The sequence below is a fragment of the Pseudomonas sp. JL3 genome, assembly GCF_031570575.1.
Lineage (GTDB): Bacteria > Pseudomonadota > Gammaproteobacteria > Pseudomonadales > Pseudomonadaceae > Aquipseudomonas > Aquipseudomonas cucumis.
Map to the genome: position 1 here is coordinate 115,343 of NZ_JAKWJK010000015.1, position 57,671 is coordinate 173,013.

46 protein-coding genes (2 of these 46 running past the window's edge) are annotated in these 57,671 nt (G+C 60.1%); 29 read left to right on the top strand and 17 right to left on the bottom strand.

Features of this window, described 5'->3' with window-relative positions:
- The 3 genes from MMG91_RS22460 to MMG91_RS22470 all read left to right on the top strand — a co-directional run.
- On the top strand, positions 1-212 hold the end of the coding sequence (locus tag MMG91_RS22460) for a feruloyl-CoA synthase (RefSeq protein ID WP_310660745.1). Its footprint begins 1,672 nt before the window's first position; 212 of the gene's 1,884 nt are visible here — the last part of the coding sequence; its start codon lies beyond the left edge, outside the window; it ends in the stop codon at positions 210-212.
- Positions 209-1,450 carry a thiolase family protein gene (locus MMG91_RS22465; RefSeq protein ID WP_310660746.1) on the top strand — a complete coding sequence of 414 codons (1,242 nt, stop codon included), beginning with the start codon at positions 209-211 and terminating at the stop codon, positions 1,448-1,450. The genes MMG91_RS22460 and MMG91_RS22465 overlap by 4 nt, the downstream gene beginning before the upstream one ends.
- A 94-nt stretch (positions 1,451-1,544) precedes the next feature.
- On the top strand, positions 1,545-2,258 hold the full coding sequence (locus MMG91_RS22470; RefSeq protein WP_305502015.1) for a GntR family transcriptional regulator: 714 nt from the start codon (positions 1,545-1,547) through the stop codon (positions 2,256-2,258).
- An 11-nt stretch (positions 2,259-2,269) separates the two neighbouring features.
- Here the strand turns inward: MMG91_RS22470 and MMG91_RS22475 are convergent, their stop codons facing one another.
- The 6 genes from MMG91_RS22475 to MMG91_RS22500 all read right to left on the bottom strand — a co-directional run bounded on the left by MMG91_RS22475 (position 2,270) and on the right by MMG91_RS22500 (position 9,585).
- Positions 2,270-3,220, bottom strand: a complete 951-nt coding sequence (locus MMG91_RS22475; protein WP_310660747.1) for a PDR/VanB family oxidoreductase — start codon at positions 3,218-3,220, stop codon at positions 2,270-2,272.
- The gene (locus MMG91_RS22480) at positions 3,217-4,263 is read right to left on the bottom strand and encodes an aromatic ring-hydroxylating dioxygenase subunit alpha (protein WP_310660748.1); all 1,047 of its coding nucleotides are present in this window, start codon (positions 4,261-4,263) and stop codon (positions 3,217-3,219) included. Before MMG91_RS22480 ends, MMG91_RS22475 begins: the two co-directional genes overlap by 4 nt.
- A 593-nt stretch (positions 4,264-4,856) precedes the next feature.
- Positions 4,857-5,027 carry a hypothetical protein gene (locus MMG91_RS22485; RefSeq protein ID WP_310660749.1) on the bottom strand — a complete coding sequence of 57 codons (171 nt, stop codon included), beginning with the start codon at positions 5,025-5,027 and terminating at the stop codon, positions 4,857-4,859.
- Between the two features lie 556 nt (positions 5,028-5,583).
- Positions 5,584-6,849, bottom strand: a complete 1,266-nt coding sequence (locus tag MMG91_RS22490; RefSeq protein ID WP_305502011.1) for a nitrate/nitrite transporter — start codon at positions 6,847-6,849, stop codon at positions 5,584-5,586.
- A gap of 47 nt (positions 6,850-6,896) precedes the next feature.
- Positions 6,897-7,967: a TIM barrel protein gene (locus MMG91_RS22495; RefSeq protein WP_310660750.1), complete on the bottom strand. Its 1,071-nt coding sequence runs from the start codon at positions 7,965-7,967 to the stop codon at positions 6,897-6,899.
- A 112-nt stretch (positions 7,968-8,079) separates the two neighbouring features.
- The gene (locus MMG91_RS22500) at positions 8,080-9,585 is read right to left on the bottom strand and encodes a PLP-dependent aminotransferase family protein (protein WP_310660751.1); all 1,506 of its coding nucleotides are present in this window, start codon (positions 9,583-9,585) and stop codon (positions 8,080-8,082) included.
- Between the two features lie 238 nt (positions 9,586-9,823).
- On the opposite strand from MMG91_RS22500, the gene MMG91_RS22505 reads away from it, so the two are divergent.
- The 7 genes from MMG91_RS22505 (at position 9,824) to MMG91_RS22535 (ending at position 16,223) form a co-directional block, all read left to right on the top strand.
- Positions 9,824-10,804, top strand: coding sequence for a quinone oxidoreductase (locus MMG91_RS22505; RefSeq protein ID WP_310660752.1), 981 nt, complete (start codon positions 9,824-9,826; stop codon positions 10,802-10,804).
- A 14-nt stretch (positions 10,805-10,818) separates the two neighbouring features.
- The gene (locus MMG91_RS22510) at positions 10,819-11,667 is read left to right on the top strand and encodes a TauD/TfdA family dioxygenase (protein WP_310660753.1); all 849 of its coding nucleotides are present in this window, start codon (positions 10,819-10,821) and stop codon (positions 11,665-11,667) included.
- Positions 11,668-11,754: 87 nt separating this feature from the next.
- Positions 11,755-12,807 (top strand): 3-keto-5-aminohexanoate cleavage protein, encoded by a 1,053-nt coding sequence (locus MMG91_RS22515; protein WP_310660754.1) that lies wholly within the window; start codon positions 11,755-11,757, stop codon positions 12,805-12,807.
- A 92-nt stretch (positions 12,808-12,899) separates the two neighbouring features.
- Entirely contained in the window at positions 12,900-14,231 is a 1,332-nt protein-coding gene (locus MMG91_RS22520; RefSeq protein WP_310660755.1) for an MFS transporter, read from the top strand.
- Positions 14,228-14,893 carry a DsbA family oxidoreductase gene (locus MMG91_RS22525; protein WP_305502005.1) on the top strand — a complete coding sequence of 222 codons (666 nt, stop codon included), beginning with the start codon at positions 14,228-14,230 and terminating at the stop codon, positions 14,891-14,893. The genes MMG91_RS22520 and MMG91_RS22525 overlap by 4 nt, the downstream gene beginning before the upstream one ends.
- Positions 14,890-15,216, top strand: a complete 327-nt coding sequence (locus tag MMG91_RS22530; RefSeq protein WP_310660756.1) for a Rieske 2Fe-2S domain-containing protein — start codon at positions 14,890-14,892, stop codon at positions 15,214-15,216. Before MMG91_RS22525 ends, MMG91_RS22530 begins: the two co-directional genes overlap by 4 nt.
- Positions 15,213-16,223 (top strand): putative sulfate exporter family transporter, encoded by a 1,011-nt coding sequence (locus MMG91_RS22535; RefSeq protein WP_310660757.1) that lies wholly within the window; start codon positions 15,213-15,215, stop codon positions 16,221-16,223. Before MMG91_RS22530 ends, MMG91_RS22535 begins: the two co-directional genes overlap by 4 nt.
- A 140-nt stretch (positions 16,224-16,363) precedes the next feature.
- Here MMG91_RS22535 and MMG91_RS22540 read toward each other — a convergent pair whose 3' ends face one another.
- Positions 16,364-17,416, bottom strand: a complete 1,053-nt coding sequence (locus MMG91_RS22540; protein WP_310660758.1) for an AraC family transcriptional regulator — start codon at positions 17,414-17,416, stop codon at positions 16,364-16,366.
- A 355-nt stretch (positions 17,417-17,771) separates the two neighbouring features.
- Here MMG91_RS22540 and MMG91_RS22545 point away from each other — a divergent pair, with 355 nt between their 5' ends.
- The 7 genes from MMG91_RS22545 to MMG91_RS22575 all read left to right on the top strand — a co-directional run bounded on the left by MMG91_RS22545 (position 17,772) and on the right by MMG91_RS22575 (position 29,108).
- The gene (locus tag MMG91_RS22545) at positions 17,772-18,338 is read left to right on the top strand and encodes an alpha/beta hydrolase (protein ID WP_310660759.1); all 567 of its coding nucleotides are present in this window, start codon (positions 17,772-17,774) and stop codon (positions 18,336-18,338) included.
- A gap of 127 nt (positions 18,339-18,465) precedes the next feature.
- Positions 18,466-20,478, top strand: a complete 2,013-nt coding sequence (locus MMG91_RS22550; protein WP_310660760.1) for a DUF1302 domain-containing protein — start codon at positions 18,466-18,468, stop codon at positions 20,476-20,478.
- Between the two features lie 41 nt (positions 20,479-20,519).
- On the top strand, positions 20,520-21,878 hold the full coding sequence (locus MMG91_RS22555; protein ID WP_310660761.1) for a DUF1329 domain-containing protein: 1,359 nt from the start codon (positions 20,520-20,522) through the stop codon (positions 21,876-21,878).
- Between the two features lie 147 nt (positions 21,879-22,025).
- Positions 22,026-23,099 carry a YCF48-related protein gene (locus tag MMG91_RS22560; protein ID WP_310660762.1) on the top strand — a complete coding sequence of 358 codons (1,074 nt, stop codon included), beginning with the start codon at positions 22,026-22,028 and terminating at the stop codon, positions 23,097-23,099.
- Positions 23,100-23,130: 31 nt separating this feature from the next.
- The gene (locus MMG91_RS22565) at positions 23,131-25,647 is read left to right on the top strand and encodes an MMPL family transporter (RefSeq protein ID WP_310660763.1); all 2,517 of its coding nucleotides are present in this window, start codon (positions 23,131-23,133) and stop codon (positions 25,645-25,647) included.
- Positions 25,648-25,654: 7 nt separating this feature from the next.
- Positions 25,655-27,433, top strand: a complete 1,779-nt coding sequence (locus MMG91_RS22570) for an acyl-CoA dehydrogenase C-terminal domain-containing protein (RefSeq protein ID WP_310660764.1) — start codon at positions 25,655-25,657, stop codon at positions 27,431-27,433.
- Positions 27,434-27,464: 31 nt separating this feature from the next.
- Complete coding sequence (locus MMG91_RS22575) at positions 27,465-29,108, top strand: fatty acid--CoA ligase (RefSeq protein ID WP_310660765.1); 1,644 nt, start codon at positions 27,465-27,467, stop codon at positions 29,106-29,108.
- Between the two features lie 94 nt (positions 29,109-29,202).
- On the opposite strand, the gene bamA is transcribed toward MMG91_RS22575, so the two are convergent.
- Positions 29,203-31,569, bottom strand: a complete 2,367-nt coding sequence (bamA, locus tag MMG91_RS22580) for an outer membrane protein assembly factor BamA (protein WP_310660766.1) — start codon at positions 31,567-31,569, stop codon at positions 29,203-29,205.
- 224 nt (positions 31,570-31,793) lie between these two features.
- On the opposite strand from bamA, the gene MMG91_RS22585 reads away from it, so the two are divergent.
- The 3 genes from MMG91_RS22585 (at position 31,794) to MMG91_RS22595 (ending at position 34,304) form a co-directional block, all read left to right on the top strand.
- On the top strand, positions 31,794-32,477 hold the full coding sequence (locus MMG91_RS22585) for a response regulator transcription factor (protein WP_305445645.1): 684 nt from the start codon (positions 31,794-31,796) through the stop codon (positions 32,475-32,477).
- Positions 32,474-33,736 (top strand): ATP-binding protein, encoded by a 1,263-nt coding sequence (locus MMG91_RS22590; protein ID WP_310660767.1) that lies wholly within the window; start codon positions 32,474-32,476, stop codon positions 33,734-33,736. Before MMG91_RS22585 ends, MMG91_RS22590 begins: the two co-directional genes overlap by 4 nt.
- 118 nt (positions 33,737-33,854) lie before the next feature.
- Positions 33,855-34,304, top strand: a complete 450-nt coding sequence (locus tag MMG91_RS22595) for a hypothetical protein (protein ID WP_310660785.1) — start codon at positions 33,855-33,857, stop codon at positions 34,302-34,304.
- Positions 34,305-34,323: 19 nt separating this feature from the next.
- Here the strand turns inward: MMG91_RS22595 and MMG91_RS22600 are convergent, their stop codons facing one another.
- Entirely contained in the window at positions 34,324-35,007 is a 684-nt protein-coding gene (locus MMG91_RS22600; protein ID WP_305445643.1) for a response regulator, read from the bottom strand.
- A 2-nt stretch (positions 35,008-35,009) separates the two neighbouring features.
- On the bottom strand, positions 35,010-36,428 hold the full coding sequence (gene baeS / locus MMG91_RS22605) for a sensor histidine kinase efflux regulator BaeS (RefSeq protein WP_310660768.1): 1,419 nt from the start codon (positions 36,426-36,428) through the stop codon (positions 35,010-35,012).
- Between the two features lie 113 nt (positions 36,429-36,541).
- On the opposite strand from baeS, the gene MMG91_RS22610 reads away from it, so the two are divergent.
- The 3 genes from MMG91_RS22610 to MMG91_RS22620 are packed head-to-tail and all read left to right on the top strand — an operon-like array spanning position 36,542 to position 42,269.
- A complete protein-coding gene (locus MMG91_RS22610) occupies positions 36,542-37,738 on the top strand; it encodes an efflux RND transporter periplasmic adaptor subunit (protein WP_310660769.1) in 1,197 nt (398 codons plus the stop codon).
- A 2-nt stretch (positions 37,739-37,740) separates the two neighbouring features.
- Positions 37,741-40,887 carry an efflux RND transporter permease subunit gene (locus MMG91_RS22615; protein WP_310660770.1) on the top strand — a complete coding sequence of 1,049 codons (3,147 nt, stop codon included), beginning with the start codon at positions 37,741-37,743 and terminating at the stop codon, positions 40,885-40,887.
- Entirely contained in the window at positions 40,884-42,269 is a 1,386-nt protein-coding gene (locus MMG91_RS22620; protein ID WP_310660771.1) for an efflux transporter outer membrane subunit, read from the top strand. Before MMG91_RS22615 ends, MMG91_RS22620 begins: the two co-directional genes overlap by 4 nt.
- A gap of 165 nt (positions 42,270-42,434) precedes the next feature.
- Here MMG91_RS22620 and MMG91_RS22625 read toward each other — a convergent pair whose 3' ends face one another.
- Together MMG91_RS22625 and MMG91_RS22630 are read right to left on the bottom strand one after the other, a co-directional pair.
- The gene (locus tag MMG91_RS22625; RefSeq protein WP_310660772.1) at positions 42,435-44,621 is read right to left on the bottom strand and encodes a TonB-dependent siderophore receptor; all 2,187 of its coding nucleotides are present in this window, start codon (positions 44,619-44,621) and stop codon (positions 42,435-42,437) included.
- Positions 44,622-44,788: 167 nt separating this feature from the next.
- Positions 44,789-46,012 carry a DUF3422 domain-containing protein gene (locus MMG91_RS22630; RefSeq protein WP_310660773.1) on the bottom strand — a complete coding sequence of 408 codons (1,224 nt, stop codon included), beginning with the start codon at positions 46,010-46,012 and terminating at the stop codon, positions 44,789-44,791.
- A gap of 368 nt (positions 46,013-46,380) precedes the next feature.
- Between MMG91_RS22630 and MMG91_RS22635 the strand changes: the two genes are divergently transcribed.
- Both MMG91_RS22635 and MMG91_RS22640 read left to right on the top strand, forming a co-directional pair.
- Positions 46,381-47,268: a universal stress protein gene (locus MMG91_RS22635; RefSeq protein WP_305445636.1), complete on the top strand. Its 888-nt coding sequence runs from the start codon at positions 46,381-46,383 to the stop codon at positions 47,266-47,268.
- Positions 47,269-47,349: 81 nt separating this feature from the next.
- Positions 47,350-48,054 carry a phosphoribosyltransferase gene (locus MMG91_RS22640; RefSeq protein WP_310660774.1) on the top strand — a complete coding sequence of 235 codons (705 nt, stop codon included), beginning with the start codon at positions 47,350-47,352 and terminating at the stop codon, positions 48,052-48,054.
- Between the two features lie 36 nt (positions 48,055-48,090).
- Here MMG91_RS22640 and MMG91_RS22645 read toward each other — a convergent pair whose 3' ends face one another.
- Positions 48,091-49,515: a saccharopine dehydrogenase C-terminal domain-containing protein gene (locus tag MMG91_RS22645; RefSeq protein ID WP_310660775.1), complete on the bottom strand. Its 1,425-nt coding sequence runs from the start codon at positions 49,513-49,515 to the stop codon at positions 48,091-48,093.
- Between the two features lie 243 nt (positions 49,516-49,758).
- Here MMG91_RS22645 and MMG91_RS22650 point away from each other — a divergent pair, with 243 nt between their 5' ends.
- Positions 49,759-50,088, top strand: a complete 330-nt coding sequence (locus MMG91_RS22650; RefSeq protein ID WP_305445633.1) for a hypothetical protein — start codon at positions 49,759-49,761, stop codon at positions 50,086-50,088.
- 13 nt (positions 50,089-50,101) lie between these two features.
- On the opposite strand, the gene MMG91_RS22655 is transcribed toward MMG91_RS22650, so the two are convergent.
- Complete coding sequence (locus MMG91_RS22655) at positions 50,102-51,004, bottom strand: LysR substrate-binding domain-containing protein (protein ID WP_305445632.1); 903 nt, start codon at positions 51,002-51,004, stop codon at positions 50,102-50,104.
- A 106-nt stretch (positions 51,005-51,110) separates the two neighbouring features.
- Here MMG91_RS22655 and MMG91_RS22660 point away from each other — a divergent pair, with 106 nt between their 5' ends.
- Positions 51,111-52,508, top strand: a complete 1,398-nt coding sequence (locus MMG91_RS22660) for an MFS transporter (protein WP_310660776.1) — start codon at positions 51,111-51,113, stop codon at positions 52,506-52,508.
- Positions 52,505-53,779 carry a glucarate dehydratase family protein gene (locus MMG91_RS22665; RefSeq protein ID WP_310660777.1) on the top strand — a complete coding sequence of 425 codons (1,275 nt, stop codon included), beginning with the start codon at positions 52,505-52,507 and terminating at the stop codon, positions 53,777-53,779. The genes MMG91_RS22660 and MMG91_RS22665 overlap by 4 nt, the downstream gene beginning before the upstream one ends.
- A 44-nt stretch (positions 53,780-53,823) precedes the next feature.
- Here the strand turns inward: MMG91_RS22665 and MMG91_RS22670 are convergent, their stop codons facing one another.
- Entirely contained in the window at positions 53,824-54,474 is a 651-nt protein-coding gene (locus tag MMG91_RS22670; RefSeq protein WP_310660778.1) for a glutathione S-transferase family protein, read from the bottom strand.
- A gap of 285 nt (positions 54,475-54,759) precedes the next feature.
- Here MMG91_RS22670 and MMG91_RS22675 point away from each other — a divergent pair, with 285 nt between their 5' ends.
- The gene (locus tag MMG91_RS22675; RefSeq protein ID WP_310660779.1) at positions 54,760-55,677 is read left to right on the top strand and encodes an alpha/beta hydrolase; all 918 of its coding nucleotides are present in this window, start codon (positions 54,760-54,762) and stop codon (positions 55,675-55,677) included.
- On the opposite strand, the gene MMG91_RS22680 is transcribed toward MMG91_RS22675, so the two are convergent.
- Positions 55,654-56,118: a response regulator gene (locus tag MMG91_RS22680; RefSeq protein WP_007901111.1), complete on the bottom strand. Its 465-nt coding sequence runs from the start codon at positions 56,116-56,118 to the stop codon at positions 55,654-55,656. The genes MMG91_RS22675 and MMG91_RS22680 overlap by 24 nt on opposite strands.
- Positions 56,115-57,671, bottom strand: the 3' portion of a protein-coding gene (locus tag MMG91_RS22685) for an ATP-binding protein (protein WP_310660780.1). The gene runs 771 nt beyond the window's last position; only the last 1,557 of its 2,328 coding nucleotides appear in the window; the start codon falls outside the window, past its right edge; its stop codon occupies positions 56,115-56,117. Before MMG91_RS22685 ends, MMG91_RS22680 begins: the two co-directional genes overlap by 4 nt.

Genomic DNA, 57,671 nt, shown 5'->3' on the forward strand with positions numbered 1-57,671 from the left:
GGCTGCAACGGCTCAACCGCGACGCCACCGGGAATGCCAGCCGCCTGGAATGGATCGCGTTGCTCGACGAACCCGCCTCCATCGACCGCGGTGAAATCACCGACAAGGGCTCGATCAACCAGCGCGCGGTGTTGCAGTGGCGTGCCGACAAGGTCGAGGCGCTGTATCGCGGCGAAGAACCTTCCATCCTGCGTGCCGGACCTCTGCCGTGAGTGGCGCGGGGCAGTATTCGAGCTTTGACGATGTGGCCATTTTCGAAGCACTGCGCACGCCTTGGGTCGATCTCGGCGGGGCCTTGGCCCAGGTTTCGCCGATCGACTTGGGGATCAAGGTCGGGCGCGAGGTGCTGGCCCGCGCCGCTATCGATCCATCCTCGGTTGATAGCGTGCTCGCCGGCTCCATGGCTCAGGCCAGTTTTGATGCTTACCTGCTGCCTCGGCATATCGGCCTTTACAGTGGCGTGCCGCAAGAGACTCCAGCACTGGGCGTGCAGCGCATCTGCGCCACCGGTTTCGAACTCTTGCGGCAGGCCGCCAGGCAGCTGGATGACGGCGTGCAGCTGGCCCTGTGCGTGGCGGCCGAATCCATGTCGCGCAACCCGATTGCCGCCTACACCCACCGAGGTGGTTTCCGGCTCGGTGTGGGCGTGGAATTCAAGGACTTTCTCTGGGAAGCCCTCTACGACCCGGCCCCGGGCGTAGACATGATCACCACCGCCGACAACCTGGCCCGGCGGCATGGTCTGAGCCGCGAAGAGGTGGATCGCTTCGCCCTCGACAGCCATCAACTGGCGCTGCAGGCTCAGACCGAGGGCTGGTTTGAACCGGAGCTGGTGGCGCTCGGCAATGAGCGTTTTGAATTGGCCGGCTATCAGCCTCGGAGTATCCAGTTGCCACGGGGCGTAGACCGCGTGACTCGCGATAGTCATCCGCGACCTACCGATCTGGACACCTTGGGCCGGTTGCGGGCGGTGCATGCCGGCGGTGTGCAAACGGCCGGCAACAGTTGTGCGGTGGTCGATGGCGCGGCGGCCGCGCTGGTTGGGCGAGCGTCTGCGGCCCGGCGTCCGGCGTTGGCGCATTTGCGGGCCAGTGCCGTGTTGGGCGTGGCACCGGAATTCATGGGGATAGGGCCGGCGCCAGCCATCCAGTTGCTGCTGCAACGCAGTGGGCTGACCCTTGGTGAAATCGACTTGTTGGAAATCAATGAGGCCCAGGCCGCTCAGGTATTGGCTGTGGCCCAAGCGCTTGAACTGGACGGTGACCGACTCAACCGGCGGGGCGGCTCGATTGCTTTGGGGCATCCTTTGGCCGCCACGGGTTTGCGCTTGGTGCTGACCCTGGCCAGGCAATTGCGCGAGGGTAATCTGCGGTATGGCATTGCGGCCGCGTGTGTCGGTGGCGGGCAGGGCATGGCTCTGCTGATCGAAAATCCGGCGTATCAAGGCTGAAGCAGACCCCCGAGACTTTCGCTGCAGCCAGCCCAATCCTTGCGTCACTGTCTTGCGTTACTATGCAGACCCACCTTTTCTGGAAGTTGCCTGGATGAGTAAGCCCGGTCAAACGGTGCTGGTCGCGTTGCGCAAGATGATCGCCTCGGGCGAGCTGGCGGCTGGCGAGCGGCTGATGGAAATCCCTACGGCGGAACTGTTCGGTGTTTCACGAATGCCGGTGCGCATGGCGTTCCGCACGCTGGAGCAGGAAGGCTTGCTGGTGCGCTTTGGCGGGCGTGGATTTCAGGTGCGTTCGGTCAGCCCCGATGACATTGCCGGTGCGGTCGAAGTGCGAGGCGTACTCGAAGGCCTGGCGGCGCGTCAGACCGCCGAGCGCGGGCTATCGGACGAGGCCCGGGCGACCCTTGAATTGTGCCTGTTGCAGGGTGATCAGCTGTTCGACAAGGGGTTTGTGACCATCGAGGACCTGGAGGTCTATCACGATCTCAACATGCGTTTTCATGAAGTGATTGTCGAAGGCAGCCACAACCCGGCGATCGCCGACGCACTGGCGCGCAACGATCATTTGCCCTTCGCTTCGGTAACAGCCCTGGCAGTGGACCGCAACGACATGGTCCGGGAATACCGACGCTTCAACTACGCTCACATGCAACACCATTCGGTGTTCGATGCCCTGGTCAACCGCCAGGGTGCGCGTGCCGAAGCGATCATGCGCGAGCACGCCAACGCCACGTTGCGTTATGCCGAGATATTCGGCTCGGCGACGGCCGAAGAGCGGATGAAGGTCATTCTCCGCTCGGAATAGGCGCGATTCTTTCAGATATCCAGCACCAGCAGCGGCGTTTTTGAGCGCGAGCAGCAAGGGGTGAACTGGTCGTTGCAGGCCTGTTCATCCTCGGTGAGGAACAGGTCACGGTGTTCCGGCACGCCCTCCAGAACTCGCGTCAGGCAGGTGCCACAGATGCCCTGTTCGCAGGAAATGGCGATCTCGATGCCCTGGTTTTGCAACACCTGCACCACGCTCTTGTCGGCCGGCACCTCGAAGACCTGGCCGCTGCTGGCGACCTTGATCGAGAAACTGCCATCGGCGCCAGTGTCGACGGGGTTGGCGGCGAAGTACTCGCGATGCAGGCATTGCTCCTGCCAGCCTTTGGCCTTGGCCGTGTCCAGCACATGCTGCATAAAACCGCCGGGGCCACACACATATAAATGAACGTCATTGTGCGGCGTGGCCAGGACCTCGGCCGCTTCCAGCGCAGTGTCGGGTTCCTGATCGAAGTGCAGGAACACCCGGTCGGCAAAAGGCGAGTGTTGCAGGCGTTCGACAAAGGCCGCTCGCTCCCGCGAACGGGCGCAGTAGTGCAGCTCGAAATCCGCGCCACTGTGCGCCAGACGTTCGGCCATGCACAGGATCGGCGTGATCCCGATACCGCCAGCAAACAGCAGGCTGCGCCTGGCTTCATGGGCTAACGGAAACAGGTTGCGCGGCTCACTGATAGACAGCCGCGTACCGGGGTGGATCTGCTCGTGCATGGCCAGTGAACCACCGCGAGAGGCCGGATCCTTGAGCACGCCAATCAGGTAGCGATGGCGTTCTTCGGGGTGGTTGCACAGGGAATATTGCCGGATCAGGCCGCCGGGCAGGTGCACATCGATATGGGCACCGGCGCTGAAGGTCGGTAGCGGTCGGTCATCGACACTGGCTAGCTCATAGCTGCAGATGTCCTGGGCTTCGTTGTTGCGCGATACCACCAGCACTTCGATCATGCCATTGACTCCTGCGGGGCTTGCTCCTTGGCGATCAGGCGCTCCAGAACGCGACGCGACTGCACGCCGCCAGCGTCGATATTGAGCTTGAGCAAGTTGCGCGCGGGATGGCTGAGCAGGTTTTGTTGCTGGCGTTCGAGCATCTCCAGGTCCTCGCTGAAAATCTTGCCCTGTCCCTCGCGAATGCTCGCGGTCAAGGCTTCATCCTGCGGATTGAAGTTGCGCGCCATGCCCCAGAAGTACCAGATCGAGGTGTCGGTTTGCGGTGTGATGAAGTCGACGACGATGCTCGACGCCTTGAACTGTTGGGGGGCGTGATAACCGCCCTTGCCGGCATGGGCCACACCGACTTCGATCAGCACATGACTGGGCGGGGTGAAGCGGCAGATCTGCCAGCGATCCACCGGCACATCGTCGGCCAGGTTGTTGCCGCGCAGAGCCATGCGCCAGAAGGGCGGAGCCATGATGTTTTCCATGTGGCGGGCGGTGACCACCTCGTCGCCGTCGACCGTGGTCACCGGCGGTGCTTCGTCGATTTCCTTTTGGCCGATGCTGGACGCGTGAACGTAGGTTTCGTGAGTCAGGTCCATCAGGTTGTCGATCATCAGGCGATAGTCGCACTGGATGTGGAACAGACCGCCGCCATAGGCCCACTCATCGCTGACCGCCCATTCCAGGTGATGTATCAGCGCCGGGTCGGCCAACGCCTGATCGCCGGGCCAGACCCAGATAAATCCGTAACGCTCGACCACGGCGAATGCCTTGTTGCACGGAAAGCCGCGAACCCGCTGCCCGGGCATTTCCACGGTCTTGCCGTCGCAGCCCATCACCAGGCCGTGATAGCCGCACACCAGATTGCCGTTTTCCACATAACCCAAAGACAGCGGTGCGCCGCGATGGGGGCAGAAGTCCTCGACAGCCGCCACCTTGCCTTCATGCCCGCGGTAAAAAACCATCTTTTCACCACAGATCTGACGGCCTAGCGGCTTGTCGGCGATTTCATCGGGCGTACAGGCGACGTACCAGGTGTTTTTGGGGTACATGGAGATTCTCCAAGGTTCTTTGTTGTTATTTAGTGGATCCATTAATTGTTATTTATTGAGGTTTGTCAAACTAGTTCTGTTTATTAATGATTTAGTGGATCCAATGAGGGCTGTGTAACCCTCAGGATCAATAGCGGATCATCACGGATTTCAACTCCGTATTGGTTGCGATCACGCCGAGTGGGCGATCGCCGTCGCAAGAATGCCGAAGGTACCCAGGACCACTGCTTCGCGGCTTTGCCGCGCAGTGAATACCAGATCCGTTTTCCGGCCATTGCTCAACGAACATGGTTTGACTGAACAGCATTGGCGGGTGATTCGTATCGACTAAATGGTCATTTGATTTGATCCGGGCGCTAAGGAGGAGCAGGCAATCGCACGGCTTGAACTAGCCAGTGCAGGGTTGATGTCAATTTTGGCGACAGCGGTTTGTGATTTGACTAGGGGGCTCAGTTTTAACCCAGTCCCAGTCCTTGGGCTTGCAGGAGGCTACTGCGGAGGGTGGCGGACGCGTTACCGGGGATTCGTACAGGAAATAAAAAAGCCCGGGCGGTACCGGGCTCCTCGATAGAGACATTCAACACGTAGGTGTATCAGTCGCAGATTCGCTTGCCCTTATCGTATGAACGACTGCGAGATTGATCACGCATACCCTTTTGACGGTATTGCCAGTGAGTATGAACAACATGAGCGATCACAATTAAAGCGATCGATGCCATGACGATGTAAAGGGTAATCAGGCCAGCACCTTCGTGCGAGAACATTGTGGGTTACTCCTGTATTCACTATGTCGGAAACTTTAGGGTAGACACCTGCGGCTGCGCTTGCATGAAGGCATGTTCATCTTTCCAGGCTTGAATTGCTCTAGATCAGCTGTTAGCCCACAGTTCGTTGCCAAGTGTGGAGCAAGTAATCGCGCCGCAGATTTCAGCCTCTGCCCAGTCGAGCCGGGAGCAGGCTTACTGATCCAGAATGAATGTCGTCAGGGTGTGCAGATCGTCGGGATTCAACTGCGCGAAAGGCGGCATTGGGATATCCCCCCGTTAGTGGGAGGCATCGAGCTCATGTGTAAGTGGGGTTTCGCTTCGCTGTTCGACGTCGCTGAGAAAGCCAGTATCGTCACGCACAAGTGGACTGCTTTTCATTGAACGTCAGTGGTTTGACATTTGATGACAGCGGCTGCCGACGTGTGCGCTATAGCGAACCCGTCCGGACGGCTCAATGAAAAAGGCCAATGCTCACCGCATTGGCCTTTTTCATGAGCGTGACTTTTCCAGAAGGAAACACTACGCAGTGCTGCTCCTGATTGCAGGTCAATGCTCAGGCGTTCGCTGCGCTGATCCCGCTGGGAGCCATGGATTTATTCCGAACAGTCTTGTACAGCAGGCTGGACACCATGAAGCCAAGCATGGCCAACACGCTCATCAAGCTGAAGACGTAGTTGTAGCCTTGCTGACCCGGGAAATGGTCGAGGATTGCGCCGTAGATGACGTAAGCGAACATGCCCGGTGCGTAGCCGATCAGGCAGCCGATACCGAAGGCTGAACCGGTGATGTGTTGAGGGATGCCGACTTCACCCATGGGCGCCCAGAATACGCCGCGCATGGAAAACACAATCAGCGCGAAGGACAGCGTGGCAGCCATGCCCGCATAGATAAACCCCGGGCTTTTCGGGATCAGCAGGATGACGCCCATCAGCGGCAGCAAGGCCAGGAATGCCCACTTCAAATAGCGGCTGGTGCTCTTGAACTGCTTGTCGGCAATGAAACCACCGGCAGGGCCGCCCAGGATCTTGAGGAAGTACTGATTGATGATGCCGTAGGCGCCCACCAATGCCACGGGCAGCCCGTACATTTCCTTGAGGTAGGGAATGAAATAGGTCAGGCCACAGTAGACGATGTAGACCATGAACACGTTGAGGCTGACGAGCCAGATACCCGGCACCTTGATGGCTTCGAGCAGGTTCGACAAACCGTTCTTCGGCTTGGCAAGCGTCTGCGCGCTGCCGCCCTTGAGCAGGAACCAGGTCAGCGTTCCGGCAAGAATGTCGATGATCGAGTAGAAGAGGATTGCCGACTTCAGCCCGGCTTCGCCGGAGCCCATGGCCACGAAGACGCCCAGCGCCGAAAAAGCCACAAGCGTGTCAATGACGCCACGCCCACCTTCCAACAGCCCAAATAACCGACCCTGTTCCTGATCGTCACCCAGATTGCGGATGGCCTTGAGCAGCGAGGGCCAGAAGATGCAATCGGCGCAGACGGCCAACAGGCTGAACACGATCAGCAGATTACTGAAAGGCGGAAAGGTCGCCAGATACAGCCCCAGGCCACCGGTACCGATCAGGCCGATGGGGATCAGTTTGCGCGTGTCGTAGCGGTCCGCCAGAAGACCGCCGACGACAAACAGTGCGGTGGCGATGATGGCGTTGGCGCTCAGCAACATGCCGATTTCAGTGTGGCTCAAGCCCATGAATTCTTGCATGGGGATATAGAAGGCGTCCTTGAGGTTCGCCAGCTTGTAGATGGTGCCACCACCGAGGATGAGAATCAGGAATCTGAGCCATTTGGCCTTGTCACGAGTTGTCATTATTGTTCTCCAGGCTTGGATAAGCCGTGCCGGTTGTTACGTCAGGTTCAGTCGTTTTTGCGGTTGTCCAAGGTCAACTCGGCCAGGGTTCGGAACTCGGCCAGCAGGCCTCGCACATACGCGACCTGGTTGTTCGCCCAGCGGTGTTCGTCGGCGAGCATTCGTTCGAGCGAGTAGCCGTCCGGGAGTGGCGTGTCACTCATTTCCCGGTACGCAATGAACGGATCGGCAGCTTCAAAGGTCTGGCGGAAGGCCGGGGCCACGTAGTGATTTTCCTGCTCAAGGATGAAGGCGATCACTTGCGCGGTTGAGTCGCCGAGCATCAACAGTTCGAACAGCATTCGGGCGCTTGGCAGGTCATCATCGTCGCTGCCCTGCAGCACGCCGTAATGGCCGAATCCGTTTTGCTCGGGGACGATGCGCACACCTTTGAGATGGGTCTGGCGTATGTGCGGCGCCAGGGTACGCAGCGCCTGCAGAGGCTGTTCGCAGGCGTTGATCATGTTGCCGAAGTCGAACAAGGCGTGCAGGCGAGGGTGATTCAGTCGGTTCAGCAGTTGCGCGATCTCGGCGCTCTTGAGCTCTTCATGCTGCTCGAAGTCGAAGTACAGGTCGTGCTCGTCGGCCTGCTGCGCGAGGTAATGCAGGTCGGATTCGATGACGTCCATGACCTGTGACAGTGTTCCCTCGTAGCGTGAGTAAACGCGTATGTTGCGAACCCCAAGTGCCTTGGCGATGGCAATCACCTGATCGACATCGTTTTTCAGCGTGCTGCTGATTTCCAGATGCACAGCCAGTCCGAGCGCAGTGGCCTTGTCGGCAAACGCTTGCAACTGCGCGGGCGCCATTTGGCTCAGGCTGTTTTCTTCGCCGTCGAGCAAGTGCAGGCTCAGACCCTGCAGCTCGTGGCGATAGGCGAAATCGAGCAGGTCCGCAGGCGTGACACGGCCATGGGTGAGGTTGGTCAGCAAGGGATAGGCATGGGCAAACAAGCGCATCTGCCCAAGGCGGTCGAGCAGTTGGCGGGCCAGTGCTTCAGTCAGCAGGGGAGGTGTTCCGGCCTCGGCCGCCTTGTGGCTGAGCAAGGCATTGAATCGCTCTTGGATCTTATTGTTCATTCGAGTCGTTCCTGGTTCAGACGCCGGGTCTGCCGGCGCAGTCTTTATCGCGCCAGTCAGGAACTCTCGATAGATCCACTTCCAGTTAAATCATAAGACCACTTGCCTTGCTTCAAGGGGCTGGCTGCAGGTACCCCATTTTGCTCAAGGCCCGGGCCAGTGCTTCGACGCGCTCCTGCGCCTGGCCCTCAGGCGTACCGGCGAAACCGATGAGCAGGGCAGGTGGCAGGACATGCTCAAGGCAGTAGTCGCTCAGGGCATAGGTGTGGATGTTGTGCCGGGTCAGTTCCCTGGCGATGGCATCATCATCGAGCGTGGGCGGCAGCCAGGCGATCAGATGCATGCCGGCTTCCACCGGGGTGATGTTGAAGAATCCGCCCAGCTGTTGCTGAAGTTGCTCGACCAGTGCTTGCTGGCGAGCCTGGTACAGCGCACGCATGCGGCGAATATGGCCGAGGAAGTGGCCTTCGCGCATGAAGTCGGCCGTCGTCGCCTGGAGCAGCGTGGGCGGGCTGCGATCCATCACCGCGCGCAGGGTGCAGAAGGGTTCGACCAGAGCTTGCGGCAGTATCACGTAACCCAGTCTTAGCGAAGGGAAGAGGACTTTGCTGAAGGTGCCGACGTAGATCACACGAGCCATCTGGTCCATGGCGTAGAGCGCGGGGAGGAGGCGGCCACTGTAGCGAAATTCACTGTCGCAATCGTCTTCGATGATCCAGCTCTGATACTGCGCAGCCCAGTCGATGAGTGCCTGGCGCCGCGCATAACTCATGGTCACGCCCAAGGGGTGTTGGCGAGAAGGCGTGGTAAACACCAGGCGGGCGTCAGGGCACTCGGCCAGGCCTTGCTGAATATCAATCCCTTGTTCATCGATCCGCAACGGCACCACCTGAGCTCCCTGGGCCTGCAACGCAATGCGCGCCGCGATGTGTCCCGGGTCTTCCATCCATGCGCTGTCCTGCGGATTGAGCAACAGCATGCCCAGCAGGTTAAAGGCTTGTTGCGCGCCGGACACGATCACGACCTGTTCGGCACTGCAGTCGATGCCACGGGCATCAAAGACGTACTCGGCAATCGCCGCGCGCAAGGCCTGTAACCCTTGCAGTTCGCCATAGCCGAGCATGGCCTTGGTCGGCTTGAGCTGGTGGCGGTTCATCAAGCGCCGCCACACCGCGAGCGGGAACGCGTCGTAGGTACTGTGGCTGGGCAGGAATGAGGTGGGGGTCGCGGGGTCCCAATCGGTATAGGAAACCCCGCGAAAGTGACTGCTGCGCAACGACAACATGGACTGGCTCAGGTCGGACAGGCGCGGTGGCTGACGCTGCTCTTCGTCGGCCATCCCTCGACCCTCCCACTCATTGCCGACATAGGTGCCCGCCCCGGTGCGCGAGGCCAGGAAACCCTCGGCAATCAGCTGATCAAAAGCATTGAGAATGGTGATCCGCGACAGCGCCAATTCTTTGCTCAGGGTCCGCGTCGACGGCAGGCGTGCGCCCCCTTGCATTTTTCCGCTGAGAATCTGTTTGCGAATCTGCAAATAGAGTTGGCGATACAGGGGGATAGCGCTGGCACGGTCCAGCTCAATAGCCGACAGCAGCAAACCTGCAGGGGATTTCATTACATGCTCGTCTGGAGGAAGTGAGGGTCTACCTGCAATACCGTCAGGCACCGAGCTGCGCAGGGTATCGAGAGGCACTGGATAAGTCATCCATCGCAGGCATTGATGCAGCGCACTCTGTCATGAAATGAAAAGCCATTGTCGTCTGATGAGAAGCGACCCGCCAGGCGGCGTCCTACAGTCCAATCAGCGCAATTCGCCGCAGCACGCCCAACTTGAGACTGGAGAATAAGAAAAAATGGCCAAAGCCGTACGCTTCTACGAAACCGGTGGTCCCGAAGTCCTTCGTTATGAAGAGGTCGAAGTCGGCGATCCCGGTCCAGGCCAGGTTCGTCTTCGTCATGTGGCGGTGGGCCTGAATTATGCCGACACTTACTTTCGCAATGGCACTTACCCGATTCCGATGCCCAACGGCATGGGGGTTGAAGCCTCCGGTGTGGTCCAGGCCATCGGCGAAGGGGTGACCAACGTACACGTCGGTGATCGCGTCACCTACACCGGTTTTCTCAATACCTTGGGTGCCTACAGCACCGAGCGTCTGATCCCGGCCGCGCCCCTGATCAAACTGCCGGAAACCATCAGTTTCGAGACCGCCGCAGCCATGACCATGCGCGGCCTGACCTCGTCGTACCTGATGCGGCGTATTTACAACTTCAAGCCCGGCGACAGCATTCTGCTGCATGCCGCTGCCGGTGGTGTAGGCCTGATTGTTTCGCAGTGGGCCAAGCTGCTCGGTCTGAACGTCATTGGCACCGTGTCCACCGAGGCCAAGGGTGATATTGCCCGGGCCCATGGCTGCGAGCATGTCATCAATTACAGCCATGAAGACGTCGCCCAGCGCGTTCGCGAACTGACGGACGGCGTGGGGGTCAACGTGGTGTTCGACAGTGTCGGCAAGAACACCTTCATGGGCTCCCTGGATTCACTCAAGCGTCGCGGCCTGATGGTGTGCGTGGGCACGGCATCCGGTCCGATCCCGGCCTTTGATCCGGTACTGCTGGCGATGAAAGGCTCGCTGTTCATGACCCGTCCGGCCCTGGCCGACTACATCGGCGACCCGGCGGAAAAAGCCGCGTTGGCGGGCGAGTTGTTCGACCATGTCGGCAGCGGTCGGATCAAGATCGAGATCAACCAGCACTATGCTTTGCAGGATGCCGTCCAGGCCCATCGCGACCTCGAATCACGCAAGACCACGGGCTCATCGATTTTCGTCATTTAAGGGAGTCGTCTGCCATGAAAGTCGAACAATTGACCTGCAACATTGGCGCCGAGCTGATGGGCGTCAACCTCGCCGACGCGGTGCATGACGACGGTCTTTTTGCCGAGATTCGTGCTCAGTTGCTCAAGCATCGGGTGGTGTTCCTGCGTGATCAAGACATCACACGCGACGAGCATGTGGCCTTCGCCCGGCGCTTCGGCGAGCTGGAGGACCATCCGGTGGCCGGCAGTGATCCGGATCATCCAGGGCTGGTGCGCATCTACAAGCGGCCGGACCAGCCGATGGACCGCTACGAAAACGCCTGGCACACCGACGCGACCTGGCGTGAGGCGCCGCCGATGGGTTGCGTGCTGCGCTGCGTGGAGTGCCCACCAGTGGGCGGCGACACCATGTGGGCCAACATGGTCGAGGCCTATGCGCGCTTGCCGGAAGACGTGAAGGTGAAGATCGCCGACCTGCGCGCGCGCCACAGCATCGAAGCGAGTTTCGGTGCCGCCATGCCGATCGAAAAGCGTCTGGCGCTCAAGGCGATGTACCCGGATGCCGAGCACCCGGTGGTGCGTACCCACCCGGAAACCTTGGAGAAGGTGCTGTTCGTCAACGCCTTCACCACGCACTTGAGCAACTACCACACCCCCGAGCGGGTGCGCTTCGGCCAGGACGCCAACCCGGGCGCAAGCGAGCTGCTGCGCTACCTGATCAGCCAGGCCTACATCCCCGAGTATCAGGTGCGCTGGCGCTGGAAACCCAACAGCATCGCCATCTGGGACAACCGCAGTACCCAGCACTACGCCGTCATGGATTACCCGCCGTGCCATCGCAAGATGGAGCGCGCCGGCATCATCGGCGACAAGACGTACTGATCGACCGCCGCTGCATTCGCTCTCGTAGACACGCCTGCCCGGCACGATCCCGGGTGGGCGCAACAATCATAAGAACAGGAGTAACTCATGCAATTCTTCGACGATTCCCTGCACCCGGAAAACATGGAAAAGGTAGTGATCACCGTGGCCCCGTATGGCCCCGAGTGGATGCCGGAAGACTTCCCCGAAGACATCCCTCTGACCATGGACGAGCAGGTGCAGAAGGCGGTTGATTGTTATGAGGCGGGTGCAACGGTATTGCACCTGCACGTGCGTGAATTGGACGGCAAGGGTTCCAAGCGCCTGTCCAAGTTCAACGAATTGATCGCCGGCGTGCGTGAAGCCGTGCCGGACATGATCATCCAGGTCGGTGGTTCGATTTCCTTCGCCCCGGAAAGCGATGGTGAAGCCGCCAAGTGGCTGTCGGACGATACCCGCCACATGCTGGCCGAGCTGACGCCAAAACCGGATCAGGTCACGGTGGCCATCAACACCACCCAGATGAACATCATGGAACTGCTGTATCCGGAATACCTGGAAGGCACGTCCCTGGCCAATCCCCTGTATCAGGCTGCCTATAGCGAAATGACCGTACCGGCCGGCCCGGCCTGGGTCGCCGAGCACCTCAAGCGTCTGATGGACAACGGCATTCAGCCGCACTTCCAGCTGACGGGCATGCATGCCATGGAAACCCTTGAGCGTCTGGTGCGCAAGGGCGTCTACAAGGGGCCGTTGAACCTGACCTGGATCGGTATCGGCGGCGGTTTCGATGGCCCCAATCCGTTTAACTTCTTCAACTTCATCCACCGCGCGCCAGACGGTTGCACCTTGACCTCCGAGTCGCTGCTCAAGAACGTCATGCCGTTCAACACCATGTCGATGGCCATGGGTATGCACCCGCGTGTGGGCAATGAAGACACTATCATTGATCACAAGGGCGATCGTTTCGGCTCAGTTGCGCAGATCAAGCAAACCGTACGCATCGCCCATGAACTGGGTCGCGAAATCGCCACGGGCAAAGAAGCCCGCGAGATCTATCGCATCGGCGTGCAGTACCAAAGCATCGAAGAAACCCTGTTGGCCAATGGCATGGCCCCCAACCGCAAGGCCGGGCAGAAAGGTGTGCCGCAACGCGGCTGATCGGCAGGCGAAGCGGGCGGTCAATGGCCTCCCGCTCGCTGCACTGCAACACGCTTGATAACAACAATAAAACAAAGCTTTGAGGAGGCTGCATGGCCTTTCACCCAATCGCTGCAGACGATGATGACTGCAGTGGCGTCGGCGTTGCGCGCACGTACGCCTGGATCGTCTTTGCACTGACGTTCGGCTTGTTGATTTCCGATTACATGTCGCGTCAGGTATTGAACGCGGTGTTCCCGATGCTCAAGGGCGAATGGGCCCTGAGCGACGGTCAGCTCGGCCTGCTCAGTGGCATTGTCGCCCTGATGGTGGGGCTGCTGACCATTCCCCTGTCATTGCTGGCGGATCGCTTCGGCCGGGTCAAGAGCCTGGCGCTGATGGCTTTGCTGTGGAGTCTGGCGACGCTGGGCTGCGCATTGGCGCAGGACTATCAGCAGATGTTCATTGCACGATTCATGGTCGGCGTCGGCGAAGCAGCGTACGGCAGCGTCGGCATCGCGGTGGTGATTTCGGTGTTTCCCAAACACATGCGTGCAACCCTGGCCAGTGCCTTCATGGCGGGCGGCATGTTCGGTTCGGTATTAGGTATGGCGCTGGGCGGTGCAATCGCCGCCAAGCTTGGCTGGCGCTGGTCGTTTGCCGGCATGGCGCTGTTCGGCCTGCTGCTGGCGGTGCTTTACCCGATCATCGTCAAGGAAGCACGTATTGCGCCGCAACGTGCCGCTCAGGCGGCGAACAAGGCAGCTGCCGCGGTCAAGCGTCCGTTGCGTACGCTGTTTTCCAGCCGCTCGGTGATCGCTGCCTACATTGGCAGTGGCTTGCAATTGTTCGTCGGCGGCACCGTCATTGTGTGGATGCCCAGTTACCTCAATCGTTACTACGACATGGCCACCGACAAGGCGGGTGGAGTCGCGGCGATCATCGTGCTGTGCAGCGGAGCGGGGATGATCCTGTGCGGCATGCTCAGTGATCGACTGTGTCGCCATTCGCCGGAGCGCAAAGTCGCTTTGGCCATCGCTTATTGCCTGGGCAGTTGCCTGCTGTTGTCGGCGGCATTCGCGCTGCCGGCTGGGCCTGTGCAATTGGCGCTGATCTGCCTGGGCATGTTGATTGCCGCCGGCACGACCGGCCCGTGCGGAGCCATGGTTGCCAACCTGACCCATTACTCGGTCCATGGCACGGCGTTCGCCACGCTGACTTTGGCCAACAACATGCTGGGGCTGGCGCCTGGGCCGTTCATCACCGGCAGGGTGTCCGACCTCATCGGCTTGCAGGCTGCTTTTCAGTGGGTGCCACTGGTCAGCATCGCGGCTGCGGCCGTGTTTTTTTATGCCAGGTGTCATTACCACAAGGACATCGCCCGGCTTCGAGGCGAGCAAGTCCTCGATTCGATTGGCAAAGCGGCGTTAGAGGTGAAGTTGTGAGTGGTCGTTTACGTATTGATGTGTTTTTCGATTTCATCTGCCCGTGGTGCCTGATTGGCAAGCGTCAACTGGAGCGCGCGCAAGACCTGCTGCGATTACAGCAGCCCGACGTGGAAATCACGACGGTGTGGCACGGGGTGCAATTGCTGCCGCAGCTGCCGGCACTGGGTGGGGTTTTCGCCGATTTTTACCTCAAGCGTCTGGGCAGTCCTGAAGCCGTAGCGATGCGCCAGGCCCAGGTGCAGCAGGCTGCGATGGCGGTGGGTGTGCCCATCGATTTGAGCCGCATTGCCCGCATGCCCAATACCGCCGACGCCCATCGCTTGCTGGAGCGTGCGAGCGTACTGGGCAATAGCGCCCAATGCGATGTTTTGCTTGAGCGTTTGTTCGCGGCCTATTTTCAGTTGGGTGAAGATCTGGGCTGCCAGGAGACCTTGCTCGCCATCGCCCAGTCGTGTGGTTTCGACCCTGATGCCATGGTCTCCTTCCTGCAAGGCGACGGCGATCCTTACGTCGGCAACGAGGCGGGAGCCGCCAGTGGCGTGCCCAGTTTTCAGTTCGACCATCGCCTGACGGTGGTGGGCGCACAACCTGCCGAGGCGCTACTTGCCGCCATGTGCGAAGCCTTGCTTGAAAGTCATCGCGGGCGGCAACCGGCATGAGTCTTCGTGTCCCTGTGCCTGCCGGAAAACTCCCGCAGGCGGGTGGTCGTGCGCTGTTCGAATTCGATGGCAGAAGCCTGGCGTTATTCAACGTTGAAGGTGACCTGTTCGCCATTGACGACAGTTGCCCGCACCAAGGCGCCTCGCTGTGTGGCGGGCGCCTTGAGGGGCGGGTGATTCAGTGCTGCGCCCATGGCCTGCGCTTCGATCTGCGCAGCGGTTACTTGCTCAATTCAACCCAGCTCAAAGTCGCCAACTACCCGGTCGAGATCATCGACGGCCAGGCATTCATCGTTATCGTTCCCGAGGAGTCCGTGCCATGAGCGCTATCGCGCTTACCCGTATCCATAGCCGAACGCGCGAACTGGCGCCGGGTTTTGTCGTCAGCCTGATCGTGGCGGCGGCCGCGTCCTTTTTGTCCGAGCATTACGGCGCGCCGGTGATGCTGTTTGCCTTGTTGTTGGGCATGGCGCTGAACTTCCTGGCCGGTGACGGCGCCTGCAAGGCCGGCATCGAATTCACGGCCCGCACGGTGTTACGCATTGGCGTGGCCTTGCTGGGCATGCGCATCACCCTCGAACAGATTGCCGCGCTGGGCTGGAAGCCTGTGGCCCTGGTGGTGATTCTGGTGGTGGTGACGATCGGTGTCTCGGTGATCGCGGCCAAGGCCATGGGATTCCAGCGCTTGTTCGGCATGCTCACCGGCGGAGCCACCGCGATCTGTGGAGCATCCGCCGCGCTGGCGCTGGCGGCGGCGTTGCCGAACCATCCGCAGAAAGAACGCGCGACGTTATTCACGGTGATCGGGGTGTCGGCGCTGTCGACTCTGGCGATGATTGTGTACCCGATGATTGCCAATTGGCTGTCGTTGTCGCCGCAAGTGGCGGGGGTGTTCCTCGGCGCCACCATCCACGATGTGGCCCAGGTCGTCGGCGCCGGTTACAGCATGTCGACCGAGACCGGCGATACGGCCACGGTGATCAAGCTGATGCGGGTTGCCATGCTGCTGCCGGTGATCGTCACCGCGGCCATGATCACCCGGATGCAGGGAGCTGACCCGACCGGCAAACGACCGCCGCTGCTGCCATGGTTCGCTGTCGGGTTTCTGATGCTGGCCTGTATCAACAGCACCGGTTGGATAGCCCCGGTGGTGCAGGGTTCGGTCAATGAATTGTCGCGCTGGTGCCTGGTGGTTTCCATCAGTGCCCTGGGCATGAAGACCCAGCTCAAGGAGTTGGCGGCGGTGGGCATCAAGCCGATCCTGCTGATGGTGGGGGAGACGGTGTTCCTTGTCGTGCTGGTGTTGCTGTTGCTGCGCTGGGGAATGTAGGCATACAAACCTGTGGCGAGGGAGCTTGCTCCCTCGCCACAGGACTCCTCGCCAGTGTCACAGACACCGGTTCTTTTGCGGCGACTGTACCAGCAGTCGCCGCTTTTTTTTTTGCATGCCCTGCGTCTGTTGCGTCCGGTTCAGGGTTCGCTGGAGCCGGGCAGGGTGGTCAGGTCCGGCGGTGCCTTGGCCGTGTGCTTTTGCGCGCTGCGCCATGCGGCGGGCGGCATGCCGAACTGGGTGATGAACCAGCGTGTGAAGGAACTCGCCATGGAGTAGCCGAGCATGTCGGCAATGCGCCCCAACGAATAACTCGGGTTTTCCAGGTAGCGCAACACCAAGTCGCGACGCACGTCGTTGATCAGGTCGTTGAAGGCGCAGCCGTCGTCTTTCAGGCGACGTTGCAGGGTTCGAACGTTCATGCCTTGGGTCTGGGCGATCTGCTCGATGGTGGCGCGCCCCATCGGCAGCAGCAGGTAGATGGCTTTGCGCACCTCGAACAGCATCGATGGGCCCTCATGATTCAGCAGCGAGTCGAGGTAACTCTGGGCGTAGCGCGCCATGGCCGGGTCGGCATTGGGGTTGGTCATGTCGAGGCTGGCATCGGAACAGACAATGCCATTGAACTCACTGCCGAATTCCAGCGTGCAGCCGAACAGGCGGCGATGCAGTTGCAGGTTGTCGGGAGGCTGGTGCGTGAAGTTGACGCTGTAAGGGTGCCAGTGGGTGCCGAGCAGGGCGGCGCACAGGCGGAACATCACCCCGATGGCCAGTTCATTGGCTTGTCGGCAGGGCATCGGCGATTCAGTAACCACCTCCTCGCGAATGATCACCATCTTGCCAGCCTCTTCGATGAAGAGGGCCAGCGAGTCGTTCATCAGATGACGGTAATGCACCAACACTTGCAACGCATCACGCAGCGTTCGCTGGTGGCTGAGCAGCAGGCTGACCACACCGAAGTCCGAGAGCTGACGCGACTCGGCCATGCTCAGGCCGAAGCTCTGGCAGCCACTGGCGGCGGCCGAATCTTCCAGCAGGCGTACGGCGGCATCAATGGGAATGCGGTGTTCGGGTGCTTGCAGAAGGGCTTTGCTCAGGCCGACACCGGCCAGCACATCACGCGGGTTGAATCCCAGGTACTGGGTGACTTCCAGGTAGTTGGTCAAGACGGCGGCGCGAACAAGCTTGGGCATGCGAAGGTCTTTCCTGGGCCGGTTGCGATTCAAATGAGCGTGGCGACTATATCCAGCACATCAGCAATTGAACAGTTGTGACGTTGTCGAGGGCGTTCGCCCGATTCTGTCCAGAAGCACCTTCGTTGTCGTCGAGCTATCGACGCTCACCCATTGATTACAGTGACCCGCAGAGAAGCTGCAGTGTTTTTCGACCAATGGTTGCTGCGTGCCAATACCTGGAAATTTGTCATGAAAAGAAAAGTGCCTGACGTCCAATGAAAAGCGCCTCGGGTGGGCGCTCTTTAATGTCAGTCCTACAAAAAGCCCCTGGCGATAGAGCCAGTCGAGTCATCGAGAAAGCGAAGGTGTTGAAGTGGACAAACTGCTAACTGCCGCAACCGTTCTGATCGTACCAGGCCTGCGCGAGCACGTTGCCGAGCATTGGCAAACGCTGCTTGAGGCAAGGCTGTGCAAGGTGCGCAGTGTGCCGCCGCTGGAAACCGACAAGCTCGATTGCGCCAAGCGGGTCGAAGCGATTCAGCACGCGCTGGAGCAGATCGACGGGCCGGTGATTCTGGTTGCTCACAGCGCCGGAGTGCTGATGGTCGCGCACTGGGCGGCGCAGCACCGTCGGCCGATCAAGGGCGCGCTGCTGGCCACGCCTCCGGATCTCGATGCTGATTGGCCGCAAGGCTACCCATCCGCTGAAACCCTGCGTACCCAGGGTTGGAATCCTCTACCAAAAGAGCCACTGCCGTTCCGCAGTCTGGTGGTCGCCAGTACCAACGACCACCTCGCCAGCCTGGACGCTGTCACTCGCCTGGCCGAAGGCTGGGGCAGCGAACTGCTCAACCTGGGCGAGGTGGGTCATCTCAATCCAGCTGCAGGCTTTGGCCACTGGCCGCAAGCCGAAGCACTCATCCTGGAGCTGGATCGCTAATTCAGGCGCCGGTTGGCCCCAGCCATCCGGCATTTGCCCCCACACCTGAAAAACGTAAACCCCTGGAACAAGGGGTTGCGCGAGGGCGGCTGCGCTTAAAACAAATACAAAAGGCGGAGACAACGCAATGCACAACAATAAGAGTCACGGGTTCGCACCCTCGCGTTACACCTTGTTGGCCTCGGCCATCCTGGCCACCGCCGTGCCGGTCGCGCAGGCGGTCGAGCTCGACACATGTAACCCGGACTGGACCGTACGTCTGGATAACACCGTGAAGTACAACTACGGCGTACGCACCGAAAGCGCTGACAAACGCATGCTGGCAACGCCGAACAACAACGACGGCGACTACAACTTCCGCAAGGCCGGAACCAACATCACCAACCGTGTTGACCTGTTGACCGAAATGGATGTGGTCTACCAGAACCACATGGGTTTTCGTGTCAGTGCCGCCAGTTGGTACGACAAGGCTTACGAGAACACCGGTTCCAATTCCAACCCGTTCGTCAACGGCAATGATGCAAGGTCGGGTCTGGTCGCCAACGATCCGCGCCTGGCCGGGGTCACCGGCGACAATGTCGGCAATGGCAGCCCCCACCTGAGCAACTACGCCCAGCGTTACTACACCGGTCCATCCGGCGAAATCCTCGATGCCTTCGTGTTCTACAGCACCGAAGTGGGCGAGGAGTCGCTATTGAGCGTCAAGGCCGGCCAGCACAACGTGTTCTGGGGTGAAACCATCCTCAACCCGGTGCACTCGATCAGCTACGGCCAGTCCGGCCTGGACCTGGCCAAACTGGCCGCCTCGCCGGGAACTGAAGCCAAGGAGCTGTTCGTTCCGCGTAACCAGTTGTCGATGTCGTTCACGGTCAATCCCGAGTTGACCGTGGGCGCTCAGTATTTCCTGGATTGGGATGCCGCCCGCCTGCCTGAAGCCGGTACTTACTATGGCGGTTCCGATCTGGTCGGCTTCGGTGCGCAGTCGTTCCTGCTGGGCAACACCAATGGCGTGGTGCCGGGCAGCCCGCTGGGTTGTGGTCTGGCGCCCTGCAACGGGTTGACCAATGTGCGTCGCGGTCACGACCTGACGCCGGACAAGCGCGGAGACTGGGGCGTGATGGCCAAGTGGTCGCCAGCCTGGCTGGATGGCACTCTCGGCGTTTACTACCGCAATACCTCGGAAATCCTGCCGCAAGCCTGGTTGAACGCCACCGGGCTGACGTCGGCCAATCCCAACGGCACCCCGCCTGCAGGCATGGTGCCGGCTGTGGTCAACACTCTCAATTCGTTGAGCACCAGCACCTATCAACTGGCCTACGCCGACGACATTCAGATCTTCGGCCTGAGCCTGTCCAAGGATGTGGGCGGTGTCAGCGTGGGTTCGGACTTGAACATCCGTCACAACATGCCGCTGGCCAGTATTCCCGCTGTCGTCAGCTCGACAGGGCCGCGGGGTTTGGGCGCCGGTCTTGGGCTGTTGCCGGCCCGCACGGCGGCCACCGGTGTGATCTATGACACCCCGCAAAAGGGCGACAGCATGAGTGCCACCGGTGACACCTTGCACTGGACGCTCAACGGCCTGATGACCTTCCCGAAAACACCGGTGTTCGATTCGGCCAGCCTGCTCGCCGAGTTGTACTACAGCAACCTGCTCAAGCTCGATAGCAAGAACGAAGCGCTCTACAAGGGCAAGGACACCTATCGCGGCATCGACCAGCCGACCCGGGACAACTGGGGTATCGCGGTCAACTTTACGCCGACCTGGTACCAGGTGTTTCCCGGCGTCGACCTCAACGCACCAATGTCCATCAACGTCGGCCTTGACGGCGTATCACCAGTGTCCGGTGGCGGTGCCAAAGACACCGGCAACTATGCCGTGGGCGTGGGTGCCGTTGTGTACAACAAATACTTCGTCGACCTGAAGTACGTGGACTCCTTCGGCAAGACCGACAAGTGCGACGCCAGCGGTTTGAGCACCGGCGCAGCCAATGCCGGCAGCGGCGACGGCTCCACACCCAATGCCTTTAGCGGCAATGAAAACTATGCGTGTTACGGCGGCGGCTACTCGGCCTTCTCCGGTGGTGGGGCCACGACTGAGGACCGTGGCGCCGTTTACCTGACGATGAAAACCACTTTTTGATTCACCACTGATTTGCTCAATGCAAGCAGGAGAATAACAAGATGAAATTCGCAAAAACCGTGTTGGCCGCTTCGCTGGCCATGGTCCTTGCCGCCCAGGCACAGGCCGCTGTTTCAACCCAGGACGCTGCCAAGTTGGGCGGCAGCCTGACCCTGGTGGGCGCCGAAAAGGCCGGGAACGCTGATGGTTCCATCCCCGCCTATGACGGTGGCCTGACCACACCGCCGGCCGGTTTCAAATCCGGTGACAGCATGCGTCCGGATCCCTTCGCGAACGAAAAACCGTTACTGGTGATCGACGGCAAAAACGTCGATCAGTACAAGGGCTTGCTCAGTGCAACCACGGCGGAACTGGCCAAGCGTTTTCCGAGCTTCCACGTCAATGTCTACCCGACCCACCGCACCGTTTCGCTGCCCAAAGCCATCCTCGACAATGGCGTGAAGAATGCCAGCGGCGCCAAGTCCCTCGAAGGTGGTTTGGCCATCGATAACGTGCTGCCGGGCGTGCCGTTCCCGATTCCGCAGTCGGGCAACGAGGCGATGTGGAACTTCCTGTTGCGTTATCAGGGGGTCAACATCAACTCCAAGTACGACTCCTGGAACGTCGACTCCGCTGGCGTGCCAACCCTGGCGACCACCGGGCAGGCGTTCATTTCCTATCCGATCTACGAGAACCTGGCGCAGCCGATCAGCAGCGCCGACGTGTACTACCAGATGAAGCTGTCCTATACCGGCCCTGCGCGCCGGGCCGGTGAAGCGGTGATGCTCAAGGACGCCGCCAACCCGCTGCAGCAACCGCGCCGGGCCTGGCAATACTTGCCTGGGCAGCGTCGGGTCAAGCTGGCGCCGAACCTGGCTTACGACACGCCTAACCCTGGCACCGCCGGTGCGGGCACCTACGACGATGTTTTCGTGTTCAACGGTGCGCTGGACCGCTACGACTGGAAGCTGGTGGGCAAGCAGGAAATGATCGTGCCCTACAACACTTACAAGCTGACCTACGCCCAAGACCCCAAGGCGCTGACGATGGCCAATCACCTGGCACCGGATTACGTGCGTTGGGAAAAACACCGGGTCTGGGTGGTGGAGGGCAACCTCAAGGCCGGCGCTCGGCACATCTACCAGAAGCGTCGCTTCTACCTCGACGAAGACAGCTGGACCGCTCTGGCCTCTGACCAGTACGACGCCCGTGGCCAGCTGTACCGTGGCTCCTTCGCGTTCCTCAGCCAAAGCTATGACAAGCAGATCCCGGACTCCACGCCCTTCATGATCTACGACCTGGTGGGTGGTTCCTACAACATCAATGGTGTGGTGGGCCCCTACGGCGGCATCAAGTACATCGATCCGCTCTCCAAGGCGCAGTGGTCGCCTGAGTCCCTGGCCGGTAGCGGGATTCGCTAAGCAAACCGTGACAAAGCGTCCGTGCGGTCCACTGCCAGGCAGGGGACCGCACGACGGTCGGCGCGTGCCGATCGTTTCGCACGCCCAGGTTGGAACGTCAGGCACACGGACGTGTGTCCCGGCGCGGTTATCCGAAGAGGACGCGGTATGTGTTCGTACAAAAATTATCTGCGGCTGGCGCTCGGCGCTCTGCTTGCAATGTTGCAGGGCCTGAGCCAGGCGTCCGGTTATGTCGACGTGCTGGATCTGCCGGCCAGGGTCAGCGCCCTGGCCGTCAACAGCCCGTTATCCGGCATGGCCCGCGCCGGCGAGCGCTTGGTCGCAGTCGGGCAGCGTGGCCACATTCTGTATTCCGATGATGCCGGCAAACACTGGCAGCAGGCAGCGGTGCCGGTCAGTGCCGACCTCAACGCCGTGAGTTTTCCTTCCGCCACCCAGGGCTGGGCGGTGGGCGGCGACGGTGTGGTGTTGCACAGCAGTGACGCGGGTGCGACCTGGCGTAAACAACTGGACGGCCGCGAGATCGGGGCCTTGCTGGTCAAGCATTACCAAGCGTTGGCCCGTGCAGAACCTGGCAACGAACAATGGCCACTGCTGGTCGCCGAAGGTGAGCGCCTGATGGCGCAGGGCGCCGACAAACCCTTGCTTGATGTCTGGTTCGAAAACGACCGCCTCGGCTATGTGGTCGGGGTGTTCAACTTGATCCTGCGCACCGAAGACGGCGGCCAGAGCTGGACACCGTTTCAGGATCGCACCGACAACCCGCAGGGCTTTCACCTCAACGCCATCGCCTCCACTGGCGATGCGCTGTACATCGCCGGCGAGCAAGGCTTGTTGCTGAAATGGGATGACACCCAACAGCGGTTCGCCGCCGTGCAGACACCCTATCAGGGCAGTTTTTTCGGTGTGCTCGGCAAGCCCGGCGAAGCGCTCGTCTACGGCTTGCGCGGCAATGTGCTGCGCAGCACCGATGGCGGTCTCAGCTGGACCCCGCTGAAGAATGGCCTGCACGTCAGCATCACCGCCGGCCTCGTCGATGGCCGTGGCAACTACCGCTTGTTCACCCAGGGCGGGCAGATGCTGGTCAGCCAGGGCTTCGGTGCGCAATTGCATCTGGTTCAGCAACGGGCACCGACACCGGTGACCAGCGCCACTCAGTCCGCCGACGGTGCGCTGGTGGTGGTTGGCAGCCGTGGTGCACGGACGCTGTCCGTTGAATAAGCCCTCGAACCCTTAGAGCGAGAACCCAGACATGGGCCATACCAAACAAGAAACCATGCCGGTGATCCGCGATCTGCGGGATTTCGACCACCATTCCGGCAATCGGCTGGAGCGGTTGGTGTTCAACTATCGCCCGCTGTTCATGCTGCTGATGGCGCTGGCCACCGTGGTATTGGGCTACATGGCCGCAACTCGGCTGGAGCTGCGTCCCAGCTTTGAAAAGATGATTCCCCAGAGCCAGCCGTACATCCAGAATTTCCTGGAAAACCGTCAGTCGCTGCGCGGTTTGGGTAACTCGGTACGGGTGGTGGTGGAGAACACTCGGGGCGATATTTTTGACCCCGCTTACCTGGACGTGCTCAAACAGGTCAATGATCAGTTGTTCGTCACCGAGGGCGTCGACCGCGCCTGGATGAAGTCGTTGTGGAGCCCGGCGGTGCGCTGGACCGAAGTCACCGAGGAAGGTTTCCAGGGTGGCCCGGTGATGCCCGATACCTACGAGGGCAAACCCGAGCAAATAGAACAGCTGCGCCAGAACATTTCCCGCGCCGGTATCGTCGGCAGTCTGGTGGCCAGCGACTACAAATCGAGCATGCTGATCGTGCCGCTGCTGGACAAGGCGACGGCCAGCGGTCAGCGCATCGACTACCACGTCTTTTCGCAGATGCTCGAGGAGCAGTTGCGCGACAAGATCGAATTTGCAGGTGACAGCGCTGCGCGCAAGGCCGGGGAGGAGGGCAAGGGCCAGTACAAAGTCCGGGTGATCGGTTTCGCCAAACTGATGGGCGACCTGATCGACGGGCTGATTCAGGTGATGATGTTCTTCGGCCTGGCCGTCGTCACCTCGCTGATCATCATTTACGCCTACACCCGTTGCCTGCGCAGCACCTTGCTGGTGGTCGGCTGCTCGCTGATCGCAGTGGTCTGGCAACTGGGCATCGTCGCCTGGCTCGGTTATGCCATCGACCCGTACTCGGTGCTCGTGCCTTTCCTGATCTTCGCCATCGGTGTGTCCCACGCGGCGCAGAAAATGAATGGCATCATGCAAGACATCGCCCGTGGCACCCACAGACTGATCGCCGCACGCTACACCTTCCGCCGCCTGTTCATTGCCGGCGTCACCGCGCTGCTGGCCGACGCCGTCGGGTTCGCGGTGCTGATGCTGATCGACATTCCGGTGATCCGCGACCTGGCGATCACCGCCAGTATCGGTGTGGCGGTGCTGATCTTTACCTCGCTGTTGCTGATGCCGGTGGCGCTGTCTTATGTCGGCGTCGGCACCAAGGCGGCCGAGCGTGCGCTGAAAATCGATACGCGCGCAGAAGGGCACAAAGGCTTCGGCAAACTGTGGGACTTGCTTGACCGCTTCACCACGGCCAAATGGGCCACGGGGGCGGTATTGGTCGCGCTGCTGATGGGCATCGGCGGCTTCATGGTCAGCTTGCAGCTGAAGATCGGCGACCTGGAAAGTGGCGCACCAGAGTTGCGTGCAGACTCTCGCTATAACCGTGACAACGCCTACATCACCAGCCACTACGCGCTGTCCAGCGACCTGTTCGCGGTGATGATCAAGACCGCGCCGGAAGGCTGCTTGAACTACAAGACGCTGGTTCTCGCCGACCGTCTGGCCTGGGAACTGCAGCAGTATTCGGGGGTGCAGGCGACGGCTTCGTTGGTCAACGCGGTGCGCCAAATCACCGCCGGGTCCTACGAGGGCAACCCCAAGCTCAACAGCATCCAGCGCAATCAGGACGTGCTGAACTACGCGGCGCAGCAAGCCTCGGTCAACTCCCCGGAGTTGTTCAACACCGATTGTTCGCTGATGCCGGTGATTACCTTTCTCAAGGATCACAAGGCCGAGACCCTGGATGCCGTGGTGGGCATCGCCGAAAAATTCGCCCGGGAGAACAACAGCGATGATCGCCAGTTCCTGCTGGCGGCCGGGTCGGCCGGGATTGAGGCGGCGACCAATATTGTGGTGCGCGAAGCCAATCGCACCATGCTGCTTTACGTCTATGCGGCGGTGACGCTGTTCTGTCTGATCACCTTCCGCAGCTGGCGCGCGACCCTGGTCGCCCTGTTGCCGCTGGTGCTGACTTCGATCCTTTGCGAGGCGTTGATGGTGGCCATGGGCATTGGCGTGAAGGTCGCGACCCTGCCGGTGATCGCGTTGGGCGTGGGCATCGGCGTGGACTACGCGTTGTACCTGCTCAGCGTGCAGTTGCATTACCAGCGCCAGGGCCTGCCGCTGAGTCAGGCATACCGCAACGCCGTGTCGTTTACCGGCCGGGTGGTGGGTCTGGTGGGCATCACCCTGGCGGCGGGCGTGGTGTGCTGGGTGTGGTCGCCGATCAAGTTCCAGGCCGACATGGGCATCCTGCTGACCTTCATGTTCCTGTGGAACATGCTCGGCGCGCTGATCCTGATTCCAGCCCTGTCGTACTTCCTGCTGCGTCACCCCGTTGTGCAAACCCACGTGGCGCAAACCGCTGAAACCGGTACATCCCAACGTCAGGACATGCCCCATGCCCTGACCACTTCCGAGTAAGCCAACCATGTCTGATTACAAAGCTCCTTTGCGCGATATGCGCTTCGTACTCAACGAAGTCTTCCAGGTGTCCCGGCTATGGGCCCAATTGCCTGGCCTGGCCGAGGTGATCGATGAAGAAACGGCCGCCGCAATTCTTGAAGAGGCCGGCAAGATCAGTGGCGAAGTTATCGCACCGTTGAACCGCAGCAGTGACGAACAGGGCTGCACTTGGAGCAATGGCATCGTCATCGCTCCCGAAGGTTTTGTTGCGGCTTACCACGCGTTCGCCGCAGGCGGTTGGGTGGGGGTGGGTGGCGATCCGCAGTTCGGTGGCATGGGGATGCCCAAGGCCATTTCGGCTCAGGTCGAGGAGATGGTCAACTCGGCAAGTCTGTCGTTCGGCCTGTACCCGATGCTGACTGCCGGTGCGTGCCTGTCGATCAATGCTCACGCCAGTCAGGAACTCAAGGAACGCTATCTGCCGAACATGTATGCCGGCACCTGGACCGGTTCAATGTGTCTGACCGAGGCGCATGCCGGCACTGACCTGGGCCTGATTCGCACCCGAGCCGAACCTCAGGTCGACGGCAGTTTCAAGATCAGCGGCAGCAAGATTTTCATCACCGGCGGCGAGCACGACCTGACCGAAAACATCATTCATCTGGTACTGGCGCGTTTACCGGATGCACCGGCCGGCCCCAAGGGCATCTCGCTGTTTCTGGTGCCCAAGGTGCTGGTCAATGACGATGGTTCGCTGGGCGAGCGCAACTCGCTGTCCTGCGGTTCCATCGAGCACAAGATGGGCATCAAGGCATCCGCCACCTGTGTGATGAACTTTGACGGAGCGACTGGCTGGATCGTCGATGCGCCGAACAAGGGCCTGGCGGCGATGTTCACCATGATGAATTACGAACGTCTGGGCGTGGGCATCCAGGGCCTGGCATTGGGTGAGCGCTCGTACCAGAACGCAGTCGAATACGCCCGTGACCGTCTGCAAAGTCGTTCGCCGACGGGCGCGCAGCACAAGGACAAGGCCGCCGATCCGATCATCGTGCACCCGGATGTACGACGCATGCTGTTGACCATGAAAGCCTTGAACGAGGGCGGGCGTGCGTTCTCCAGCTACGTGGCCCTGCAACTGGATGCCGCCAAGTACAGCGATGACGCGGCGACCCGCACCCGCGCCCAGGAACTGGTGTCGCTGCTGACCCCGGTGGCCAAGGCGTTTCTCACCGACATGGGGCTGGAAACCACGGTGCACGGCCAGCAGATCTTCGGCGGCCACGGTTACATCCGCGAATGGGGCCAGGAGCAACTGGTTCGCGATGTGCGCATCACTCAGATCTACGAAGGCACCAACGGCATTCAGTCACTGGACCTGGCCGGGCGCAAAATCGTCGGCAGCGGCGGGGCGCTGTACCGGCTGTTTGCTTCGGAAATCCGCAAATTTACCGCCAATGCCTGCGCTGACCTTGGTGAGTTCACCAAACCGTTGAACGCCGCTGTCGACACCCTCGACGAACTGACCGCATGGCTGCTGGACCGAGCCCAGAGCAACCCGAATGAAATCGGCGCGGCTTCGGTCGAGTACCTGCACGTGTTCGGCTACACCGCGTACGCCTACATGTGGGCGCGAATGGCCAAGGCTGCCATGAGCACGCATTCAAAAGACGATTTCTATGCCAGCAAACTGGCCACCGCGCGCTTCTATTTCGCCCGCCTGCTGCCGCGCATCCACTCGCTGAGCGCGTCGGCCAAGGCTGGCAGCGAATGCCTCTATCAACTGGACGCGGCGCAATTCTGAGCCCACGTAAATAGGACCGGGAACCTCAACCATGATGGCGACAAAAATAATTCCGCCCGCCGATGGCGCCTATGCCTATCCCTTGCTGATCAAGCAATTGTTGTTGTCCGGCGTGCGTTACGAGCCGGGCCGGGAAATCGTCTACGCCGACAAACTGCGCTACAGCTACCAGACCCTCAACCAGCGGATCCGCAGGCTGGCCAACGCCTTGACCGCTGCCGGCGTCAAGGCCGGGGATACCGTGGCCATGCTCGACTGGGACAGCCATCGCTACCTGGAATGCTTCTTTGCCGTACCGATGATCGGCGCGGTGCTGCACACGGTGAACATCCGTCTTTCGCCAGATCAGGTGCTCTTCACCATGAACCATGCCGAGGACGACCTGGTACTGGTGCATGATGATTTTCTGTCGCTGGTTGAACAGATTCACGGGCGACTTGAAACCGTCAAAGGTTACCTGCAGCTCACGGACGACACAGCAACCGCCACGTCGTTACCGGTGCTGGGGGAATATGAAAACCTGTTGGCCGGGGCCGCAGACCAATACGACTTTCCCGACTTCGATGAAAACTCGGTGGCGACCCTTTTCTACACCACGGGCACCACTGGCGACCCTAAAGGCGTGTATTTCACCCACCGCCAATTGGTCTTGCACACCTTGAATGCCGTGGGCACTTTGGGCGTCTATCAAGGCTTGCCGTTGCTGCGCTCCGATGATGTCTACATGCCCATCACCCCGATGTTTCATGTGCATGCCTGGGGTGTGCCCTATGTCGCCACCCTGATGGGGCTCAAGCAGGTGTACCCCGGCCGCTACGAACCCAACAGCCTGGTCAGGCTGTATCGTCAAGAGAAGGTCACTTTTTCCCACTGCGTGCCGACCATTTTGCAGATGATCCTGAGCTGTGAGGAAGCGGCACAGACCCGTTTTGATGGCTGGAAAATGCTCCTGGGTGGCAGCGCACTGACACTGGGCATTGCCAGCGAAGCGAGCGCCAAAGGTATTCAGGTGCACAGCGGTTACGGCATGTCGGAAACCTGCCCATTGCTGTGCCTGACGTACCTGCGTGATGAAGACCTCGAACAATCCACGCAAGCCCAACTGGCCACCCGCATCAAGACGGGCACGCCGGTGCCGATGGTCGACCTGAAAATCATCGATGCCAATGGCAATGACGTTGCCCATGACGGCGAGTCTCTGGGCGAGATCGTGGTGCGCGCACCCTGGCTGACCCAAGGCTATTTGAAGGAGCCCGAAAAGGGTGCCGAGCTTTGGCACAACGGCTGGATGCACACCGGTGATTTGGCCTCTATCGACACCTTGGGAGGAGTGCAAATCAAAGATCGAATCAAGGATGTCATCAAGACGGGCGGGGAGTGGATCAGCTCTCTGGAACTGGAAAGCCTGATCAGCGAACACGCAGCGGTGATGTCGGTCGCGGTCGTGGGCATTGCCGATGAACAATGGGGTGAGCGGCCGATGGCGCTGGTGGTGTGCGAGCCGGGGCAGTATCTCGACCGCAAGATCCTGGAGGCGCACCTGCAAGGGTTTGTCGAGCGTGGCCGCATCAACAAATGGGCGATCCCCAAGCAGTTCAAATTCGTCGCCCAGATTCCTAAAACCAGCGTCGGGAAGATTGATAAGAAACTGATCCGGCAAAGCGAATTGGGGTGAAAGGCGCGGTGGAGGCTACGTCAACCCTGACCCGTCGTACTATCGATCAATAAGGCTCGCCAGGGTTGGCGCTTTCATACCTTCACTTACCTGATCAAAACGTCTGCCCCATAGAGAACTGAAACACTTGCGTATCCGCGTTATCAGGCGTTTGAACCGGAAACGCCAGGTTGGCGCTCAAGGGGCCCAATGGGCTGTACCAAGTGACGCCAACACCCACGGAACTGGCCATCTGGTTGAGGTCGACACCGTCGCAAGCCTGGGTGGTGCTCAGGTAACACTTGTTTGAATAGACGCTGCCAACATCCCAGAATACTGAGGTGCGCAGGGATTTATTGTCTTTGATAAAGGGCAACGGAAACAGGTATTCCACGCCGCCGGTGATGAGGATGTTGCCGCCCAGTGCTTCGGTGTCCCGATCGGAATAATACGACTGTCCGGCACTGGCATACGTGCCAGTGGCGGGGGTATTACGTGGGCCGAGGGTGCCGCTTTCAAAGCCTCGCACCGAGCCCTCGCCACCTGCGGTGTAGTTTTCATAGAACGGCAGGCCGTCTGTTGAGCCGTAGCTGTTGCCATAGCCGAGCTTGGTATGGAACCGCAGTGAGGTGGAGTCGCTGACCGGCAGGAAGGTCTGTCCCGTGTAATCGATCTTGTAGAAACTCAGGTCACTGCCGGGCACCGTCACCGACAGGTTCAGGTTTTGCGAATGTCCGCGGGTGGCCAGCACGCTGCGGTTCAGGGTCGATTCCGACCAGCCGAGATTGGCCTTGAAGTTGGTGAACTCCTTGCCCTCACGTTCGATAAAGTCGTAGATCTCATCGGCGCTGTAGGTGCCTGGATCGATGCTGTCATGTTGCACAGTCAGGCCGAAATTCAGCCGTGAGGTTTCATTGATCGGGTAACCGATGGTGGTGCCGGCGCCGTAGCTATTGATGGAATAGTACGAAACACCGTCATCGTAATAATCGTTGTAGTCGGTGGCGTTGTAGAACAGGTTGTAGCCCAGGCTCACACCGTCCGGCGTGAAGTAGGGGTTGGTAAAACCGAAATTGTACTTGTTTTGATATCCCGAGCGGGTAAGGCCCAGGCTGGCGTAATTACCCGTGCCCAGGAAGTTGTTCTGGGTGATCGAACCACCGAGGATCAAACCTGAGCTCTGGGCGAAACCGACGCTGGCGGTGATCGAGCCGGACGCCTGTTCTTCGACGCTATAGTTCACATCGATTTGGTCATCCAAACCCGCTACCGCCGGCGTCTCGACGTTGACTTCCTTGAAGAAGCCCAGACGCTCCAGGCGCGTCTTGGACTGGTCGATCAGGTAGGTCGATGCCCAGCCACCTTCCATCTGACGCATTTCGCGGCGTAGCACTTTGTCGTCGGTCTTGGTGTTGCCACGGAAGTTGATGCGGTTGACGTAGGCACGCTTGCCCGGGTCGACCACGAAGGTGATATCGACGGTATGGTCGTCATTGTTCGGGGTCGGCACCGCGTTGACGTTGGTAAACGTGTAACCCTCGTTACCCAGACGGCGTGTGATCAGGTCCGAGGTGGTGGTCATCAGCTTGCGCGAGAACACCTGGCCTTTCTGAACCAGCAACAGGGACTTGACCTGGTCTTCAGGCACTTTCAGGTCACCGCTGAGCTTGATATCACGAACGGTGTACTTCTCGCCTTCGTTGATATTGACGGTGATGTAGACGTGTTTTTTGTCCGGGGTGATGGACACCTGGGTCGACGCGATATCCATATTGATATAGCCGCGATCCAGATAGTAGGAACGCAGACGCTCCAGGTCACCGGAGAGTTTTTCACGAGCGTACTTGTCATCGTTCTTGAAGAACGACAGCCAGTTGCTGGTCTTGAGAGTGAATTGGTCGCTCAATTCTTCTTCGGTGAATACGGTATTGCCTACCACGTTGATGTGTTGGATCGCCGCTACTGAGCCTTCGTCTATCTTGATTTTCAGGCCCACACGATTGCGCGGTTGCGCGATCACCTCGGCATCGACCGACGCCGAGTAGCGACCCTGAGCGACGTATTGACGCTGCAGCTCGTTACGCACGCCTTCGAGGGTGGCGCGCTGGAAGATCTCGCCTTCGGCCAGACCGGATTGTTTGAGGCCCTTCATCAGGTCTTCAGTGGAGATTGCCTTGTTGCCTTCGATCTCGATACTGGCGACTGAGGGACGCTCGACGACCGTGATGACCAGGACATCACCCTCGTGCCCCAGTTGGATATCCTGAAAGAACCCGGTTTTGAACAGTGCACGAGTGGACTCCACCAGGCGACGATCGTCCGCTTCATCACCGACATTCAACGGTAAGGCACCGAACACGCTGCCAGCGGAAACCCGCTGCAGACCGTTAATGCGAATATCGGAAATTTTGAAGCCTTGGGCATGCACCAGTGTGGCATTGAGTAGCAGTGCAGCCGAGCAGAGCAGGCGCGAAAAATTCATCAAGATCTTATCCAGAACACATCGACAAGCAGCGTAGGCGGGCGCGGATATCTCACAGCAAGACGAGTTACCGCGGAGCGAGCAGGCTGGTGGAGGTGAAGCATAAAAGCTCGGTGCGTTTGGTGCGGTTAACCAAGTGTCAAGTTAGGTAAAGGTTGGCCCGGGGCGATGACGCTGTGCAGTGCAAGGGCGATAATGCGCCGATACCCATTCAAGAGCTCGCCATGATCTGCGTATTGCTAGTTGACGATGACCAGGAACTGACTGGAATGCTCAGCCAATACCTGGAGCGTGAAGGCTTTGAGGTGACAGCAGTGCACACGGGCGAGGAGGGTGAGGTCCAAGCGCTGTCCGGCCGCTACAGCATCGTGGTACTGGACGTGATGCTGCCGCGACTGTCGGGTATCGAGGTGCTCAGGCGCATTCGGGCTGCAAGCCAGGTGCCGGTAGTGTTGCTCACCGCCCGAGGCGACAACATAGACAAGATCACCGGCCTGGAACTGGGCGCCGATGACTATGTGCCCAAGCCCAGTTCGCCGGGGGAATTGGTGGCACGTTTACGGGCAATCATGCGCAGGGTGCAGCCGGTGGATCAGCCAACCACCGAAGTGATCAGGACTGGCCCTCTGGTCTTGTGGCCCGGCAAGCGTCAGGCCCTCTGGCAGGGGCGCGAGCTGGGGGTGACCAGTACCGAATTCAGCTTGCTCGAAGAGCTGGCCCGCTGTGCCGGGCAGGTGGTGAGCAAGCAGGATCTGTCGTTCAATGCCTTGGGGTGTCCCTTGACTCGCTACGACCGGCGTATCGACGTGCACATCAGCAGCATTCGCCAGAAGCTGGGGCCGCGGCCCGACGCCAAGGCCTGGATTCAGAGCGTGCGTGGCCTCGGTTACCTGTTGATCGCCGAATGATGAAACCCAGCCGGCTGTTCTGGAAACTGTTCCTGGCCTTTTGGCTGGCCACCAGCCTGACGTTTTTGGTCGGGTTGGGCGTTCTGGTGCTGGGCAGTTTCAGGCCCGGTGATCCTCATCTGGAAGCGATCCTTGCCAGCGAAGAGCAGCTGCTGCGCCAGTTTGGCGTCGAGTCGGGCCGGCAGCTGCTGACGGTGTGGGAGCACCCCGGTGACCAGGCCATTGGCGTGTATGACAGTGCAGGCCAGCTGCTGGCGGGGTCGCCGGTTCCGCAACCGGCTTATGAGCGATCGGTCATCAGCAAGGACGGTATGGCGCTGTCGCTCAGGTCTACACATTCCCTTGGCAAGGAGGGTGACAGGGGGCCGGGGCGCTCGATTCCGTTGTTCATCGGCACGGTGATGAGTGCGCTGTTCAGCGGGTATATGGCGTATTACCTGGCGTGGCCGTTGGCCTACCTCAGGCGGGCGATGAGCAACGTGGCCCAAGGGCGCTTTGAAGCCCGGGTCAAGCCGATGATGGGTAAGCGTCGCGATGAAATCGTTGATCTGGCCGAGGACTGCGACCGGATGGCCAATCAGCTGAAACTGCTGGTGGAGGCCCAGCAACATCTGTTGCACGACATCTCTCACGAACTGCGTTCACCGTTGACGCGCATGCAAGCGGCTATCGGGCTGTTGCAGCAAGATCCTGCACGCCTGGAAATGGTGGAGCGCATCGATCGCGAGTCGGTGCGCATGGATACGCTGATCGAGGCGTTGTTGACCCTGGCGCGCATGCAGGGTCGGCCCGAGAGTATCGAGCGCGAGCCAATTGATATCGTCGAGATGCTGTCGGTGATCGTCGAGGACGCTCAATTCGAGGCGCAAATGAAAGGTTGCCGGGTAAGCCTGCAGGCGTGTCCGGCCTTTGTCAGTCGTGTCAGCGGCGAACTGCTGTATCGGTGTTTCGAGAACGTCATTCGAAACGCGGTGCGCTATACCAAGCCGAACACGACTGTTGTTGTAGTGGCTGAGGTCAATCTCGACGCAGACTACCTGACGGTGCAGATTACCGACCGGGGGCCGGGTGTTGAAAACGAGCGATTGCAGGACATTTTTCACCCGTTCGAGCGCGGCCTGAACGAGGCCAGTGCCGGTTTCGGGCTGGGCCTGGCGATTGCCTCAAGGGCCGTGGAAATGCACGGCGGCACGATCGTGGCGCGCAACGAGCCGTCAGGTGGGCTGACCGTGGAAATCAGTTTGCCCCGTCAGGCATGATCTTTACACGATATTACATTGGCTTGACGGCCCTGTACGCCCCGTCTCAGTAGACTCCCCGCTCAAACTTACTCAGCGTTTGCTGATGTTTTAGTGAAGTTATTGAGTGGAGGTGGTCATGTTTCTGGTTCATAAAAAGGGCTTCGTTGCCGGCAAGAAAATGGTGGACGGGCTTGTGCCCTATGACTTTTTTTGCGAAGACAATCCGGCCATCAACCTGTTTGTGTTTACGGGTTCCGCCGCGCAGGACCAAACGGTCGAGGAACAGACACTCTGGGGTTTTACCCGTCTGGAGCGCTTTGAGGCACTGACCGGCACCCTCGTGTCGAACAAGAAGAATGAAGGCTGGTTTCAAACGGTCAATGTACTCACTGGCCCTGCCCAGAACGGTACTCAGGGCGTGAAGTTTCAGCGGGTGCTGAAAATCATCAAGCATTGCGGTGCATCGGGCCGTGTCGCCAGCAAGGTCGACTACGAGATCCAGACAGATGAAGGCGACACCTACTTCACCCACCGCCTTGCGACATCCGACAGCGCGCAAACCATCATCTATGCGGCCGATCAATAACGGTAATCTCGACGACGCTTCAGGCGTCGGCGAGCTGAAACCGATAGCCCACGCCATACAACGATTCGATGGGATGCTCCCCCGGGCAGGCCTGTTCGAGCTTGCGCCGCAGATTACGGATATGGCTGTCGACCGTGCGGTCGGTGACCACCCGGTGATCGGAGTAGATCCTGTCAAGCAACTGATCCCGGGAAAACACGCGTCCCGGAGAGCGGGCGAGGGTACTGAGCAAGCGCAGTTCCAGAGGCGTCAGGTCCAGTGCCACACCGTCGAGGGAGGCTTGGTACTGTGCTTCGTCAATCTGTAGACGCGGTGCTGCAGAGGTCAAAAGATGCGGGCTGCGTCGCAGGATGGCTTTGACCCTGGCGACCACTTCGCGAGGGCTGAAGGGTTTGCAGATGTAGTCGTCGGCGCCCAGATCCAGCCCGAGCAGGCGATCCACTTCCTCGACTCGGGCGGTGATCATGATGATAGGCACGGCACTGAAGCCGCGCAGTTCCTTGCACACTTGCAGACCGTCGCGCCCAGGCAGCATCAGGTCGAGCAGGATCAGCCGCGGCTCGCGGGCACGCACCGCCGGCACCACCTCCAGTCCGTTGTCCAGGCACTGGGTCGCATAGCCAGCGGCGCACAGGTAGTCGCGCATCAACGCGGCCAGTTTGGGTTCGTCTTCGACGATGAGGATCGGGCTGTCGTTGACCATGGTCAGGCGTTCCGTGGCAGGCGCAGGGTCAGCCAAAGGCCACCCAAAGGAGAGTGATCGGCACTGAGGCTGCCGCCATGGGCCAGGGCGATGCTGTGACAGATGGCCAGCCCCAGACCAGCGCCACCACTGGCGCGATTGCGAGAGGCTTCGCCGCGGTAGAAACGCTCGAACAGCCGTGGCAACTGATCCGCGTCGACCCCAGGCCCGGAATCAAGAAAATCGATGCGTACGATGTCGCCATCGCTGGCTGCGTGAATGCGTAGCACGCCGCCCTCATCGGTATAACGGACGGCGTTTTCCAGCAGATTGCCGAACAGTTGCTGCAAGCGCTTGGGGTCGGCCTCCAACCGCAGCCGCGAGGTCGGTAGCTCCAGCTCCAGGCGCAAATGCCGGGCATTGCAGCGTTCCTGGAACATCGCCACGCAACTGTCCAGCAGCTCGTTGAGATCGCATTCGCACTTGCGGTATGTCAGTGCACCCACATCGGCCAGAGACAGCTCATACAGGTCATCCACCAGTTTGCTGAGCATGCCGACTTCGCCTTGCAGCGATTTCATCGAGGATTGATCGAGGGTGCGCACACCGTCCTCGATGGCCTCCAGTTCACCACGCAACACCGACAGTGGGGTCCGCAGCTCATGGGAAACATCGGCCATGAACTCCCGGCGCATTTTTTCGTTGCGCTCCAGCGTATACGCCAGCTGATTGAAGTCGCGAGCCAGCTGACCGACTTCGTCATTGGAAGACACCGCCACCCGGTTGCTGTATTCCCCGGCGGCCAGTCGGTGCGTGGCGGCGGCCACCCGCTTGACCGGGTCAAGCAGGGTGCGGGCGATCCACCAGGCGATCAGCATCGCCAGCAGCAATGAGAGCACGCCCACGGCCAGACTGGTGCGCAACAGATATAGGCGAAAGCGTTCGCCGCCGGCTTCGGTCACGTTCTGGAATGGCGTTACCGCCAGCCAGCCGACGGTTTTACCGGCGACCTCGATAGGGCGCATCAGGGCATCGTCGGCAATCGCCGAGTAGCCCATGACGAGTTGCTTTTGCTGGTCCAGCAGGGCGATGCGAAACACCGCGCCGGTCAGGTCGGACATGGGCAGGGTAGGCAGCTGTGGGCCGGTAGGTTTTTCGCCTGGCTCCGGACGCATGAGCTCGAACCAGCGATCCGGCTGGTTGCGCAGGAATTCCCAGCTGCCTTCGCGCTCGTAGGCGCTGGCCAGGCGCGGCAGCACCGGCGTCATGCGCGCCAGGGCCTGTTCGTTGAGGTAGTCGAGAAAACCTTTGCCAAAGCTCCAGCCGTTGGCCACCCCCATGCTCAAAATGACAAACAGCACGCTGGCCAGTACGGCAATAAACAGCTTGGTGGAAATGCTCAGTTTCATGGGCTCGGGCAGGTCGGTGAATGGCCCGCCCATTTAGGCCCTGGCGCGACGAAGATTCAAGGGCGGCGGGCAATCTTCAATTTTCCTGCACATTTGCCTCGCAGTATGGCGCCTGACTTGCTCCATCCCGTCTTGCAGAGGCATTTATGTCGACCAAACTATTCGCCAAATCCCTGGTGACCGCCGCCGTTCTACTGTCCTTGATTGTTCTGCTCGTGTTGAGCGGTTGCTCCCCCGGCGAATCCGCGCCCGTGATCGAACCGCCCAAAGTGTCAGTGATCACGGTGCAGCCCAAAAGCCAGGCGCTGACCACGGAACTGGCCGGGCGCACTCAAGCGTCCATGGTCGCCGAGATCCGCCCGCAGGTCGGCGGTATCGTCCAGCAGCGGCTGTTTGTCGAAGGCGCCGAGGTCAAGGCCGGGCAGGCGCTGTATCAGCTGGACGCGTCTTCTTACAAGGCCGCGTTGGCTGAAGCACAGGCGACCCTGGCCAAGGCGCGCGCCACATTGAAGTCGGCCCAGGCCACGGCCAAGCGCAATGCTCAGTTGGCGAAGATCGATGCCATCAGCCAGCAGGACAACGAGGATGCTCAAGCCAGTCTGCTGACCGCCGAAGCTGAGCTGCAAGTGGCCCAGGCCGGCGTGGATACAGCTCGCATCAACCTGGCCTATACCCGCATCAGCTCACCCGTCAGCGGGCGCATCGAAACCTCGACGGTCACTCCCGGTGCATTGGTGGTGGCCAATCAGGACAGCGCACTGACCACGGTGCAGCAACTGGACCCGATCTACGTTGACGTCACTCAATCGACCACCGAGCTGTTGCGCCTCAAGCGCGACCTTGCCAGCGGCGTGCTGCAAAGCAACGGCGAGGGCGAAGCGCGGATCAGCCTCAAGCTCGACGACGGCAGCACGTACGCCCATGAAGGCCGCTTGAAATTCAGCGGCGTCAGCGTCAATGAGGGCACCGGCACCGTGACCTTGCGGGCAGAAATCGCCAACCCGGACCGGCTGTTGCTGCCGGGCATGTATGTGCGGGCGGTGCTGGAACAGGCCCGGGACGATCAGGCGATCCTGATCCCGCAGCAGGCGGTGACCCGCAGTGCCAGCGGTGTGACGTCGGTGCTGCTGGTGGTCAACGGCAAGGTCGAGCAACGCGTGCTGACCATCGACCGCGCCGTGGGCAACCAGTGGTGGGTCACATCCGGCCTCACGGCGGGTGACCAGGTGATAATCGAGGGCGGGCAGAAAGTCCGGGTCGGCGCGTCGGTGTTGGCGCAAAACCCCGGTACTCGCAGCCGCACGCCGCGATCGGCGTCTACTGCCATTGCGCAGGAGGGCTGACCATGGCGCGGTTCTTTATCGATCGACCGATTTTTGCCTGGGTCATCGCCATCGTCATCATGCTCGCCGGGGCCTTGTCGATCAGTCAGTTACCGTTGGAACAGTACCCGGACATCGCGCCGCCGACAGTACGGATCTCCGCCACCTACACCGGCGCTTCGGCCGAGACCGTGGAAAACTCGGTGACGCAGGTCATCGAACAGCAGATGAAAGGGCTGGATAACCTGACCTACATGTCGGCCTCCAGCAGTTCGGCGGGCAGCGCCAGCATCAGCCTGACCTTTGCCGCCGGCACTAACCCGGATGTGGCGCAGATGCAGGTGCAGAACAAACTGCAACAGGCCGAATCCCGACTGCCGCAATCGGTGCAGAGCGAAGGCTTGACCGTGACCAAGGGCGGTTCGGACTTTCTGATGATTGCCGCCCTGGCCTCCGATAACGAAAGCGTTACCGGCACCCAGATCGGCGACTACATTTCCAGCACCTTGCTCGACCAGATCAGTCGTATCGATGGCGTCGGCGACGTGCAGACCCTCGGTTCGGGCTATGCCATGCGCATCTGGCTGGACCCGGCCCTGTTGGAAAAGTATTCGTTGATGCCCTCGGACATCAGCAGCGCCCTGGAAGCACAGAACACCGAAGTGTCCGCCGGCCAGCTCGGTGCCTTGCCGGCGGTGGCCGGGCAGCAACTGAACGCCACCATCAGTGCCCGCAGCAAGCTGCAAACCGCCGAAGAATTTCGCAACGTGGTGGTCAAGTCCACCAGCAATGGGGCGGTGGTGCTGTTGGGGGATGTGGCGCGGGTCGAACTGGGCAGCGAAAGCTACGACGTGAGTTCTGCCCTCAACGGCAAACCCGCCGCCGCCATGGGCGTGCAGCTCGCCGCCGGGGCCAATGCCTTGAGCGTGGGTGAGGCCGTGAAGGCCAAACTCAAGGAACTGGAGCCTTTCTACCCGGCAGAAATGCAGCTCAAGAACGTGATCGCATACGACACGACCCCCTTTGTCAGCCTGTCCATCGAAGAAGTGGTCAAGTCCCTGGGGGAGGCCATCGTTCTGGTGGTGCTGATCATGTTCCTGTTCCTGCAGAATCTGCGCGCCACGCTGATCCCGGCGATCACCGTGCCGGTGGTGCTGCTGGGCACGTTCGGCGTGCTGGCACTGTTCGGCTATTCGATCAATACCCTGACCATGTTCGCCATGGTCCTGGCCATCGGTCTGCTGGTGGACGACGCCATCGTGGTGGTGGAAAACGTCGAGCGAGTGATGGGCGAGCAGGGACTTTCGGCGCTGGCGGCGACGCGCCAGTCCATGACGGAAATCACCAGCGCGCTGATCGGCATCGCTCTGGTGCTCAGCGCCGTGTTTATTCCCATGGCGTTTTTTGGCGGCTCCACGGGGATTATCTATCGGCAGTTTTCGGTGACCATCGTCTCGGCCATGCTTCTGTCGGTGCTGGTAGCGATGACCCTAACGCCGGCCTTGTGTGCGACGTTGCTCAAGCCGTCCGATGCCCAGGGCCATGGCGCGCAAAGCGGCTTCTTCGGCTGGTTCAACCGCAGTTTCGAACGTAGCGCCGAGCGCTATCAACAGTTGGTAGGCGGCATTCTGCAGCGTGGGCGTCGGAGCTTGCTGGTGTACGGGGTGGTTTTGCTGGCGATGGGTGCTGGTTATGCCAGCCTGCCGACCTCGTTCTTGCCGGACGAAGATCAGGGCATTCTCATGGCGCAGATCCAGTTGCCGGTGGGCGCCACCGATAGCCGCACTCAGGCGGTAATGAAACAGTTCGAGCGCTACATGCTCGAACAACCGGAAGTCGAGGCGCTGATCAGCATCAGTGGCCTGGGCATGGGTGGTAACAGCCAGAACACGGGTAGGGCCTTTATCAAGCTCAAGGACTGGAGCGAGCGATTCGGGAAAGGGCAGGATGCGGCCTCGATAGCCCAGCGTGCGACCCTGGCTTTAGCGAGCATTGGCGATGCCAGCGTGTTTGTCATGCAGCCACCGGCCGTGCGCGGATTGGGGCAAAGTTCGGGCTTTGACCTGCAACTCAAAGACCTTGGTGGTCTGGGGCATGACGCCCTGGTCGCCGCGCGGGAACAGTTTATCGAACTGGCCAACAAAGACCCTCGATTGCTGGGGGTGCGCAGCAATGGCCTGGACGATACACCGCAGCTCAAAGTCAGCATCGATGATCGCAAGGCCGGGGCCTTGAGTCTGAGCACCAGCGACATCAACGCCACTTTGTCCACGGCGTTGGGCGGCAGTTACGTCAATGACTTCCTCAATCAGGGTCGGGTGAAGAAGGTTTACGTGCAGGGCGAGGCGTCGGCGCGGATGCAGGCGGCCGACCTGGAGCACTGGTTCGTGCGCAACAGCAAAGGCGAGATGGTGCCGTTTTCCTCGTTCGCCAGCAGCGCGTGGAGTTATGGCTCGCCGTTGCTGGAACGCTACAACGGCAACGCCTCGCTGGAGGTGGTCGGCGATCCGGCGCCGGGGGTGAGTTCCGGGGTCGCCATGGACGCGGTGGAAGCGATCATCAAACAACTGCCCGAAGGCATCGGCTACGAGTGGACCGGGCAGTCTTATCAACTGCGCCTGTCCGGCTCCCAGGCGCCGCTGCTGTACGGGATCTCGGTGCTGTTTGTGTTCCTCTGTCTGGCGGCGTTGTACGAGAGCTGGTCGGTGCCGTTCTCGGTGATGCTGGTGGTGCCGCTGGGGGTGGTCGGCGCGGTGCTGGCGACCCGTTTCAGTGGTTTGAGTAACGACGTGTACTTCCAGGTCGGGTTGTTGACCACGGTGGGGCTGGCGGCGAAGAACGCGATTCTGATCGTCGAGTTCGCCAAGCACCTGCAAGAGCAGGGCAACAGCTTGCGGGACGCGACGCTGGTTGCCGTGCGCCAACGCCTGCGACCGATTCTGATGACATCTCTGGCCTTCATGTTCGGCGTATTGCCCCTGGCGTTGAGTTCCGGTGCCGGTTCCGCCGGGCGCCAGGCCATCGGTACCGGCGTGCTGGGGGGCATGTTCAGCGCCACTGTATTGGGGATCTTTTTTGTGCCGCTGTTCTTTGTGCTGATCCGTCGCCGTTTCGGTCGTGTATCCACCGCAACAATCGCCAACCCAACCGTCCAGAAAGGTGATGCATGATCAAGTTTCATTGGCCATTGTTGGCCGCTCTGGCGTTGCTCAGTGGCTGTATCAACCTGGCGCCGCAGTATCAGCGCCCTGAGGCGCCGGTCGCCGAGCAATGGTTACCGACGAGCAGCACGCCCACAGGCGATGCGGCGGCGGATATTCATTGGAAGCAGTTCTTTACCGACAGTCGCCTGGCGCGCTTGCAGGCCCTGGCCCTGGCCAACAACCGTGACTTGCGTCTGGCCAGCCTGAACATCGAAAAGGCCCAGGCTCAATATCGCATTCAACGGGCGGCGGCGTTTCCCACCATCGATGCCGGAGTCAGCGGCACACATAGCCGCATGTCTAGCAGCAGCGCGGCGAGCACCAGTCATGAGTACAGTGCGCAACTGGGTTTGAGCAGTTACGAACTGGATGTGTTCGGGCGAGTGCAGAACCTTCAGGACGAAGCGTTGGAAGACTATCTGGCGCTGGCCGAAACCCGGCGTAGCACCCAGATCAGTCTGGTGGCGGAAGTGGCCACGGCCTGGCTGACCCTGGCGGCGGACAACGAACGTTTGCAACTGGCCGAAGAAACCCTGCGCAGCCAGCAGGCAACCTACGAACTGACTCAGCGTAGCCACGCCTTGGGTGGTTCCTCCGGCTTGGCCCTGGCCCAGGCACAAACCACTGTGGAATCGGCCCGGGGCGACGCGGCGGTCTACTCCAGTCAGATTCTCCAGGACCGCAATGCCCTGCGCTTGCTGGTCGGCAGCGATATTCCCGATGAACTGCTGCCTGGCGCTAGCCTGCAATCGGCCGCGGTGCTGGTTCAGGTGCCGGATGAGTTACCGTCCAGTTTGTTGCAACGTCGCCCGGATGTCCTGGCCGCCGAACATACTCTCAAGTCGGCCAACATCGATATCGGCGCGGCCCGTGCGGCGTTCTTTCCGAGCATCAGCCTGACCGCCAACGCCGGCTCCGCGAGCTCGGCCTTGTCCGGTCTGTTCAAGGCCGGCAGCGGCGCCTGGACCTTCGCCCCGAGCGTCAGCCTGCCGATCTTCGATGCCGGCAGTAACCGCGCCACGCTGGACGCAGCCAAGGTCGAGCGCGAAATTCAGGTGCAGACCTATCAACAAACCCTGCAAACAGCCTTCAAGGAAGTGGCCGATGCCCTGGCGGTACGCAGCACCCTGGACCAACGCCTGGCGGCCCAGCAAGCCTTGACCGACGCCAGCCGCAAAAGCTTTGAACTGGCCGACGCGCTCTATCGAGGCGGTTCGCAAAGTTACCTCGAAGCCCTGGACGCTCAGCGTTCGTTGTACAGCGCGCAACAGGACCTGATCACCCTGCGTCTGGCCGAGCAGAGTAACCGGGTAAGTTTGTACAAGGTGATGGGGGGCGGTTGGAATTGATGTCTGTGCCGGGGTAATGCAGTTCAAAAGTGTGGGAGCGAGCCTGCTCGCGATAGCGGTCTGGCAGGCGATATTGATGTTGAAGTTGATGGCCTTAGCGCGAGCAGGCTCGCTCCCACAGGTTCCGTACCATTAGGCTTCGGCCTCTTCTTTCGTTCCGGTGAATCAGAAGTTGATCGAGGCGCTCAGCCGCGCGGTCAGTGGCGCGCCCTGGAACAGGTAGCCATCGCCCATGTACTCACCGGCATCACGCCAGTAGCGTTTATCGAACAGATTATCCACGGTCAGCCGGAACACCGTGTCGTAACCGTCGATGCGCGTGCTGTAGCGGCTGCCGATGTTGAAAACGGCATAGGCGCCGGTCTGCACTTCACCCTGGCGGTTGGCGTACTTGCTGGCGCTGTACTGCACTCCGCCGAGCAGCGCCAGGCCGTCGAACCAGGGCAGGGCATAGTCGCCGTAGAGGTTGGCGCGCAGGGTCGGAACGTTGATCGCCTGGTGGCCTTCATAAGCTGGCGTGCCGCTGTCGGTGACCCGCGCGCGGATCGCCGCGACGCTGGCAGAAATCTGCAGGCGCTGACTGGCCCAGCCATTGGCCGAGAGCTCCAGCCCGGTGTTCTTCTGTTCGCCCTGTTGGGTGAATGTGAACGTGCCGTCGTCATTCGGTCGCGAGTACTGATAAGCCTGACGAATCTGGAACAGTGCCGCAGCCAGGCTGATGCGCTGCCAGTCGTATTTGATGCCGGCTTCGATTTGTCGCGACACGGTGGGCGCGAGGATTTCATAGGCATTGGTGGTGAACCACGCCGCTTCGCCGCCCAGGGACAGGCCCTTGCTGTAGCGGGTGTACAGCGACAGGTTTTGCAGCGGCTTGTAGATCAGTGCGGCCTGGGGCAGGAACACATAGCGCTGGGTGTGCCGGGTGGTGTCGCCCTGGCTGTCGAAGGTCTCTTCATCCAGGCGCACTTCGCGCCCACCGAGCACGGTTTGCCATTGCTCGTTGAAGCTGATCCGGTCATTGAAGAACAACCCGTACTGACGGCTGTCCAGGCGTCGATAGGAATCGTTGAGCGGGCCGTCGTAGCGGGCAAAATCAGCCGGTTCGCTGTTGATGTTGGCACTGCCGATCATCTGGTTGATGGCGTCGCGCTTGTCCACTACACGGCGGAACGCGCTGGTCCCGACGCTCAGTTCGTGGCCCAGGCCGGCGGTTTCGAAGTGGCCGCTGAGGGTGGCCTGCACCTCGTCGTTGCGGCGGGTATCGTCGGGGCTGCGGAAATCGTAAATGTCGTAGTCGCCCTCGGGGCTGAAATAGTTCGGCACCGCCGCGCTGGCGCAACTGACGGAGCCGTAGCAGCCCCAGGCGAACGAACTGTAGTCATCGATCACTACACGGCTGCGGGAAGCGCTGAGGCTGCCTTTCCACTGGTCACTGAAACGGTATTCGAAGTTGCCGTTGAGGTTCAGCGCATCGGTGGTGACTGGCTTCGAACCGCTCTGGTGTGCCAGCAGCTTTTTCGGCGAGGCGTGGTGCGGCAGGCTGGAACCGCCGAGCAATTGATAACCCGGTGCCGAGCGCTGTTCCTTGGTCTGGTACTCGGCATCCAGTTGCAGCAGCGCATCGGGGCTGATGTTCCAGTCGAAGGCCAGCGAGGCGAAATCGCGCTGGCCGTTGGTGTGTTCGACGTAGGAGTGAAGGTCTTCGTGTGCCAGGTTGGCGCGCAGGCCGAACTGCTGTTCACTGCCGAACCAGCCACCGACATCGGTGGCCAGGTAACCGCTGCCGCGATCGTCGGTGGAGACGGTGACCGAACGCACATCGGCAGGCCGCTTGGTCACATAGTTGACCAGCCCGCCGGGCTCGCTGACGCCGCTTTGCAGACCGGAAAGGCCCTTGAGCAACTCCACCTGCTGTTTGTTCTCCAGCCCGACGTTCTGCTCGCCGGTGATGGTGCGGCCGTTGATCTTGTAGCTGCTGGCGGAGTTGAGGGAAAAGCCGCGTACCACGAAGTTTTCGTAATAACCGACCGGCGCGTAGCTTTCACCCACCGAGGCGTCGTTGCGCAGCACTTCGCTGAGCAGGCGCGCCTGCTGATCCTTGATCAAGGCCTCGTTGACCACCGAAATCGAGGCCGGCGTATCAAGTAATGGCGCCGCTTCGAAACCTCCGACCGAAGCGCTTTCGGCCTGATAAGCGGAGGTGTCTTCGCCGGTGACGGTCACTGCCGGCAGTTCGGTGGCGGCCCAGGTCGAAGGCATCGTGCTAGCCAGCAGCAGGCCCAGGTTCAGGGGATTGAACGCGAACCGCGGGGCGGTCACTCCCTCGCGGGAGGTCCGGTAAAGCATATCCATGAAAACTCCTCAACGACTGCGCTCCCGGGCTGGCGGGCACAGATGCCCGGGCGCGCTTCAGGAAAGAGTCGGTTAAAACTGGAAAAAACGATGTGTGCCCTGAGGGCTGGTAGTGCATGGCCCCTGTCGCATACGGCGATTATCGCGCCGGGGCATTTTACGGTGGGTCAATGTTCTTTGGCTTTCCTGATCCTGATCAAAATAAACAGCAGGACGCAGAGCGCGAGCGGGGTCATGGCCAGCATGGCATCTCGCGCGGAAATATCCGCGCCCATGACATGCAACCCCGAGTAGAACAGCTTGAACAGGCTCAACAAGTAATAGGTGATGGCGATAATCGACAAGCCTTCGACGGCGCGCTGGATTTTGATTTGAGTATCGGCGCGGACGTTCAGGCTATTCAGGATTTCCGAGTTCTGCTCTTCCATTTCGACCTGGACACGGGCCTGCAACAAGTCCCCGAGGTTGGCCACGCTTTCGGCCAGTTGCTCCAGGCGTTGTTCGGTGACCGCGCAGTATCTGACCGTGGGTTTAAAGCGTCTTTCGATGAAGATACCCAGTCGCTGGCAGTCACCCACATGACTTTCGCGCAGTTCGCCCAAGCGCTCGAAAACCAGCTGTGCATAGGCTTGGGTGGCGCTGAAGCGGTGTCGGGTTTTCGCGCTGCTGCTGACCACTTGCGCCGACAGGTTGGCAATGTCGGTCAGCAACGCTTTCGCATTTCCGGTATCGGGGCCGGCGTTACGTTCCGAGAGGTTTACCAGGGTTTTGTCGAAGACGTTGAGCTGAGTGCTCAAGGCTTTCGCGGTGATGAGTGAAAGCGAAGCCATCATTCGGTAGGTTTCGATTTCCAGCAGGCGGCGGATCATCCGTCCCAGCCGATACGCATTCAGGCGTTTGTTAATGAACAGGAAACGGTTGGTGCCGTCGTCGCTCAGGCGAAAATCGCTCCAGACCGTCGCATCGCCACCGCCGATGCAAGAGCCGCTAGGATCTTTGAATCCATAAACTGACAAATCGCCAGAAAAGGACGTATCAGTGCGCACCACAATCTGCACAGCGTTGATCACGTGCTGCATGAAGGGTTCGACCCGATCCATCAAGGCTTTGGGTGGCGGGCTCCAGCAGGGCTCGTGGCTGGAGGAGGGCACCACCAGCGTCAGCGTCAGGAACTCCGCGTGCCGTTCCCACTTCAAGGCGTAGCCCTCCAGCTCGGTGATGCCTTGGGCTGCATCCGGGTCGACGGGGCCGGGGCAGCAGCGACTCAGCAGAGTGTCGCACTGCCCGTCATTCGCCAGAAACGCCAGATGAAAGACGTGGGCGGGCTCGTCGAAATACAGAGAAGGGCGCGCGTGCAACTCGTTGTGCAGGATCAGTCTTTGCGGATGCATGCTGTTTGGGCCATGTTGGAGTTGTTTGTTCTTGGGACTGGGTGACGAATACCCGAGTCACAAACAAAACCTGGCGGTTGCCCAATACCAATCAGCCAACCATGGAACCTGTGGGAGCGGGCTTGCCCGCGAAGTCGGTGTATCAGCCTACATCAGCAGTGCCACCGATTTTCAGGCGAACGGCCATCGCCGATGTGTCCGGCACGAGATGGATAGCTCCGTTGTGAACTATTCTTTTCAAGTGGCCCCTTCAATGCCTCATTCAAGGAATTGATATAAATCAAGGCCTAAGCGCTTTAAGGGAGGAGTCTGGGTCTGATGCCGGATCTCTCGCCGGCGTCGAGGGTCTACCTGTCTGGAGTCAGCTCATGAGCCAGTATCAAAGGTTATTACTGATCATCAACCCGCTGTTGCGCCATTCTCCTGCGATAAACCATGGCGCTGCCTTGGCCAAGGCCAGCGGGGCGAGCTTGCACATAGCCGCGCTGATCCCTTCGTTGAACATTCTGTCGTTGCTCGAAGAAGGCGACCGGAAAAAGGCTCGGGCGAGCTACCTGCAGGAACACCGCGACTGGCTCAATGAACAGGCGGAAAAAATGCGGGGCAGGGGGATCGAGGTGACAATCGAAGTCGCATGGGCCGACAACATGCGCCAGGACATTCTTGACCACGTCACCGAAATGCAGCCCGATCTGTTGATCAAGCAAGTGCAGCATGAACCCGTGCTCAAACGCGCATTCTTCACTCCGCTGGATTGGCGTTTATTGCGCCATTGTCCGGTCCCGGTTTATCTGGTGGGCGGCGAAGGTCATGCCTTGCCGCAGAAGGTGGTGGCCGCGGTTGACGTGTCAGACACCGAGCCTTCGAACAGCGAACTCAATGACCGGATCATCTTGCAGGCTTCCGGCCTGGCGCTGCAGTGCAATGCCGAGTTGCATCTGTTGTACGCGTGTGACATTTCGGCAGCGTTCCTGGCGGACATGGGCGGCGGTCTGACGCTCGCGGAGCTTACCAGGGAGTTACGCAACGACCTGGAAAAGTCTTTTCTCAAGCTGGCCGCCCGGTTCGGTGTGCCCGCCGACTGTCGGCATTTCATCATGGGGCAACCGGTCTCGGTGCTGAGCGAATTCGCCCACGAGCATCAGATGGACGTGGTCGTGGTGGGCAGAACCCAATACCGTGGTCTGGAGCGGCTGCTTGGCAGCACGACCGAACATATTTTGTATCAGGTGCCTTGCAGCATTCTGGCGGTCTAGGGGCGCACGCGCCTGTTGGAATGATGGCCGCCGTCAAACGAACGCCCATTTTTGGGGTTCCGGCCCCAGGGAGGTTTTCAAATGACTAGTCCTTCATTGCAAACCATCTTGCACGACCGGGTGGATGCCGGCCGAGGCCTGGTGGAGCCGTTGCTTAAATACGCTAAAAGAGCCGATGTCATCGTCCTCGCCTTGCCCCGTGGCGGCGTGCCGGTCGCTTATGAAGTGGCCACGGCTCTGGAGGTACGCCTGGACCTGATGCTGGTGCGCAAGCTGGGAGTACCGTCTCATCAGGAACTCGCCATGGGCGCGATTGCCAGCGGCAACATACGAATCGTCAATGACGATGTACTGAGGGCGAACGGTATTGATCAACGTACGCTTGAGGGCGTGGTTGCAAAGGAAACCCAGGAATTGTTGCGTCGCGAGCAGCTATACCGGGCATCGCGTGCACCTGTGGCGCTCAAGGATCAGGTGGTGATTCTGATCGATGACGGCCTGGCGACAGGGGCCACGATGATGGCCGCGATAGAGGCCGTGCGCCTGCACGCGCCGTCTCGTATCGTCGTCGCCGTGCCGGTGGCACCGCTTGAGACCGCTGAGGCGCTGCGTGACGAAGTGGACGAACTGATTTGCCCGCTGATCCCCGACTGGATGATCTCGATCGGGCTTTGGTACACGGATTTTTCGCAGACGTCGGACGAAGAGGTCATCGATCTTCTGCACCGGGCCTGGCAGAGAGAGTCCGGTTCAGGCGACTCATTTCAGAACGGTTCCGGTATTTGAGCCGTTGCCTGGCGTGGAGCAAACCACGTCAGGCCTTCAAGTGATCCTGACATTGATGAATTGCCACGGATCGGATTCATCGGTCTGCTCGGGCATCAATGAGTGACGTCCGGTAAGCGGCGTCCAGTCGGAATAAATGCCTTCTACATTGCCCAGGTAGGGCATGCAAATCTGCAAAATCTCCCTGAAGGGCAATTCATCCGGTTCGACGATGCCGCGTTGAGGATTGCGAATCGCCCAGATCACACCGGCCAGCACTCCCGCCGTCACTTGCAGGCTGGTGGCGCTGTTATGGGGGCATAGAGCCCGGGCTTGCTGGATCGATAAGCGCGAGCCATACCAATAGCTGTTTCTGGCATGCCCCATCAGCAGCACGCCGAGTTCGTCACTGCCGTCGAGAATTTCATCGTCAAGCAGGCGCTGGCCGCTCTGGGGTTTCCAGTTGCGCTCGGTGAGTTCATGCACCGAGAGTAAGGCGTCATCACAGGGTCGATAAGCGTAGTGGACGGTCGGCCGGTAAATCGGTTGCCTTCCCTGGCCAAGGGTCAGGTAGTCGGCAATTGACAGGGCTTCGTTGTGGGTCACGAGGAGCCCATGGGTGGGGCCCGTCGAGGGCGTCCAGGTACGAACCGACGTGGCGGCACCGGGACGTTGCAGATAGATTCCGGCCTGGCACCCGAAGGGGTGGTAATAGCCATCCCCGGGAAGCACTTTTTCATGGCTGCCCCAACCCAATTCCGCCGGTTGACTGCCTTCACTGATGAAACCGTCCACTGACCAAGTGTTGACGAACTCATCGGCGATTTTGTGTTGCGATGAATACTGCGAATCGCGTTCGGCGATGTGGATGCAGCGGATATTCAGTCGGCTGGCCAGTTGCGCCCATTCTTCGCGAGTAGCGGGCAGGGGCGTTGTGTCACCCAAATCTTCAGCGAGGTTGACCAGTGCCTGTTTGACCAGGTGAGACACCAGCCCCGGATTGGCGCCGTGGGTCAACAGGGCGGTGGGCAGACCTTGCGCACTTTCCCCCCGAAGCTGAAGCGCCGCTTCCCTCAATGCATAGTTGGATCTTTCGGACAGGGATTTGTCGGGGTCGGTGTAACCGCCTTCCCACGGCTCGATACAGGTGTCCAGATACAGCACGCCTTTACGCTGGGCGAATTGAATCAGGGACAGGCTGGAGACTCCCACCGAGAGGTTGAGCAGGAAGTCGCCAGCACTCAACAGAGGGTCCAGCACCACCTCGTAATTGCTCTGGTCCAATTGCTCGGACTTGTGGGCGACGCCGAATTCCTGGGCGAGCAAGCGTCCATCGTCATCGGGGCTGAGGATCAACAGTCGCTGCGGTTCAAGCTCAAGATGGCGCAATAGCAGCGGCAGTACGCCTTTGCCTATGCAGCCAGAGCCGATCATCACCAACCTGGCATTAAAGGGCTGAATGACATACTCAAAATCTGACATCGATTGCCTCCACCCGCCTGACCGCGGGGTCGCCGCCAATGACCTGTCGATAACCACGACGCTCTCAAACTAGAGACTGCAAGGCTCGGTTAAAGCTCAAAAAAGTTTCGGACACCGTGAAGGAGACTCTGCTGTGCCGATCGAGACCAAAAAAACAGATAAGAATGAGGCGAACTGCTGGCCCCCCGATTTCCGTTTCGTTGTCAAACTTGCTTTCTTTTCAGAAGGTTAGGCATTGGCGATATGCGGACTTTGATATGGATGGCTGCAACGTTTGCCCTGGTGACTCTCTCGCTTGAGGCTCAGGCAAAGGACCTGAACAAGAACAGTCGTTTCGTCTGCAGCTGGGGCTCGGACATCGCTGCCGGCGCACAGGCGTCGAAGCTTTCCGGGCTCACGCTTTACGGGGCGCGCAGGAAACTGCAGGCACGCAAATTTCCCCGGCCGTGGATGCGCATGACCGCCATGGGGATCACGGAACAAACCTATAACAGCCCCTCGCGCCTCAAGCCTGCTGCTATCAAGCAAACGTATTACGAGCAATGCATCAACCATGAACTGGCGCAACGGTAGTTGCGCCGACAACTCACGATCCCCATCCCTCTCTAACAGCCTTTCGAATCCCCTCCAGCAACATCGCAAACGCCGGGTTGTCGTTGTTCTCGCGCCAGATCAAATGCAGCTCGCTTTGCACGCCTTCCCCCAGATCGATATCGCGAAACACCACGTTCTTGAACACGACGCTGGTGGCGCAGCGCGGCACCAGCGCCAGGCCCATTCCGGCGTTGACCAGGGCCAGGATGGTCAGGGACGAGCCGAGCCATTGCACATATTCCGGGGCGACGCGGGCTGAGCGGAGCATGCCGGTCAGCAGTTCGTTGAACGGCGGATAGGCCGCATGGGAGTACATGAGGAAGGGTTGTGCGTCCAGGTCTTTGACGGACACGATTTCGGCGCTGGCCAGCCGATGGTTGTGGGGGACGGCCAATACGAAAGGTTCACGCACCAGGCATTCGGTGGCGTAGCCCGGCTCCAGCAACGGCGCGCGAACGATGCCCAGATCGATACGACGCGCGCGAAGGGCTTCGTGTTGCTGGTAGGTGTTCATCTCCGACAGATCGATTTTGACCTGAGGCTGTTTGAGCCGCGCTTCAGCGATGACCTTGGGCAGGAACTCGTACACCGCGCTGCCGACGAAGCTGATGTTGACCGTACCGATGTCCCCTTCGGCGAAGCGCCGGGCGGTCACGGCGGCTTGCTGCGCTCGCTCCAGCAGGTTCTGCGCTTCGATAAAGAAGGCGCGGCCGGCGGCGGTCAGGGCGACGCTGCGCGTGCTGCGGGTGAACAACTCGACGCCCAGGTGATGCTCCAACAATTGAATCTGGCGGCTGAGGGGCGGTTGGGTCATGTTCAACCGTTCGGCGGCCCGGCGGAAGTTGAGTTCGGTGGCCACGGTGGTGAAGCAGCGCAGTTGCGTCAGTTCGAACATTGATCTAATCCAGGTATCAATCGAGTGCCAAGTTAGATTAGACGGGATCAATAGGCGCGTCCATGATCGGTTCTCCCCTAAAAAAACAATGAACGGGAGTCGCCCCTTGAATAACCATCAGAGTCCGCCGGACCCGACCGTCCTTGCCCGAGCAGCGGCCAAGGTCAAGCGCCATGTGCTGCCGCTGTTCGTGGTGATGTTCATCGTCAACTACATCGACCGGGTCAACATCGGCTTCGTGCGCAGCCACCTGGAAACCGACCTGGGCATTGGCGCCGCGGCCTATGGCTTGGGCGCCGGGCTGTTTTTCATCGGTTACGCGATCTTCGAAGTGCCTTCCAATATGTTGCTGCAACGCTACGGTGCCCGCGCCTGGCTGACGCGCATCATGTTCACCTGGGGCGCGGCGGCGATGGCCATGGCCTTCGTGCGCGGCGAAACCAGCTTCTATGTGCTGCGCTTCATTCTCGGCGCCGCCGAAGCGGGTTTTTTCCCCGGCATCATTTATTACTTCACCCAATGGCTACCGTCGACGGAGCGGGGCAAGGCCATGGCGATTTTCCTCAGCGGTTCGGCCATTGCGTCGGTGATTTGCGGTCCAGTGTCCGGCGCGCTGCTGCACGTCAGCGGTCTCAGCCTGCATGGCTGGCAGTGGATGTTCCTGATTGAAGGCTTTGCTTCCATCGTGCTCTGTGGATTTGTCTGGTTCTGGCTGCAATCCCATCCACGCGAGGCGAAATGGCTGAGTGTCGAAGAAAAGGATGCATTGGTAAGCGCCATTGCCCTGGAACAGCAGGCTCGCGAAGCCGTGCAGACGGTCAAACCGTCGATGTTCAAATTGCTGGCTGACCGGCAGATTGCCCTGTTCTGCTTTATCTACTTTTCCATCGCCCTGACGATTTATGGCGCCACGTTCTGGCTGCCCAGCATGATCAAGAAAATGGGCAACCTCGGCGACTTCCAGGTCGGCCTGTTCAACTCGATTCCGTGGATTATTTCCATCCTGGCGATGTATGGCTTCGCCGCCATGGCCAACAAATGGAAATACCAGCAAGCCTGGGTGGCCGTGACGCTGGTGATTGCCGCGTTCGGTATGTTCATGTCCACCACCGGCGGGCCGATCTTCGCCTTCGTTGCTATCTGTTTTGCGGCCATTGGTTTCAAGGCGGCTTCAGCATTGTTCTGGCCGATTCCCCAAGGCTATCTGGATGCGCGCATCGCCGCGGCGGTGATCGCTTTGATCAACTCCATCGGTAATCTCGGTGGCTTCGTGGCGCCGACCGCGTTCGGTTTCCTGGAGCAGACCACCGGCTCCATCGAGGGCGGTTTGTACGGCCTGGCGGCCACTTCGCTAGTCGCGGCCGTGGTGATCTTTTTTGCCCGCACTGCACCGCGTGGTGACACGCGCAGTTCGCTCACCGCTAAACCGGTCGACGCCGTTGCCCCCCAAAATCCTGTCAGTCATCAAGCCTTGAATGCCGAGCCAAAGGGAGCTGCCTCTTGAAAATCAAACGCGTCACCGTCACCCCCATCGCCTTCCGCGATCCGCCGCTGCTCAATGCCAGCGGTATTCACGAACCCTTCGCGCTGCGCTCGATCATCGAGATCGAGAGCGACAATGGCTACATTGGCTTGGGCGAAAGCTACGGCGACGCCCCGGCGCTGGCGATTCAACAGCAATTGCAAAGTCAGCTGATCGGTCTCGACCCGTTCAACCTCAACCAGTTGCGCGCCCTCGTGCAGGCCACCGTGGCGGCGAACAAAACCCCAAGCATCGCCGGTGCGGAACTGGCGCCCGGCTCCCACGCCAGCAAAGCGGTGAGCAACGCGTATTCGGCGTTCGAAGTGGCGTTTCTCGATCTACAGGCGCATTCCCTGAACGTGCCGCTGGTGGACCTGCTGGGCGGGGCAATTCGTGATGAAGTGCCGTTCAGCGCCTATCTGTTCTTCAAGTACGCGCAACACATCGACTCACCGTACAAACCGGACAGTTGGGGCGAAGCGCTGAGTGAAGAGCAGATCGTCGCCCAGGCCCGGCGCATGATCGAGGCCTATGGTTTCAAGAGCATCAAACTCAAAGCCGGCGCACTGCCGCCGGAGCACGAAGTGTCGTGCATCAAGGCGCTGAAAAAGGCCTTTCCCGGCTACCCGCTGCGCATCGACCCGAACGGCAACTGGTCGCTGGAAACCTCGATTCGCATGGCAGAACTGTTGGGCGATGACTTGCAGTATTACGAAGATCCGACACCGGGCCTCGACGCCATGGCCGAGTTGCACAAGCGCACCGGTCTGCCGCTGGCGACCAATATGGTAGTCACTGACTTTGATGAGTTCCGCCGCAGCGTGGCCCTGAACAGCGTGCAGATCGTGCTCGCCGACCATCATTACTGGGGTGGCCTGCGCGACACCCAGGCGCTGGCGAAAATGTGCGACACCTTCGGCCTGGGCGTGTCCATGCATTCCAATTCGCACCTGGGCATCAGCCTGATGGCCATGGCGCATGTCGCCGCCTCGGTGCCCAACCTCGATTACGCCTGCGACACCCATTACCCCTGGCAGGAACCGGACGAAGAGGTGATCAAGGGTGGCAAGCTACCCATCGTCGATGGCTGCGTGAAAATCACTCGTGCGCCGGGGTTGGGCCTTGAACTGGATCACGATCAATTGGGCAAACTGCATGACCAATACCTGACCTGCGGCATTCGTCAGCGCGATGACGTGAAGCAGATGCAGCGTTACAAGCCGGAGTGGAAGGCCGTCAAGCCGCTTTTTTGACCGATGGACGCGGATTATGCGTTGTCCGGCGCTTCGCGAAACCGCTACTCGAGGGCCTCCGCAAACGGATAGAACGAAAACCACGGCCTGGCTTCGTCAATCACTCGCTGAAATGACGGTTTCTGTACCAACCGCTCGAAATAGGCGCTCAAATGCCGGTAGTCGACGGGGAACGGTACGAGTGTCCTGGCATAGAAAAGTGCCGGGGCAGCGGCGCAATCGGCCATGCTGAACGCCGGGCTGGCCACCCAGATTCTGGACGCCATTCGGCGATCAAGCATGCCGTACGCCGTTTCCAGCGTAGACCACTCCCTGGTCAAATCACCGTTGGTCGCGTGTAGTCGATCACTGACAATCTGTTGTAGTGGCACTTGTACATAATGGTCGAAGAAACGATCCCATAACCGGACCTCCAGCGCGCTGTCCCAATCGTCTGGAATCAGTTTGTGCGTGCCTGGATACAGCCGATCCAGGTACTCGATGATGATGCTGGACTCCGGCAGATTCCGCTGCTGAGCATGGTCACAAAGAATTGGGAACTTTCCGATTGGCCACAATTGCTGAAGCTCTGCGCGGTCGCCAGCGTCCGCGAGATCGATGATCTTTCTTTCGAATTCGGTGCCATTTTCGTAGAGCGCGATGAGCACTTTGTGACAGAACGACGCCAGCGGATGGTAGTAAAGGGTCAGCGACATCTTTCAACTCCTCGGTGGATTGAAGGGGTAATGAACATTCATAGACGGATGTTGGCAGGGCGTCAGAGTGTCAGGGCCGCCACTTTCAAGCTTGCGTACTTGCAGGCGGAAGAATTCCTGCTTAACTGGTAACCACTGGTCGGTTTGTGACTTGTTGGTCATGGTGTTCATCTCAGCGCCCTTGTACCGTTGTCGCTGGTTTGTGCTGTATGGCTTGCCCGGAGGAAGCCGGAGAGTCAATCGAGCTGTGTGCCTGATCCAATTTGTTCAAGGAATAGAATGAAAATGATGCTGAAAACTGCGATCGTCGAGATTGGTAAGAAGTACAAGGTTTATACCGAACATTATCTCAACGCCACCGCCGACAAGACCATTATTCTGGTCAATGGCTCGCTGGCAACGACCGCATCTTTTGCCCAGACGGTGCGCTACCTGCGGCCACGCTTCAACGTAGTCCTCTACGATCAGCCCTACGCCGGTCAATCGAAACAACACAACCAGCACGACCTGCCGATCCGCAAGGAAGACGAGGCCGCAATTCTGTTGGAGTTGATCGAGCACTTTTGCGCGCAGCATGTGATGTCCTTTTCCTGGGGTGGCGCGGCGACCTTGCTGGCGCTGGCGCAACATCCACGCCGAATCGAAAAAGCGGTGATCAGTTCATTCGCCGCGCGAATCAATACCCCGATGCGCGATTATCTGGAGAGCGGCCGGCATTTTCTTCAGGCCTGTGATCGGCGCAATGTCGGGCGCTTGATCAACAGCACTATCGGCAAGCACCTGCCGTCGCTGTTCAAGCGTTTCAATGAGCGCCATGTCAGCAGCCTGGACGAACACGAATACCGGCAGATGCATTTTCACGTCAATGAGGTGCTGACCCAGGATACTCATTGCTATGTTTCCTGTGCCGATGCCATCGAAGTTCCGCTGCTGTTTATCAATGGCGAATGGGATGAGTACACCTCGGCGGAAGACGCCCGTCTTTTTGCGGCTCATAGCCGTCAGGCTCAGTTTCAGACCATCAAGAACGCCGGGCATTTCCTCGATATGGAACACCCGACGGCCTGGCATGACACCCAACAGGCCCTGCTGGGCTTTCTGAAGCCGGTCGCCAAAATACCGAGCCAGCCCCGTGACCTGACATTCAGTAGCAAATCGTCAGTGATTCCACCCCTTCAGTCAGCTAACTGGGTGCGGCTTTAACTGACGCAGCAATTCAATCTGATCCGCTGGGACCAAGGTGCGCAAGGCTTTATAAAGCGCGCGGGTTTCAAGCAGGTTCCAGACACGCAGCATGGTTTCCAGGGCATCCAGAGGCTTGCTGATGAAGTCTTTGGCGCCCAGGGCCAGCGCGCGCAGGCGGGTATCGCGTGTGGCGTCGGCGGTGAGCACGAGGATCGGCAGGTATTCGCCGGTCGGGATGCGCCGGTTGAGTTGTTCCAGGACGGCAAAGCCATCGAACTCCGGCATGTGCAGGTCAAGAATCACCAGGTCAGGCTCGAAGCTGTTGAACAGGTCCAGGGTTCGCAGCGGCTGAGTGCTGCTCAGGACATTAGTCAGCCCTTCGCGGACAAGCAGCTGCTCCATCAAATCGAGGTTGGGCCGTTGGTCGTCGATGATCAGAATGCGCAGGTCGGTGTTCACACGGGCTCCGGTAGATGCTGGTCAAGATGGGCGAGGAATGATGGGATGTGAATCGGCTTTGTCAGCACCGCGGTCGCTCCCGCCTCAAGCAAAGCCAGATGGGTGAGGTCGCTGGCATCGGCGGTGATCATCAGCACTGGAATGGCATGGGTGATGGAAGACTGGCGCAAGCGTCGCAGAACATTGAAACCATCAAGATCCGGCAGGGCCACGTCGAGCAAAATCAGCTGCGGCGCATGTTGACGGGCCAGGTCAAGACCCATTTGCCCCTGCATACTTGAAAGCAATTGAATGTGCGGCCGTCGTTGCAGCAGGGTTTCGATCAGGGCCAGGCTCGAGAGATTGTCTTCGATGCACAGCACTTTGCCCTGATAATCGGGAGCGGTGAGGGCGGCCGTGACCATTGGGTGACTGATTCGCGCAACCGGTGGCTCGGTGACTGGCTGCAGGCGCACGAAGGGCAGTTCCAGGGTGAAACTGGAGCCTGCGCCGGGTTGGCTTTTGACGGTCATGCTGCCGTTCATCATCTCCAGCAGACTCTTGCTCAAGGCCAGGCCCAGACCGGTGCCTTCCACATTCGGATCGGTCTCCAGGCGCTCGAATGGTTTGAACAGTTGCTCCAGTCGATCGGTCGCAATGCCCTTGCCGGTATCGCAGACCGACACGGCAATTCGCTGTTGAATAATCCTGACTTCGATGTGCACCTGACCCTGGGGCCGGTTGTATTTGATCGCGTTGGATAACAAGTTCAGCAGCACCTGAACCAGGCGTTGTCGATCGGCGACGATCCCGCTGTCGGCGGCCAGCATCGGCAGTTCAACCAGCTGAATGCCGGCGTCGCAGGCCATGGGGGAAACCAGCGTCAGGGCTTCTTGCAGCACCACTGCCAAGGGCACGGCTTCAACGTTGAGTGGCAGGCGCCCGGCCTCGATCTTGGCGATGTCCAGCACTTCGTTGATCAGGGTCAGCAGGTGTTGTCCGGCCCGCAGGATGTGACCGATCTGCGCCCGCTGCCCTTTGGACGAGTCCATGTCCAGCAGTTGTGCGAAACCGAGAATGGAGTTGAGCGGGGTACGCAGCTCGTGGCTCATGCGCGACAGGAACTCGCTTTTGGCTCGACTGGCGCGTTCGGCTTCTTCGCGGGCGGTGCTCAGCGCTATCTCGGCCGCACGGCGATCGGTGATGTCGCGGGTGATCTTGGAAAATCCGCGCAGGGCGCCACTGCTGTCGTATTGCGCGGTAATTACTACGCTGGCCCAGAAGCGGCTGCCACCCTTGCGACAACGCCACGCCTCTTCCATGTAATGACCGTCGCGAGTCGCCTCGCGCAGCGCCATGTCGGGATGCTGCGGGCATTCTTGCGACAGATAAAACACCGAGAAATGCTGCCCGACGATTTCCTGCTCCGTGTAGCCCTTGATCCGTTCGGCGCCCGCATTCCAACTGGTGACGAAGCCCTGTGTGTCGAGGGCAAAAATGCCGTAGTCCTTCACTCCGTCGATGATCAGCCGCAAGCGTTCTTCGTTGTCGCGCAACGCCCGTTCACGTTCGGC

What these genes read in the sequence shown, in the direction of transcription:
- MMG91_RS22550 (WP_310660760.1), top strand. Translation starts at nt 18,466, where the DNA reads ATGCACAACAATAAGAGTCACGGGTTCGCACCCTCGCGTTACACCTTG.
- MMG91_RS22555 (WP_310660761.1), top strand. Translation starts at nt 20,520, where the DNA reads ATGAAATTCGCAAAAACCGTGTTGGCCGCTTCGCTGGCCATGGTCCTT.
- MMG91_RS22615 (WP_310660770.1), top strand. Translation starts at nt 37,741, where the DNA reads ATGGCGCGGTTCTTTATCGATCGACCGATTTTTGCCTGGGTCATCGCC.
- MMG91_RS22510 (WP_310660753.1), top strand. Translation starts at nt 10,819, where the DNA reads ATGAAAGTCGAACAATTGACCTGCAACATTGGCGCCGAGCTGATGGGC.
- MMG91_RS22670 (WP_310660778.1), bottom strand. Translation starts at nt 54,474, where the DNA reads ATGTCGCTGACCCTTTACTACCATCCGCTGGCGTCGTTCTGTCACAAA.
- MMG91_RS22655 (WP_305445632.1), bottom strand. Translation starts at nt 51,004, where the DNA reads ATGTTCGAACTGACGCAACTGCGCTGCTTCACCACCGTGGCCACCGAA.
- MMG91_RS22640 (WP_310660774.1), top strand. Translation starts at nt 47,350, where the DNA reads ATGACTAGTCCTTCATTGCAAACCATCTTGCACGACCGGGTGGATGCC.
- MMG91_RS22515 (WP_310660754.1), top strand. Translation starts at nt 11,755, where the DNA reads ATGCAATTCTTCGACGATTCCCTGCACCCGGAAAACATGGAAAAGGTA.
- MMG91_RS22535 (WP_310660757.1), top strand. Translation starts at nt 15,213, where the DNA reads ATGAGCGCTATCGCGCTTACCCGTATCCATAGCCGAACGCGCGAACTG.
- MMG91_RS22645 (WP_310660775.1), bottom strand. Translation starts at nt 49,515, where the DNA reads ATGTCAGATTTTGAGTATGTCATTCAGCCCTTTAATGCCAGGTTGGTG.
- MMG91_RS22650 (WP_305445633.1), top strand. Translation starts at nt 49,759, where the DNA reads ATGCGGACTTTGATATGGATGGCTGCAACGTTTGCCCTGGTGACTCTC.
- MMG91_RS22585 (WP_305445645.1), top strand. Translation starts at nt 31,794, where the DNA reads ATGATCTGCGTATTGCTAGTTGACGATGACCAGGAACTGACTGGAATG.
- MMG91_RS22570 (WP_310660764.1), top strand. Translation starts at nt 25,655, where the DNA reads ATGTCTGATTACAAAGCTCCTTTGCGCGATATGCGCTTCGTACTCAAC.
- MMG91_RS22610 (WP_310660769.1), top strand. Translation starts at nt 36,542, where the DNA reads ATGTCGACCAAACTATTCGCCAAATCCCTGGTGACCGCCGCCGTTCTA.
- MMG91_RS22630 (WP_310660773.1), bottom strand. Translation starts at nt 46,012, where the DNA reads ATGCATCCGCAAAGACTGATCCTGCACAACGAGTTGCACGCGCGCCCT.
- MMG91_RS22530 (WP_310660756.1), top strand. Translation starts at nt 14,890, where the DNA reads ATGAGTCTTCGTGTCCCTGTGCCTGCCGGAAAACTCCCGCAGGCGGGT.
- MMG91_RS22635 (WP_305445636.1), top strand. Translation starts at nt 46,381, where the DNA reads ATGAGCCAGTATCAAAGGTTATTACTGATCATCAACCCGCTGTTGCGC.
- MMG91_RS22470 (WP_305502015.1), top strand. Translation starts at nt 1,545, where the DNA reads ATGAGTAAGCCCGGTCAAACGGTGCTGGTCGCGTTGCGCAAGATGATC.
- MMG91_RS22505 (WP_310660752.1), top strand. Translation starts at nt 9,824, where the DNA reads ATGGCCAAAGCCGTACGCTTCTACGAAACCGGTGGTCCCGAAGTCCTT.
- MMG91_RS22625 (WP_310660772.1), bottom strand. Translation starts at nt 44,621, where the DNA reads ATGGATATGCTTTACCGGACCTCCCGCGAGGGAGTGACCGCCCCGCGG.
- MMG91_RS22560 (WP_310660762.1), top strand. Translation starts at nt 22,026, where the DNA reads ATGTGTTCGTACAAAAATTATCTGCGGCTGGCGCTCGGCGCTCTGCTT.
- MMG91_RS22620 (WP_310660771.1), top strand. Translation starts at nt 40,884, where the DNA reads ATGATCAAGTTTCATTGGCCATTGTTGGCCGCTCTGGCGTTGCTCAGT.
- MMG91_RS22520 (WP_310660755.1), top strand. Translation starts at nt 12,900, where the DNA reads ATGGCCTTTCACCCAATCGCTGCAGACGATGATGACTGCAGTGGCGTC.
- MMG91_RS22565 (WP_310660763.1), top strand. Translation starts at nt 23,131, where the DNA reads ATGGGCCATACCAAACAAGAAACCATGCCGGTGATCCGCGATCTGCGG.
- baeS (WP_310660768.1), bottom strand. Translation starts at nt 36,428, where the DNA reads ATGGGCGGGCCATTCACCGACCTGCCCGAGCCCATGAAACTGAGCATT.
- MMG91_RS22480 (WP_310660748.1), bottom strand. Translation starts at nt 4,263, where the DNA reads ATGTACCCCAAAAACACCTGGTACGTCGCCTGTACGCCCGATGAAATC.
- MMG91_RS22575 (WP_310660765.1), top strand. Translation starts at nt 27,465, where the DNA reads ATGATGGCGACAAAAATAATTCCGCCCGCCGATGGCGCCTATGCCTAT.
- MMG91_RS22500 (WP_310660751.1), bottom strand. Translation starts at nt 9,585, where the DNA reads ATGAAATCCCCTGCAGGTTTGCTGCTGTCGGCTATTGAGCTGGACCGT.
- MMG91_RS22590 (WP_310660767.1), top strand. Translation starts at nt 32,474, where the DNA reads ATGATGAAACCCAGCCGGCTGTTCTGGAAACTGTTCCTGGCCTTTTGG.
- MMG91_RS22490 (WP_305502011.1), bottom strand. Translation starts at nt 6,849, where the DNA reads ATGACAACTCGTGACAAGGCCAAATGGCTCAGATTCCTGATTCTCATC.
- MMG91_RS22595 (WP_310660785.1), top strand. Translation starts at nt 33,855, where the DNA reads ATGTTTCTGGTTCATAAAAAGGGCTTCGTTGCCGGCAAGAAAATGGTG.
- bamA (WP_310660766.1), bottom strand. Translation starts at nt 31,569, where the DNA reads ATGAATTTTTCGCGCCTGCTCTGCTCGGCTGCACTGCTACTCAATGCC.
- MMG91_RS22540 (WP_310660758.1), bottom strand. Translation starts at nt 17,416, where the DNA reads ATGCCCAAGCTTGTTCGCGCCGCCGTCTTGACCAACTACCTGGAAGTC.
- MMG91_RS22495 (WP_310660750.1), bottom strand. Translation starts at nt 7,967, where the DNA reads ATGAACAATAAGATCCAAGAGCGATTCAATGCCTTGCTCAGCCACAAG.
- MMG91_RS22485 (WP_310660749.1), bottom strand. Translation starts at nt 5,027, where the DNA reads ATGTTCTCGCACGAAGGTGCTGGCCTGATTACCCTTTACATCGTCATG.
- MMG91_RS22475 (WP_310660747.1), bottom strand. Translation starts at nt 3,220, where the DNA reads ATGATCGAAGTGCTGGTGGTATCGCGCAACAACGAAGCCCAGGACATC.
- MMG91_RS22675 (WP_310660779.1), top strand. Translation starts at nt 54,760, where the DNA reads ATGATGCTGAAAACTGCGATCGTCGAGATTGGTAAGAAGTACAAGGTT.
- MMG91_RS22600 (WP_305445643.1), bottom strand. Translation starts at nt 35,007, where the DNA reads ATGGTCAACGACAGCCCGATCCTCATCGTCGAAGACGAACCCAAACTG.